Source organism: Myroides sp. C6-3 (assembly GCF_050522425.1).
Lineage (GTDB): Bacteria > Bacteroidota > Bacteroidia > Flavobacteriales > Flavobacteriaceae > Flavobacterium.
In genome coordinates this window covers 1-51,256 of sequence record NZ_JBMVQP010000028.1, presented here as the reverse complement: position 1 = coordinate 51,256, position 51,256 = coordinate 1, and the positions used below count along the sequence as shown (strand labels likewise).

At 37.5% G+C, this 51,256-nt stretch carries 46 protein-coding genes; 37 read left to right on the top strand and 9 right to left on the bottom strand.

The window, feature by feature from the left end:
- Positions 1–102 precede the first annotated feature (102 nt).
- Entirely contained in the window at positions 103–810 is a 708-nt protein-coding gene (gene pepE / locus ACPDG9_RS12040) for a dipeptidase PepE (RefSeq protein ID WP_430527993.1), read from the bottom strand.
- Positions 811–969: 159 nt separating this feature from the next.
- On the opposite strand from pepE, the gene ACPDG9_RS12035 reads away from it, so the two are divergent.
- The 3 genes from ACPDG9_RS12035 (at position 970) to ACPDG9_RS12025 (ending at position 2,684) form a co-directional block, all read left to right on the top strand.
- Positions 970–1,734: a hypothetical protein gene (locus ACPDG9_RS12035; protein ID WP_430527992.1), complete on the top strand. Its 765-nt coding sequence runs from the start codon at positions 970–972 to the stop codon at positions 1,732–1,734.
- Between the two features lie 75 nt (positions 1,735–1,809).
- Positions 1,810–2,115, top strand: a complete 306-nt coding sequence (locus ACPDG9_RS12030; protein ID WP_430527991.1) for a Sec-independent protein translocase subunit TatA/TatB — start codon at positions 1,810–1,812, stop codon at positions 2,113–2,115.
- Entirely contained in the window at positions 2,115–2,684 is a 570-nt protein-coding gene (locus tag ACPDG9_RS12025) for a phosphatase PAP2 family protein (protein ID WP_430527990.1), read from the top strand. The genes ACPDG9_RS12030 and ACPDG9_RS12025 overlap by 1 nt, the downstream gene beginning before the upstream one ends.
- Positions 2,685–2,718: 34 nt before the next feature.
- Here ACPDG9_RS12025 and ACPDG9_RS12020 read toward each other — a convergent pair whose 3' ends face one another.
- A complete protein-coding gene (locus ACPDG9_RS12020; RefSeq protein ID WP_430527989.1) occupies positions 2,719–3,360 on the bottom strand; it encodes an O-methyltransferase in 642 nt (213 codons plus the stop codon).
- 154 nt (positions 3,361–3,514) lie between these two features.
- On the opposite strand from ACPDG9_RS12020, the gene ACPDG9_RS12015 reads away from it, so the two are divergent.
- The 4 genes from ACPDG9_RS12015 (at position 3,515) to ACPDG9_RS12000 (ending at position 8,117) form a co-directional block, all read left to right on the top strand.
- On the top strand, positions 3,515–4,675 hold the full coding sequence (locus ACPDG9_RS12015; protein WP_430527988.1) for a serine hydrolase domain-containing protein: 1,161 nt from the start codon (positions 3,515–3,517) through the stop codon (positions 4,673–4,675).
- A 2-nt stretch (positions 4,676–4,677) separates the two neighbouring features.
- Complete coding sequence (locus ACPDG9_RS12010; RefSeq protein ID WP_430527987.1) at positions 4,678–5,391, top strand: 3'-5' exonuclease; 714 nt, start codon at positions 4,678–4,680, stop codon at positions 5,389–5,391.
- A 468-nt stretch (positions 5,392–5,859) separates the two neighbouring features.
- Positions 5,860–6,312: an OsmC family protein gene (locus ACPDG9_RS12005; protein ID WP_430527986.1), complete on the top strand. Its 453-nt coding sequence runs from the start codon at positions 5,860–5,862 to the stop codon at positions 6,310–6,312.
- A gap of 122 nt (positions 6,313–6,434) precedes the next feature.
- Complete coding sequence (locus ACPDG9_RS12000; protein ID WP_430527985.1) at positions 6,435–8,117, top strand: ABC transporter ATP-binding protein; 1,683 nt, start codon at positions 6,435–6,437, stop codon at positions 8,115–8,117.
- Here ACPDG9_RS12000 and ACPDG9_RS11995 read toward each other — a convergent pair.
- Positions 8,104–9,228 (bottom strand): hypothetical protein, encoded by a 1,125-nt coding sequence (locus ACPDG9_RS11995; protein ID WP_430527984.1) that lies wholly within the window; start codon positions 9,226–9,228, stop codon positions 8,104–8,106. The genes ACPDG9_RS12000 and ACPDG9_RS11995 overlap by 14 nt on opposite strands.
- A gap of 241 nt (positions 9,229–9,469) precedes the next feature.
- On the opposite strand from ACPDG9_RS11995, the gene ACPDG9_RS11990 reads away from it, so the two are divergent.
- On the top strand, positions 9,470–9,697 hold the full coding sequence (locus tag ACPDG9_RS11990) for a hypothetical protein (protein ID WP_430527983.1): 228 nt from the start codon (positions 9,470–9,472) through the stop codon (positions 9,695–9,697).
- 52 nt (positions 9,698–9,749) lie between these two features.
- Here the strand turns inward: ACPDG9_RS11990 and ACPDG9_RS11985 are convergent, their stop codons facing one another.
- On the bottom strand, positions 9,750–11,099 hold the full coding sequence (locus ACPDG9_RS11985) for a saccharopine dehydrogenase family protein (protein WP_430527982.1): 1,350 nt from the start codon (positions 11,097–11,099) through the stop codon (positions 9,750–9,752).
- A gap of 396 nt (positions 11,100–11,495) precedes the next feature.
- Here ACPDG9_RS11985 and ACPDG9_RS11980 point away from each other — a divergent pair, with 396 nt between their 5' ends.
- Both ACPDG9_RS11980 and pckA read left to right on the top strand, forming a co-directional pair.
- Entirely contained in the window at positions 11,496–11,894 is a 399-nt protein-coding gene (locus ACPDG9_RS11980) for a DUF423 domain-containing protein (protein WP_430527981.1), read from the top strand.
- Between the two features lie 67 nt (positions 11,895–11,961).
- Positions 11,962–13,581 carry a phosphoenolpyruvate carboxykinase (ATP) gene (gene pckA, locus ACPDG9_RS11975; protein ID WP_430527980.1) on the top strand — a complete coding sequence of 540 codons (1,620 nt, stop codon included), beginning with the start codon at positions 11,962–11,964 and terminating at the stop codon, positions 13,579–13,581.
- A 164-nt stretch (positions 13,582–13,745) separates the two neighbouring features.
- Here the strand turns inward: pckA and ACPDG9_RS11970 are convergent, their stop codons facing one another.
- A complete protein-coding gene (locus ACPDG9_RS11970) occupies positions 13,746–14,489 on the bottom strand; it encodes a uroporphyrinogen-III synthase (RefSeq protein ID WP_006264750.1) in 744 nt (247 codons plus the stop codon).
- Between the two features lie 14 nt (positions 14,490–14,503).
- Positions 14,504–15,175 (bottom strand): DUF4271 domain-containing protein, encoded by a 672-nt coding sequence (locus tag ACPDG9_RS11965; RefSeq protein WP_430527979.1) that lies wholly within the window; start codon positions 15,173–15,175, stop codon positions 14,504–14,506.
- 103 nt (positions 15,176–15,278) lie between these two features.
- On the opposite strand from ACPDG9_RS11965, the gene ACPDG9_RS11960 reads away from it, so the two are divergent.
- Genes ACPDG9_RS11960 through ACPDG9_RS11950 form a run of 3 tightly spaced genes read left to right on the top strand, consistent with a single transcriptional unit; the run spans position 15,279 to position 17,903 of the window.
- The gene (locus tag ACPDG9_RS11960; RefSeq protein WP_430527978.1) at positions 15,279–15,998 is read left to right on the top strand and encodes a polyprenol monophosphomannose synthase; all 720 of its coding nucleotides are present in this window, start codon (positions 15,279–15,281) and stop codon (positions 15,996–15,998) included.
- Positions 15,998–17,335: a dihydroorotase gene (locus ACPDG9_RS11955; RefSeq protein WP_430527977.1), complete on the top strand. Its 1,338-nt coding sequence runs from the start codon at positions 15,998–16,000 to the stop codon at positions 17,333–17,335. Before ACPDG9_RS11960 ends, ACPDG9_RS11955 begins: the two co-directional genes overlap by 1 nt.
- A gap of 13 nt (positions 17,336–17,348) precedes the next feature.
- Complete coding sequence (locus ACPDG9_RS11950; protein WP_430527976.1) at positions 17,349–17,903, top strand: DUF4296 domain-containing protein; 555 nt, start codon at positions 17,349–17,351, stop codon at positions 17,901–17,903.
- 8 nt (positions 17,904–17,911) lie between these two features.
- On the opposite strand, the gene ACPDG9_RS11945 is transcribed toward ACPDG9_RS11950, so the two are convergent.
- Complete coding sequence (locus ACPDG9_RS11945) at positions 17,912–18,907, bottom strand: NAD-dependent epimerase/dehydratase family protein (RefSeq protein WP_430527975.1); 996 nt, start codon at positions 18,905–18,907, stop codon at positions 17,912–17,914.
- 182 nt (positions 18,908–19,089) lie between these two features.
- Between ACPDG9_RS11945 and tyrS the strand changes: the two genes are divergently transcribed.
- The 4 genes from tyrS (at position 19,090) to ACPDG9_RS11925 (ending at position 26,202) form a co-directional block, all read left to right on the top strand.
- Entirely contained in the window at positions 19,090–20,385 is a 1,296-nt protein-coding gene (gene tyrS, locus ACPDG9_RS11940) for a tyrosine--tRNA ligase (protein ID WP_430527974.1), read from the top strand.
- Between the two features lie 412 nt (positions 20,386–20,797).
- Positions 20,798–23,893, top strand: coding sequence for a SusC/RagA family TonB-linked outer membrane protein (locus ACPDG9_RS11935; protein WP_430527973.1), 3,096 nt, complete (start codon positions 20,798–20,800; stop codon positions 23,891–23,893).
- Between the two features lie 4 nt (positions 23,894–23,897).
- On the top strand, positions 23,898–25,415 hold the full coding sequence (locus tag ACPDG9_RS11930; protein ID WP_430527972.1) for a RagB/SusD family nutrient uptake outer membrane protein: 1,518 nt from the start codon (positions 23,898–23,900) through the stop codon (positions 25,413–25,415).
- Between the two features lie 127 nt (positions 25,416–25,542).
- Positions 25,543–26,202 (top strand): response regulator transcription factor, encoded by a 660-nt coding sequence (locus ACPDG9_RS11925; RefSeq protein WP_430527971.1) that lies wholly within the window; start codon positions 25,543–25,545, stop codon positions 26,200–26,202.
- Positions 26,203–26,238: 36 nt separating this feature from the next.
- On the opposite strand, the gene yihA is transcribed toward ACPDG9_RS11925, so the two are convergent.
- Together yihA and ACPDG9_RS11915 are read right to left on the bottom strand one after the other, a co-directional pair.
- Positions 26,239–26,859 carry a ribosome biogenesis GTP-binding protein YihA/YsxC gene (gene yihA / locus ACPDG9_RS11920; protein WP_430527970.1) on the bottom strand — a complete coding sequence of 207 codons (621 nt, stop codon included), beginning with the start codon at positions 26,857–26,859 and terminating at the stop codon, positions 26,239–26,241.
- A gap of 4 nt (positions 26,860–26,863) precedes the next feature.
- Positions 26,864–27,628, bottom strand: a complete 765-nt coding sequence (locus tag ACPDG9_RS11915) for an alpha/beta fold hydrolase (protein ID WP_430527969.1) — start codon at positions 27,626–27,628, stop codon at positions 26,864–26,866.
- Positions 27,629–28,289: 661 nt separating this feature from the next.
- Between ACPDG9_RS11915 and mraZ the strand changes: the two genes are divergently transcribed.
- From mraZ to ACPDG9_RS11815, 20 genes are all read left to right on the top strand, one after another.
- Positions 28,290–28,748: a division/cell wall cluster transcriptional repressor MraZ gene (mraZ, locus tag ACPDG9_RS11910; RefSeq protein ID WP_430527968.1), complete on the top strand. Its 459-nt coding sequence runs from the start codon at positions 28,290–28,292 to the stop codon at positions 28,746–28,748.
- Positions 28,741–29,652, top strand: a complete 912-nt coding sequence (gene rsmH, locus ACPDG9_RS11905; RefSeq protein ID WP_430527967.1) for a 16S rRNA (cytosine(1402)-N(4))-methyltransferase RsmH — start codon at positions 28,741–28,743, stop codon at positions 29,650–29,652. Before mraZ ends, rsmH begins: the two co-directional genes overlap by 8 nt.
- Entirely contained in the window at positions 29,649–30,008 is a 360-nt protein-coding gene (locus ACPDG9_RS11900; protein WP_430527966.1) for an FtsL-like putative cell division protein, read from the top strand. The genes rsmH and ACPDG9_RS11900 overlap by 4 nt, the downstream gene beginning before the upstream one ends.
- Positions 29,999–32,011: a penicillin-binding protein gene (locus tag ACPDG9_RS11895; RefSeq protein ID WP_430527965.1), complete on the top strand. Its 2,013-nt coding sequence runs from the start codon at positions 29,999–30,001 to the stop codon at positions 32,009–32,011. The genes ACPDG9_RS11900 and ACPDG9_RS11895 overlap by 10 nt, the downstream gene beginning before the upstream one ends.
- The gene (locus ACPDG9_RS11890; protein ID WP_430527964.1) at positions 32,008–33,462 is read left to right on the top strand and encodes a UDP-N-acetylmuramoyl-L-alanyl-D-glutamate--2,6-diaminopimelate ligase; all 1,455 of its coding nucleotides are present in this window, start codon (positions 32,008–32,010) and stop codon (positions 33,460–33,462) included. Before ACPDG9_RS11895 ends, ACPDG9_RS11890 begins: the two co-directional genes overlap by 4 nt.
- Positions 33,463–33,477: 15 nt before the next feature.
- A complete protein-coding gene (mraY, locus tag ACPDG9_RS11885) occupies positions 33,478–34,689 on the top strand; it encodes a phospho-N-acetylmuramoyl-pentapeptide-transferase (RefSeq protein WP_430527963.1) in 1,212 nt (403 codons plus the stop codon).
- Between the two features lie 3 nt (positions 34,690–34,692).
- Entirely contained in the window at positions 34,693–36,024 is a 1,332-nt protein-coding gene (gene murD / locus ACPDG9_RS11880) for a UDP-N-acetylmuramoyl-L-alanine--D-glutamate ligase (RefSeq protein ID WP_430527962.1), read from the top strand.
- 23 nt (positions 36,025–36,047) lie between these two features.
- The gene (locus tag ACPDG9_RS11875; RefSeq protein WP_430527994.1) at positions 36,048–37,289 is read left to right on the top strand and encodes an FtsW/RodA/SpoVE family cell cycle protein; all 1,242 of its coding nucleotides are present in this window, start codon (positions 36,048–36,050) and stop codon (positions 37,287–37,289) included.
- 6 nt (positions 37,290–37,295) lie between these two features.
- Entirely contained in the window at positions 37,296–38,390 is a 1,095-nt protein-coding gene (murG, locus tag ACPDG9_RS11870; RefSeq protein WP_430527961.1) for an undecaprenyldiphospho-muramoylpentapeptide beta-N-acetylglucosaminyltransferase, read from the top strand.
- Positions 38,391–38,394: 4 nt separating this feature from the next.
- A complete protein-coding gene (gene murC, locus ACPDG9_RS11865; protein WP_430527960.1) occupies positions 38,395–39,744 on the top strand; it encodes a UDP-N-acetylmuramate--L-alanine ligase in 1,350 nt (449 codons plus the stop codon).
- Between the two features lie 3 nt (positions 39,745–39,747).
- Positions 39,748–40,485, top strand: a complete 738-nt coding sequence (locus tag ACPDG9_RS11860; RefSeq protein WP_430527959.1) for a cell division protein FtsQ/DivIB — start codon at positions 39,748–39,750, stop codon at positions 40,483–40,485.
- 8 nt (positions 40,486–40,493) lie between these two features.
- A complete protein-coding gene (ftsA, locus tag ACPDG9_RS11855) occupies positions 40,494–41,951 on the top strand; it encodes a cell division protein FtsA (protein WP_430527958.1) in 1,458 nt (485 codons plus the stop codon).
- 15 nt (positions 41,952–41,966) lie between these two features.
- On the top strand, positions 41,967–44,015 hold the full coding sequence (gene ftsZ / locus ACPDG9_RS11850) for a cell division protein FtsZ (protein ID WP_430527957.1): 2,049 nt from the start codon (positions 41,967–41,969) through the stop codon (positions 44,013–44,015).
- Between the two features lie 285 nt (positions 44,016–44,300).
- Positions 44,301–44,774 carry a hypothetical protein gene (locus ACPDG9_RS11845; RefSeq protein WP_430527956.1) on the top strand — a complete coding sequence of 158 codons (474 nt, stop codon included), beginning with the start codon at positions 44,301–44,303 and terminating at the stop codon, positions 44,772–44,774.
- Positions 44,737–45,153 carry a hypothetical protein gene (locus ACPDG9_RS11840; RefSeq protein WP_430527955.1) on the top strand — a complete coding sequence of 139 codons (417 nt, stop codon included), beginning with the start codon at positions 44,737–44,739 and terminating at the stop codon, positions 45,151–45,153. Before ACPDG9_RS11845 ends, ACPDG9_RS11840 begins: the two co-directional genes overlap by 38 nt.
- A 2-nt stretch (positions 45,154–45,155) precedes the next feature.
- Positions 45,156–45,854 (top strand): hypothetical protein, encoded by a 699-nt coding sequence (locus ACPDG9_RS11835; protein WP_430527954.1) that lies wholly within the window; start codon positions 45,156–45,158, stop codon positions 45,852–45,854.
- Between the two features lie 311 nt (positions 45,855–46,165).
- A complete protein-coding gene (locus ACPDG9_RS11830; RefSeq protein WP_430527953.1) occupies positions 46,166–46,867 on the top strand; it encodes a hypothetical protein in 702 nt (233 codons plus the stop codon).
- A gap of 202 nt (positions 46,868–47,069) precedes the next feature.
- Complete coding sequence (gene tssD / locus ACPDG9_RS11825; protein WP_430527952.1) at positions 47,070–47,477, top strand: type VI secretion system tube protein TssD; 408 nt, start codon at positions 47,070–47,072, stop codon at positions 47,475–47,477.
- A gap of 191 nt (positions 47,478–47,668) precedes the next feature.
- The gene (locus ACPDG9_RS11820) at positions 47,669–49,888 is read left to right on the top strand and encodes a type VI secretion system Vgr family protein (RefSeq protein WP_430527951.1); all 2,220 of its coding nucleotides are present in this window, start codon (positions 47,669–47,671) and stop codon (positions 49,886–49,888) included.
- A 10-nt stretch (positions 49,889–49,898) separates the two neighbouring features.
- The gene (locus tag ACPDG9_RS11815) at positions 49,899–51,176 is read left to right on the top strand and encodes a hypothetical protein (protein WP_430527950.1); all 1,278 of its coding nucleotides are present in this window, start codon (positions 49,899–49,901) and stop codon (positions 51,174–51,176) included.
- Positions 51,177–51,256 lie beyond the last annotated feature (80 nt).

Below are 51,256 nucleotides of genomic sequence, written 5' to 3'. Positions count from 1 at the left end.
GGAAGTAGCTCAGTTGGTAGAGCTCCAGCCTTCCAAGCTGGTTGTCGCGAGTTCGAGCCTCGTCTTCCGCTCCAAAAGAAAAGCCTGCTAATGCAGGCTTTTTTATTTTAATGTACTTAAGTCGGTGTTTGGCTCAACTTCATAAGCAGCTTTGTTTTGTTCGAAAATACGCGCCGTTAAGCTTCCTTCTAAAACAATTGTATCACCAGAAACTCTTAGCCAACTTCCCTCTCTTAATCCCACAACAGGTTGTGAGTTAATCGTGTGAAATTCGTTGATTCTCGTTTCTCTCGTTTCTCCCATATGGGTAGAACCTGCTATTGGATCTAAATAATGTGGGTTGATGTTGAATGGTACAAATCCAAAAGTCTTAAAGGAAGGAGGATAAGTAATTGGCATGTCGTTGGTGGTCTCCATTGTCAAGCCACAGATATTACTTCCTGCACTACAACCTAAATAAGGTGTTCCTTGATTGACGACTTCAGTTATGGTAGAAAGTAGATCATGCGCATAGAGTTGTTTGACCAACAAAAAGGTGTTCCCTCCACCAGTAAAAATTCCCGCTGCTTGTTGGATAGCTTCTTTAGGGTTGTCAAATTCATGCACCCCTTTTACTTGAACTTGGATGGGTTCAAAGGCTTCTCGTACTTTTTTTGTATATTCATCATGGCTGATTCCACTAGGACGTGCGTACGGTATAAATACAATCGTCGACCCAGGTGTAAAATGGGTTTGTAGGGTTGGTAGTAAGTACTCCAAATAACTTTGATCGTAAATCGTTGAAGTACTCGCTATGATTATGTTTCTCATGCTTACTTTGTTAGATGTAACAAAAGTAGGCTTTATTCGTCAAATGAAAAAAGGGCTTTGTATTTTGGGTATTTTATATTTAACATAACTTTACACGATTAAAATTTTGCTTTCTATGATTATAAGATATTTTTACAGACCTTATTAATATATTAGTAGATGAAATTAGTTTTAACTTTTTTGTTGTTTATAATAGGTATTGTAGTATTTGCCCAAGATAGGGTTGCTTTACACGGTAAAATTGTGTCGCGCAACAAAGATCTAGAAGGCATTTACGTCTCAAATATCAATACAGGAGATGCGCTGCTTACTGAGCCAGGAGGGTATTTTTCTATTCAAGCACAAGAAATGGATACCTTGATGTTTTCAGGTCCTCTTTTTATTGGTTATCGCTATGTTTTAGATGATATCGACTTTAAACGCGATATTGTTTTAATTCCGCTTGAACCGAATGATCTCAATCGACAGTTAAATGAAATTGTTATTACTCGTATTTCCTCTTCTTCTTTAGGGTTAGTTCCTGAAGGTGCTAGACGTTATACACCTGCAGAACGTCGATTATATACAGCTACTTCAGGATCGGGAATTATTCCTGTCAGTGCAATTGTCAATTGGATTAGTGGACGTACTGCTATGTTGAAAAAAGCATTGAAGTACGAAAAGCAAGAAATGAGAAAAGAGAAGTTTTTGGATATAATGGATGAATATGTATTAATTAAAGATTACAGTATTCCTAAAGATTATGTAGTTGGTTTTGCTTATTATGTTTCGGATGATGATATTATGTCTGGTTATTTGAATGCAAGTATTGTTGAAAAAGATAAGATCTCTTCTAGAACGGGAGTTTTGGCTTTAGAATTTTTGGATTTATTAGGCGATAAAGTAAAGGAAGAATCTCAGCAGATGAATTTAACAATAGAGTAAGTAAATTTAAACCAGCAGAAAGCAACTAAAAAATAATAAACTTTGTAGATTTGTATCTTAATTAAAAACAGCGTTATGTTTGGAATAGGAGGAGGAGAATTTTTTTTTATCATATTAGTCATTTTAATGCTTTTCGGTTCTGATAAAGTTCCAGAAATGGCAAGAGCTTTTGGTAAGTTTATGACACAGATAAAAAATGCAACCAACGATATTAAAAGCGAGATCAATAAAAGTGCAGAAGAATCAGGTATTAAAAAAGATATTGAAGACGCGTTAGATTTAAATGCAGATATTAACCCGATTAAAGATATTCAACAGGAAATTGAAAAACAAAAAGAGGATATCGAGAATATTACAGGGCCAATTAAAAGAAGGAATTAATGTTAGATCAACTCATACAGCTAGATAAGGAACTACTGATATTTTTTAATGGATTAGGAAGCGAGACTTATGATCCTTTTTGGTTGTTTATTACGAAACAATTCAATTGGATTCCTTTCTTTCTGCTGTTGGTTTATTTAACCTATAAAAAAGTGTCTATTAAAAAACTAGGGCTAATTATTTTGTTGTTAGCTGGTTTAGTTGCGTTTACGGATCAAATGACTAACTTAGTAAAATATACTGTAGCTCGACCAAGACCGTGTAATACAGAAGATATTCAAGCCTTGATTCGCGTTGTGAAATGTAGTTCAACTTTGAGTTTTTTCTCAGGACATGCTTCAAATTCCATGGCTAATATGTTGTTTATGTTTATGGTCTTGAGAAGGTATTATAAACATGCCTATTTGGTATTTATATTCCCGCTACTATTTGCTTATAGTAGAATCTACTTGACCATGCATTTTCCATTTGATATTCTTGCTGGCTATTGCTTTGGCTTGTTGTCAGGAACGATGTTCTATCAAATTTTCTTGTGGATTGAAAGAAAATACAACGATAAATTAATATAGTAAAAAGGGATTTGGTCAAACCAAATCCCTTTTTTTATCGTACTCTCGATACCGTTAATCCATCTCGTATAGGTAGCAAAATGGTTTCTACTCGAGGATCCTCTTTTAGTAGCTTGTTATACTGATCCAAGGCAATCGTACTTTTGTCGTTGGCTTTTATTTCTTCAATTACTTTTCCGGACCATAATACGTTATCCGAAAGAATAATTCCTCCAGGGTTCATTTTGCCAATCACCAATTCGAAATAATTGCTGTAGTTTTTCTTATCTGCATCGATGAAAACCAAGTCGTATTTTTTGTCTAGTTGAGGGATAATGTCTAATGCACTTCCAACGTGTTGTACTATTTGTTCTCCATAGGGAGACAGATCAAAATACTTGCGTTGAAAATCGTATAGCTCTTCATTGACGTCAATCGTGTCTAAAGTTCCGTTTGAGCGTAGACCTTCTGCTAAACTCAAGGTTGCATACCCTGTAAAAGTGCCTATTTCTAAAATGTGGGTTGGGTTGACTAACTTGGAAATCATACTCAAAAAACGCCCTTGAAAATGCCCGCTTAACATTCTGGGTTGGAGGACTTTTTGATGGGTCTCTTTGTCAAGTTGAGCGAGTAATGCCGGTTCGTTTTCGCTGTGATTCGCCGCGTAATCTTCTAATTCTTTAGATATAAAGTGCATAGGTATAACAAATTTAATTGGGGAATTTATTCTGCAAAGATAAAAGGCTTTTACTAATTCAAGGTCTTTTTAGCGATTTTATCCTATTGAAGAAGGAATCTGTAAACGAAGCGAAAAAAATGGTAAATTTAACTACAAACAAGAACGAATAGTTATGAAAATATTTTGGAAATTTTTAAAAGGGTTGCTCATTGCTTGTGTAGCAGTTGTTGTTTTGGCCTACGTATTTAAAGTGGATTATTTGTTTACAGCCGTGCGTACGATTTACTTTAATGGATATAAGACGGCTTTCTTAGATGATTACCACTATTTTCCAACGCGAGATATTCTAGCAGGTGAAGCTCAGCCTTGGCCGATGGCAAAGGATTACAATGCCGTAGCGCCTACTCAAGTATTAGCAGATACTCATAAAGAATTGCAGACGATCGCTTTTTTAATCATTAAAAATGATAGCATTTGGCATGAAAGTTATTATGATGGTTATACGGCAAATAGTAAAACTAATTCCTTTTCTATGGCGAAAAGTGTGGTATCCGCAGCTTTAGGAAAAGCGTTACAACGAGGGGAAATTAAAAGTTTAGACGATAAAGTAATTGCGTATCTTCCCGAATTAAAAGGCCAATACAAAGACGAAGTAACCGTTGGCGATCTGTCTTCGATGGCTTCTGGTTTGGATTGGGATGAAGGCTATTATAGCCCGTTTTCTGTGGTCACTCAAGCGTATTTCGACAAAGATTTGAGAAAGGTGATGCTCGGACTAGAAATAAAGGAGAAACCAGGACAAAACTTTATTTATAAAAGTGGAGACACACAGCTGTTGGCGATGGTTTTAGAAAAGGCGACAGGTAAAACAGTAGCGGAATATGTCTCGGATTATTTTTGGAAGCCCATGGGGGCAGAACATGATGCGCTATGGCAAATTGATCACCAAGGTGATGGGATCGAAAAATCTTACTGTTGTTTTACCAGTGGAGCAAGAGACTTTGCGCGTTTTGGAAAACTGTATAAAGATTTGGGCAAATGGAAAGGTGAACAACTTCTCGATAGTGCCTTCGTGGCGAAATCGATCAAGCCTCGATTTGAATCTAGCCCAGAGTATGGGTATGGATGGTGGTTGAAAAACTACCACGGACAAGATTTCTTTTATATGCGCGGACATTTAGGACAGTTTACGATTGTCTCGCCTAAAGACAATGTGATTATCGTTCGCTTGGGGCATATCAAAGGCTTACAAACGGAAGAAGATCCGCATAGCAACGATTTGTATACCTATATTGACGAAGCTTATGAAATGTTAGCCCAACGAAATAAATAAAGATGATAGAGCAAATAAACGTATCTCATATTTTATTCCTTGATATTGAAACCGTTCCCCAGGAAAGCGAATTCAATAAATTAGACGGAGAAGTACAACAATTGTATGAAGAAAAAACGCGTTATCAGCGCAAAGGGGAAATTCCAGTAGAAGAGTTCTATTCCCATGCGGGTATATGGGCTGAATTTGGTAAGATAGTTTGTATTTCTGTGGGCTATTTTACGTACAAAAGGGGAGAACGTCAGTTTAGAACGACGTCTTTTATCGGAGAGGAAAAACAACTACTACACGATTTTTCCAATCTTTTAAATACGCACTTTAATCGAAGTGAACATTTGCTGTGTGGACACAATGCCAAGGAGTTTGATTTTCCTTATATCGCACGTCGAATGATTGTTCACGGGTTGAAAATTCCTGCTAAATTAAATTTAATGGGGAAGAAACCCTGGGAGGTACCGCACTTAGATACTATGGAAATGTGGAAATTCGGAGATTATAAACACTATACTTCTCTTAAACTGTTAGCTCATATACTACAGATACCCTCTCCAAAAGATGATATTAACGGAGCCGATGTTGCCAAAGTTTACTACCAAGAGCAAGATGTTGATCGCATTGCACGTTATTGTGAAAAAGATGTCATTACGGTTGCTCAAATTGTGCTGCGTTTAAAAGGAGAACAGCGTTTAACAGAAGATGAATTAATTTCTGTTTAAAAAAAGGCGTTAAAAATATTGAAAAACTTGCTTTTAATAAAAAAATAATTTCTAGCTTTGTATGTAGTAAAAATCAGAGAAAAATATACAATGTTAACAATTCAACTTTATTTTCATAAATCAATGTGGTGTTCAGCACAAGAGGTGAATGAGTTGGTATTGTTATTTTAAATGTGAAAAGTAATAGTAACTATATACGAAAGCCTCTGTTTGATTGACAGGGGCTTTTTTTTTAATCCAATGAAAACACAAATTCAGTATTTATCGAACCCATTATGCTATATGTGGATGTTTATTAAACATTCGCCTAATCGCTCGTTACCAGAACTGAAGCAAGAATCCTTGTGTTTTTAAATTAAAATATAGATTCAATGTAATATTTCAAGTCCTTTTGGTAACGTACGACGACCAAAAGGACTTTTTTTTTGAGGTAAAGTGTCGTGATGAAAACAAAAAGTAAAAAGTAAAATGAGTAAAAAAGTAGTAAAAGTCTTGGGGTTCTCAGTTCGAGAAAGTCAATTAGCCATCAAAACAGCGAACTTTTCATTCACCGTTCGAGATGGAAAAGAATTAGTCAAAGAAACGCAAGTAGATTCAGAAGAATTGCTCTTAGCTAAATTAGCGGGAAGTATCCATGCAGTAGGGAATCTGTTGGGTTCTAGACTGAATGTAGATTTAAAATCTATTCAAATTGAAGTAAGTGGGGAGTTGCGCGATAGTCAGCAACAAGGAGGATTAAATGCGGGTGCGTTTAGACAAATTGACGTGATTGTCAAGCCAACATCAACGGCGTCCATTGTAGTGTTGAAAGAATGGATGGATGCGGTAAAATCAACCTGTCCTGTATTTGCCAATTTCAAACAGCAAACGCCAACTATTGTTACCTTGGTAAAGGAATATGATCATGTAAATGTGGCTTAGTATGGTGGTGATTTGTCTTTTAATTGTGATTTCATGTGCGATTGTTGGTAGAGCCTATAATCGCACGTGAAATCACAATTAATTATCTTATTTTTGTTTGAGGACACTTTATATGTTTACTTATGTCAGACCAGCACCCACTGCTTAGCGTTGAAAATCTCCGCGTTAGTTTTAAACAGAACAAGGATTGGAAAACCATTGTTCACGGGGTTTCTTTTGCACTCTACCCTAATCAGATTTTGGGCATTGTCGGAGAATCTGGTTCGGGCAAATCGGTTAGCTCTTTGGCAATTATGCGCTTGCTTCCTGAAAATCAAAGTAAAATTGAAGGAAAAATTTGTTTTGAAGGGGAGGATTTAACCTCTTATACAGCGAAAGAGTACCGTCACCTCCGTGGAAATAAAATCGCTATGATTTTTCAAGAACCCATGAGTGCGCTAAACCCTTCGATGCGTTGTGGTGATCAGGTAGAAGAAATGTTGCGTTTACATAGCGATCTAAAGGGGAGCGCGCTCAAGAAAAAAGTACTTGAACTTTTTGAGCAAGTGAAATTACCGGCACCAGAAGAAGCGTATGTCAAGTATCCCCACCAAATGTCGGGTGGGCAGAAACAACGCATCGTCATTGCCATGGCGATTGCTTGTAAGCCTACTATCCTCATTGCCGATGAACCTACAACGGCACTGGATGTAACAGTTCAAAAAGATATTATTCAATTGCTACAATCCTTGCAAGTGGAAACGCAAATGGCTATGATTTTTATCTCGCATGACCTCGGTTTAGTGTCTAGTATTGCCGATGAGGTTATGGTGATGTACCAAGGAAACGCAGTGGAAAAAGGACCAACTTCTCAGGTTTTTAGTCAACCGAAAGAACGTTATACACAGGCTTTGATAGCCGCTCGTCCATCTAGCCAAAGACGATTAAAACGCTTACCTACGATTCGCGATTTCGTTGAGAATAGCGTTTCAAAAGAGGTGATCTCAACAGAAGAACGCCAGCAAATACACCAAAAGCTTTATGCTAATCCTCCGCTTTTAGTGGTGAAAGACGTGAATAAAGATTATATTTCTAGCGTCGGATTATGGGGTAAGAAATCCTTCCGCGCTTTGAATCAGATTAACTTTGAAGTGTACGAGGGAGAAACACTAGGTTTGGTGGGCGAAAGTGGTTGTGGAAAATCGACCTTGGGAAATGCTATCCTACAACTAGATCCCGCTTCATCAGGGGCTATTTTTTATCAAGGAGTGGATATCACTAACTTACGCGGTAAAGCCCTTCGAGCCTTGCGAAAAGATATCCAAATTATTTTTCAAGACCCTTTTTCTTCCTTAAACCCCAAGTTAACAGTTGGACAAGCAATCATGGAACCCATGATCGTACACGGTTTATTCGGAAATAAAAAGGAGAAAAAACAAAAAGTACTCGACCTTTTAACGCAAGTGGGATTAACAGCAGAAGCTTTTGATCGCTATCCGCATGAGTTTTCGGGAGGTCAACGGCAACGCATTGGAATTGCGCGTACTATTGCCGTAAATCCTAAATTGATCATTTGCGACGAATCTGTTTCTGCTTTGGATATTTCTGTTCAAGCGCAAGTGTTGAACTTACTCAATGAGCTAAAAGAAAAGTATCAGTTTACCTATATCTTTATTTCTCATGATTTGGCTGTAGTGAAGTATATGTCAGATCAAGTCCTTGTTATGAATAAAGGACAAGTGGAAGAAATGGGGGAAGCTGATGTCTTGTATGCTAATCCTCAAACACCTTATACCAAGAAATTGATTGCCTCTATTTTGGAGTAGGGTTAGTTAATAAAATCCACAATAGAGGAAAGATATAAGCGAGATAGGCGAGATCAAATACACTATTGTGCAGAAGTTCAGTAAAACCGACGCGATTCCAAAATTGAATAAACAAGGTTATACTCAAAGTTCCTGCAATAAGTAATGTGTAAAAGAAAAAATCATCAGTAAATTTTTTGATATAAAAGCTCAAAATTAAGGGAGCTAAAAAGACAAACAGTATATGGTAAATTGACGTATACGACGTTTGTAATACAAGAGGATTGTATGCTTTAAAAGTTTCTAAATCGGGAACTGTATAAAATACAACTAGGAGGAGTAGAATGGATGAGATAAGAAAACTAACGGAGAATCTTAGCTGTGTTTTAATGTTCAACTGACAGAATGGAGCAAAGAAATATAAGACAAGGGGGATATAAGCAAAACCTCTTGTTAGTACTAAAATACTAATCCCAATAGCTAAACCAATTTCTTTCTTATAGATTTCTTGTTTAAAATAATGGTTCCATAACATAATAAAGCAGAGAACAAGAATCATGTTTGACATAAAGTCACTAATAACGACAACCTCGTACCAAAAAGGAATAGATAGACCTACAAGTAAGAGGATGTAAAACGCTTGTTGACGCTTAAAAACTTTATGAAGGGTAAAAGCGAGTACTAGAAAAGAGAAAGCCTGAAAATATCCCACATCTCCTAACAGATAGAAGGGAATACCAATTAATAGCAAGCCTGGGAAATTAGAGGTTCTTCCACCTAAGTGATCAATAGCAGTATAGGGATACTCACCTGAAAATATCGCGCGAATGGCTACTTCCATAGCGGACCATCGATCTACATTTAAGGCGTATCGATCTACAGACTTGGTAAGAAACAGAATCCCACCAAGTATAATGCAAACGAAGACGATGTAAATTATGCTATTTAATTTTGACAGTAGTTTATATATAATCGCCTTCCCTCCTAAAAAAAACAGTTGAAGGATTGTAAAACCAATGGTTATAGGCAGAAGAGGTATGTTGTATTTCGTTCCATATTTAAGTAAGTAGAGGAAATTAATTAGGATAAATAATATAGAAAATACGGTGTGTTTTAAATTATAACATTTCATCTTTTACAATATACAAGGTGTGAGTATTTTATAGCTCATACAAAAGTAAAAGAAATGAGGTATAAATTGTTTGTTTTGTTAAATTTGTAATAAATGTAGATGATTTTTAGTTTATTGAATCTAAAGAGAACGTGCTGACTCCGTAAACGAATGAAGAACAACTAACTTACACTATGAAGAAAATTATACCTTCTGAGTATCTTAAAATTTCAGATCTAGATAAAAGGGCGCTTAGGGGGATGTGGTTACAGTAATTAATGAAGTGGATTTAAGGGATGAAAAGTTTGATCAGCTGATCAAATCCAGCTCATTAATGTACTATTTTCGCTATGATTTTGAGTGGGAAAAAAGTGAGGTGCTTCAAATCAATGAATTAGGGAGGTATAGGATGCGAATCGAAGAAGATAAATTAATGCTTACGCAAAAGGATGGATATATTCTTACTTTTCATAAGAAAGAAACGGAATAAAAAATCGATAAAATTAAAAAGGTCTAAAGCATTGCTTTAGACCTTTTGTGTATTAAAATCCTTGATATTCAACTTCTTTTTCATTGAAAACGATGCCGTTTTCTTCTAGTTCTTTTAGAATTGGAGCGTAAACTTCTTCTTCAATAGGCATTTGTACCCCTGGTGTGCTGATGATTCCTTTTAGAATTTTTAAAGCGGCAATAGCTAGCGGTAGACCAACTGTTTTTGCCATGGCTGTATACGTTTGGTCATCTCCAATACAAATCATCGTTGAGTCAATTTGTTTTTTCTCTCCGTTTAATTCATAGCCAATCTTGTGATACATCACAATCATGTCTTTGTCTTCAGGATCCAATGTCCAACTGTCAGCTAATATCTTTTCTAGAATTTGTGCGGGAGTTGCGTTTTTCAAACCAATAATTTTGTTTGGATTGAAAAGATCTAATTCCAATAGCTTTTCCCATGCAATATCATCTTGATCAATGTTTAACGCCAATCTCAATTTCGTCTCCACTGTATCTGTTGGATGATACGGTAAATACAAGTTGATAAACTCGCGGTAGGACATGGTTTCTGAATGGTCAATTACATACGTATCGTCTGTGATTCCCAATTCAACAAATAAGTTCCATGCTCTAGAATACCCAACACGGCGAATCGTACCTCTAAAGATTGTTTTAGCATCATCTAAGCCATAAACGCTTTGGTATTTTAAAGAATCGCGGTTTGCATAAGCTTCAAATTTGCCATAACCTTCTACATTTAAGAACTCAGTGCGTCTGAATACTTTGTTGTACGGAATGTATTTGTATTGTCCTTCTTGAATGAACTTAGCTGCACCACCTTGCCCTGCTAACACTACGTTACGCGGATTCCAAGTGAATTTGTAGTTCCATAAGTTATTATCTGATTCAGGCGCCATTAATCCTCCACAAAAAGATTCAAAAGAGATAACTTTTCCTCCTTTATCTTTCACTTCGTGTATGATTTTCATCGCACTCATGTGGTCAATTCCCGGATCTAGCCCTATTTCGTTCATGAACACTAGATTATTTGCTTTCACTTCTTCATCTAGCGCAGCCATAGCCGGACTAATATAAGAGGCGGTAGCCAAGTGTTTTTTAAAGCGAACGCAATCTTTGGCCAATTCAATATGTAATGCTGCGGGAAGCATTGAAATGACAATATCAGATTGTTGAACCAATTCTTGTCTTTGTTCTGTATTAAATAAATCAAATTCCTTTGCCGTAGCATTCGGATGTCCCATTGCTTTTTTCTCTGCAAGTGCTAAAGATAAATCGCAGATGGTTAAATGAAGGTTTTCTGTCGTAGATTTTTCAAGTAAATACTTGATCATTGAAGAGGCAGAACGGCCAGCGCCTACGATTAATATTTCTTTCATTATTCTGTTTTTGGTTGTTTTACGAGTTACGAAAGTAATGAAATATATAATGAGAGGGGATAAATTTCGCTAAAAAAATTTTGGTTAAATAGGAGGAAGGGAGAAAGAGGATGTTGGATATAAGCAATGCGAACTCTGCGTGGCGAACGACAATAAAATAGGTAACGTTACGAGTAAAAGTGAAATAAAAGGCTCTTTTGTAGAAAGGAAACTCCGACGTTCAGGATAAGAAGCTCTAGACTAAAATTGAATGTGGCGAAGGAAAAAGAAAAATGTTTCGATAATTCTTTTAATGCGAATGTTTTATTTCTGTGTAGGGATAAAATGTGTAGATTTATTTTCGTTCATTCATTTCGTGTGTTTGCGGGATAATTTGTATCTTCGAAGTAAAAATAGATGGGACGAAAAATTATTATAACGGCAACATTACTAGGAGCATTAGGTATTGTTTTAGGTGCTTTTGGCGCACACGGATTAAAGAAAATTGTCAGTGAATCTGCGGTTGCTTCGTATGAGGTAGGTGTGCGTTACCAAATGTATCACGTGTTTTTTCTTTTGTTTGTTGGTCTTTCCACTTTTTTCTCTGACGCAGTAAAAAAGCGAATTTTTATCCTTACACTAGTGGGGGTGTTGCTCTTTTCGGGGTCTATCTATTTGTTGACTTTCAATGGGTTGCCTGGATTTGACGTAAAGTTCTTAGGACCAATAACACCAATAGGGGGCGTTTTTATGATAGTGGCTTGGGTTTATGCTGCAATTCAGACCCTTAAAACAGGAAAAAACACGAAAAACTAGTTTTGTGTATCGTTATATTAAATTTATTTCTAAGTTTGCATATTAATTAAAAAGACAACATAACATAATGAAAATGGCTAATACGCAATCAATTTCACTTGAAAAATATGGTATTAAAGATGTTGTAGAGATTGTATATAATCCTTCCTACGATCTTTTATATAATGAAGAAATTAAGTCTGACCTACAGGGGTTTGAAAAAGGACAAGTAACTGAATTAGGAGCTGTAAATGTTATGACAGGTGAGTTCACTGGTCGTTCTCCAAAAGATAAGTATATCGTAAAAGATGCTGTTACTGAGCATACGGTATGGTGGAACTCTCCAGAATCGCCAAATGACAATAAGCCGATTGACCAAAAAACGTGGGAAGCTTTAAAAGCAACTACAGTAAATGAGTTGTCAGGAAAAAAACTTTATGTTGTTGACGCTTTCTGTGGTGCGAATGAAAATACGCGTTTGAAAGTAAGATTCATTATGGAGGTGGCATGGCAAGCACATTTTGTGAAAAATATGTTCATCCGCCCTACTGAAGAGGAATTAGCAAACTTTGGTGAGCCTGATTTCGTAGTGATGAATGGTTCTAAAGCAACCTTTAAAGATTATAAAGCATACGGATTAAATTCAGAAGTATACATTGCTTTCAACTTAACTGAAAAAGTACAGATTATTGGTGGTACTTGGTACGGTGGAGAGATGAAAAAAGGATTGTTCTCTATGATGAACTATTACTTACCATTGAAAGGAATGGCTTCTATGCACTGTTCAGCAAATAAAGGAAAAGATGGTGATGTTGCAGTGTTCTTTGGTTTATCAGGAACAGGTAAAACAACATTGTCAACAGATCCGAAACGCGAGTTGATTGGAGATGATGAGCACGGATGGGATGATGAAGGTGTATTTAACTTCGAAGGAGGTTGTTATGCTAAAACAATTAGCTTGAGCAAAGAAAATGAACCAGATATCTTTGGTGCGATTCGCCGCGATGCTTTATTGGAAAACGTAACAGTTGATGCTAATGGAGTTATCGATTTTAATGATGGTTCAGTAACGCAAAACACACGTGTTTCTTACCCAATTGATCACATCGAAAACATTGTTAAGCCGGTATCTAAAGCTGGACATGCAACGAAAGTAATCTTCTTAACAGCAGATGCTTTTGGAGTTATGCCACCCGTTTCAAAATTGACACCAGAGCAAACAAAATATTACTTTTTATCAGGATTTACAGCTAAATTAGCAGGTACTGAAAGAGGAGTAACACAACCAGAACCTACATTTTCCGCTTGTTTTGGTAAAGCATTCTTGTCTTTACATCCTACAAAATACGGTGAAGAGTTAGTGAAGAAAATGGAAGAGCACAACGCTACTGCTTATATGGTTAATACAGGATGGAATGGAACAGGAAAGCGTATCTCTATTAAAGATACACGCGCTATCATCGATCGAATCCTAGATGGATCTATCGAAAATGCAGAAACGGCTATTGTACCAATCTATAACCTTTCTGTACCAACAGCTTTAGAGGGAGTTGATACAAATATCTTAGATCCTCGTAATACTTACGGTGATGCAAAAGAATGGGAAGATAAAGCAAAAGATTTAGCTGCTTTATTCATCAAAAACTTCAATTTATACACGAATAATGATGCTGGAAAAGCTTTAGTTGAAGCAGGACCGCAGTTGTAATATCAAAAAAAGAGAGCGTTTAGCTCTCTTTTTTAGTTATGGGTTATCAGTTATCTGTTATCTGTTATGAGTTATCAGTTATGAGTTATCTGTTTATCTCTGATCACTCATAACTGATCACGCATAACCAAAAAAGTCTTCCGTACGGAAGACTTTTTTTATCACTATTTATTTACTTTCTGAATGTACTTTTCAAGTGCCATCGTCATCGACGGAGCTTCAGGTGAAGGTGCCATGATATCCACGCGTAAATCGTGGTCTAAGGCTTCTTTTTGTGTTGTTGTACCAAATACTGCAATTCGCGTATTGTCTTGTGAGAAATCAGGGAAATTCATGAATAAAGATTTGATTCCCGTTGGGCTAAAGAACGCTAGAACGTCGTATTTTACATCGGCCAAATCGGATAAATCACTCATTACCGTTCTGTAAAATGTTCCCGGAGTCCAGTCTACTTTTAATTCGCCTAGAATAGTGGGTACTTCTGCGTTTAATTGATCTGAAGCTGATAGTAAGAATTTTTCATCTTTGTATTTTTTAATCAACGGAGCCAAATCAGCAAAATCTTTCTGACCTACATAAATTTTTCTTTTGCGGTAAACCACATATTTTTGAAGATAAAAGGCGATAGCTTCTGATTGACAAAAATATTTTAATGTTTCAGGCACTTTATAGCGCATTTCTTCTGCAACGCGAAAGAAGTGGTCAACGGAGTTTCTACTAGTCAAAATTACAGCTGTAAAGTTGTTTAAATCGATTTTCTGTTGTCTCACGTCCTTAGCAGGTACACCTTCAACGTGTATAAACGGCCTAAAGTCAATTTTTACTTTATATTTTTGTTCGATCTCAAAGTATGGAGAGTTTTCTACTTTAGGTTCTGGTTGAGAAACCAAAATTGTTTTCACTTTCATAGTTTAATTCTTATTTAGGCTCTAAAGTTTTTAAATGCAAAGTATATTATAAAATAAGGAGCTATTTCAAGGGTGCAAAGATACAAAATAAAATAGAACAACTTATTTAATATCGTTTTTCGATTGTTTTTTATAAAAATAACGTATAAACTAAGATTTGTTAAGATTAACGTAATAGCGATAAGACTAACAACTAATTGGTTGATTATATCGTTATAAAACAAGATTAAATCAATCCCTAAAAGGTACATACCGATGTAATTCCGATAGGTTGCTTTTTGTAAATTGAAATGATCAACAAAGTCTTCAATACCAAATGTAATGCCAATTATTTTATCAATGAGGTATTTGCTTATGACAAAAAAGCTCGAGAAATTTAGAATCTGAATAAATGACAACAAGCTAAAATGATCGATAAGACCGAAAGACTTGGCCATGATTTGTAAAAAGAAGGTAATAGACAACAACTGTATCGTTAAAAATGAAAGTGTAAAGCTATTGCGTAGATTGGTGTTGTCCTTGTATATTTTTAGGTACTTATCTGATATTGCCAATCGCGTAAACTCAGCAAATCGAACGCTAAAAATGGTGCGATTGATAGCAATGATAGAGAAGCCCACAAAAAAAAGCAGGGTAGCCCAATCTTTGTTGGTTACGATTCTTTCAGTTAATAGTAGATTGTCCATGTCATTTGCAAAATTAGTAAAAAAATGTATTTGTCAGACTTTGTTAATTATTTAAGGGTTAACTTTCTATAAAAAGGTTATTTTTGTAGCCAAAGTAAAGACAATGAATGCAGGGCTAGTTATTATTCCTACCTATAATGAGATTGAAAATATCGCGCAAATAATTGAGGCTGTACTCCAATTGCCCGATTGTTTCCACGTGCTTGTTGTAGATGATAACTCACCTGATGGTACGGCGGCTGTTGTTGAAGAACTACAAAAGCAACAGGCTGGAGTGCACTTGTTGAAACGGGAAGAAAAAAGTGGATTAGGAACAGCTTACGTCGCTGGTTTTAAGTGGGCATTGGCTCGTGATTACTCCTATATTTTTGAGATGGACGCTGATTTTTCCCACAATCCAACAGATCTTAGTCGATTGTTGGCTAGCTGTAAAGAACATGGAGGAATGGTTATAGGTTCCCGCTATGTGACTGGGGTAAATGTTGTTAACTGGCCTTTAAACCGCGTTTTACTTTCCTATGGAGCATCTATTTATGTGCGCTGGATTACGCGTATGCCAATTCAAGATACTACCGCTGGATTTGTGTGTTATACAAAAGAAGTGCTACAACGTATTGACTTAGATAGAATACGTTTCGTGGGGTATGCCTTCCAGATTGAAATGAAGTATAGGGTTTATGTCAAACAATTTCCCATAACAGAGGTTCCCATCATTTTTACAGATCGTACCAGAGGAGAATCTAAAATGTCTAAAGGGATTATTAAAGAAGCTATCTTTGGAGTGATCAACTTGAAAATTAGAAAACTACTAAACAAACTATAATGAGCAACTACTTAATTAAAAACGGAAACCTAGTCAATGAAGGGGTCGTAAAGAAAGGGGATATCCTTGTACAAGGAGGGAAAATTGTTCGCATTGCTGATGCTATCGAAGAAGCTGAAGGTCTGTTGTGTATTGATGCAACGGGAAAATACGTTATTCCTGGGATGATTGATGACCAAGTGCATTTTCGCGAACCAGGATTGACGCATAAAGGCGATATTGAATCGGAATCAAGAGCAGCAGTAGCAGGAGGGATTACTTCTTTTATTGAACAGCCCAATACCGTTCCCAATGCAGTAACTCAAGAATTGTTAGAACAAAAATATGAAATTGCCGCCTCGAAATCTTATGCGAATTATTCGTTTATGATGGGGGGGACAAACGATAACTTGGAGGAATTGTTGAAAACCAACCCGAGAAATGTAGCGGGAATTAAATTGTTTTTAGGCTCATCTACAGGAAATATGTTAGTGGATCGTCAGGATGTTTTAGAGAAGATTTTTTCAAGTACGTCTATGTTGATTGCGGTTCACGCGGAAGATGAGGGAACGATCCAAGCGAATTTACAACAGCATAAAGAACAATATGGAGAGGATATTCCCGTAAGTTGTCACCCAATTATCCGCAGTGAAGAAGCGTGTTATTTATCTTCCTCTAAAGCGATAGAGTTGGCAAAGAAAACAGGAGCAAGACTTCATGTTTTTCACGTATCTACTGGGAAGGAAACAGAATTGTTCCGCAATGATATTCCCTTGAAAGATAAAAAAATTACCGCAGAGGTTTGTGTACACCATTTGTGGTTTACAGACGAAGATTACATGACAAAAGGCAATTTGATCAAGTGGAATCCCGCAGTAAAGACAGCAAAAGACAAAGCAATGCTTTGGGAAGCGTTGTTAGATGGGCGTATTGATGTTATTGCAACGGATCACGCTCCTCACACAAAAGAAGAAAAAGCTAAACCATATAGCCAAGCTCCTTCTGGAGGGCCTTTGGTACAACATGCATTAGTTTCTTTGTTTGAAGCAAGCAAGCAAGGACGTATTACGGTGGAGATGATTGTTGAGAAAACCGCACATAATCCGGCTATTCTCTTTCAAGTTGAGAAAAGAGGTTTTCTTAGAGAAGGCTATCATGCCGACATCGTTTTAATAGATCCGAATCAACCATGGGAAGTGAATCAGTCTAACATCCTGTATAAATGTCAATGGTCTCCATTTGAGGGAGAAACTTTCTCAGCTAAAGTAACTCATACTTTTGTTAACGGTTGTTTGGTGTACGAAAAGGACGAGGTGAAAGATATGCGTTGCGGACAACGATTGCTTTTTGAACGTTAGTATTACATATAAAATGAAGCATATACTACTTACTTTTTTAATGACAGCTTTATTATACGCTTGTCAACAAGATAAAACAAAGCCAACTCCTTTTATTGAGGAATCTAAAATGGAGGATATCTTGTATGACGTTACACTGTTGTATGGAGCACAGAATACAAACTCCTTTGCTATTGATACGGTTAAAACGATCCAAATGAGTGATATTTTTAAAAAACACGATATTGATAGCTTGGCATTTGTTGAAAATAGCCGTTACTATATTGCCTTGAAAAAAGGAGTGTATTTTGATATGCAAATGCGCGTGATGGATCGATTGAAAAAAGAACAGGAAAAATTAGAAGAACACCTTCCTCGAACGGATGAGCGTGTTGAGCTGTCAAAAACGTCGGATTCGTTAACGGAGAAAACGACGATACAGGAGGCTGAACTTCAACCGATAAGTTCTGTTGATACTACAGCTGATAAATTAGAACCAACAACAAAAAATAAGCAGGTAATCAAAAAAGCTCCTAAATTACAAATGAAGAAGCTTAAATTAACGGAGAAGAAAAAAATACTAGAATAACTTAAGAATTATTTCAAAGACTTGCTTGTCCTTTCTAAAAAGACAGCAGGAGATGTAAATTGAAATTTGAGGGTTTGCTCAATTTTAGAAGCATCATAATAAAAACAACTTAGGGAAGCTTTCGCGATTGCACGTGTAAAGCTTCTTTTTTTTCCTAGGATGCTCATCAGAGTATCCAATCGCCATACGAGAGATAATCCGAAGCGACCCAATGGGACGCGCGCGGGCTTTTTGTGTAATATAGCGGCAATTTGATGCAGAAGTGCTTTGTTGCTTAGGTTTGCTGCAACAAGGGTATAGCGCTCATTTACAAGAGTGCTACGCATTAACTGATGCATGCAAAATACAACGTCTTCTACTGCAACAATAGCTGTAGTGCCTTCAGTATAAAAAGGAAAATTACGACTTACTTTATAGAGAAGTTCTCCGCTTCCCTCTCTGCCAAAACCACGTCCAAAAATCACGCCTGGATTGACAATGACTACATTCAAGCCTTCTTGTGTTCCTCGCCATACTTCCATTTCAGCACCAAATTTACTCAAGGCATAATCGCTGTGGTAAAGTTCGGGGTTCCATTCTGTTTGTTCTGTGATTGGAATAGAGGGGTGTAGTGTTTCCCCTAAAGCAGCGATGGAACTGACGTGACACAGTTTTTCGATGGAAAAAGCAAGACATAGATTGACAATGTTTGCCGTTCCTTCAATATTCGTTTTTCGAATTTTTTTCTCGTCTTTCGGGTCAAAAGACACAAAGGCCGCACAATGATAAACATGTGTCACTCCTTGAAAAGCTTCTTCCAGTGCGGGTAAGTCCAAAATGTCAGCTTGTTTCCAAGTGATGCGCTCAAACAATTCTGGTACCTGATGTAAGACAAATAGTTGCTGGGTCTTTTCGATGCGTTTTGCCTCTCGATAGAGGGCACAAACTTGTTGCTCCCCCTGCTGAAGAAGATGTAATAAAAGGTGGCTTCCTACTAAGCCTGTAGCACCTGTGACAAGTATCATAATAAACAAATGTAAAGGTTATGTTTTAGATAGTGAAAGAATAGGAGTAAAAGTTTTAAAGTAACGCCCGTATTTTCAACGTATCGTTTTGAAGAGTTTGAAAGCAATAAAAATGCAGATGTATCAAAAAAAAGTTCTAATAGCGTAAGGAATTGAACTATCTTTGCATAAAATATAATTAAATGAAAAATTTTATTGAAGAAGTGACTTGGAGAGGAATGCTCCACGACGTTATGCCAGGCACTGAAGAACATTTGTTGGAGCAGATGCGTGTGGCGTATGTGGGAATTGACCCAACAGCGGATTCATTGCATATTGGACATTTAGTAGGTGTAATGCTTTTAAAGCATTTTCAGATGGCTGGACACAAACCGATCGCTTTGATTGGAGGTGCGACAGGAATGGTAGGAGATCCATCTGGAAAATCAAATGAACGAAATCTATTGTCAGAAGAAGCTTTACGTCACAATCAAAATGCGATCAAAGCTCAGCTAGAACGCTTTTTGGATTTTAATTCAGGTGCAGGAAATGCAGCAGAATTAGTGAACAATTACGACTGGATGAAAGATTTTTCTTTCTTAGAATTCATTAGAACAGTAGGAAAACACATTACTGTGAACTATATGATGGCTAAAGATTCTGTGAAAAAACGCCTAAACGGTGAATTCCAAGATGGAATGTCTTTTACAGAGTTTTGTTATCAATTGATGCAAGGGTATGACTTTTTGCATCTATTCAAGGCAAAGAACGTAACGTTGCAAATGGGTGGTTCTGATCAATGGGGAAATATCACCACAGGAACAGAATTAATTCGCCGTACAATTAGTGAGAAAGCCTATGCATTAACTTGTCCTTTAATCACAAAGGCTGACGGTACAAAGTTTGGTAAGTCTGAAGGAGGAAATATTTGGCTGTCTGCTGAGTATACATCACCGTACAAATTTTACCAATACTGGGTAAACGTTTCGGATGCAGACGCAGAAAAATACATCAAAATCTTCACCTTTATTGGGCGCGAGGAAATCGAATCTTTAGTGAAAGAACACCAAGAAGCACCGCATTTACGCGTTTTACAAAAGCGTTTGGCAGAAGAGGTAACTATCATGGTACACGGAACAGAAAATCTAGAAAATGCAATTAAAGCTTCTGGAATTTTGTTTGGAAATTCATCAGCGGATGATTTAAAACAATTGGATGCAAAAACGTTCCTAGAAGTATTTGATGGAGTGCCACAAGCAGAAATTGCAAAAGCTGATGTTGAGGCTGGACTTCCGATTATCGAAGCTTTAGCAGGAAAAAGCGGATTTATGCCTTCTAATGGTGAGGCACGTCGCTCTTTACAAGCAAATGCTATCGCTGTAAATAGAGAAAAAGTAACGGAAGAAGCTATTCTGACTTCTGGTGATTTGATCAACGATCAATTCATACTTTTACAAAAAGGAAAAAAGAATTACTTTATTTTACACGTAAAGCAATAGAATCAAATAGAACATATGAAAAGGTTATCTCTTTATTGGGATAACCTTTTTTGTTTTTAAATCTACCATATACGTGGTATTTACTTCTGTTTGTTGAGGTACTATCTTTGCCTTATTAAAAACAAATAAAAAACTCTTTGCTTTTTATAGAACAATAAAAGAACAAAGGGGATCATGTAAAAAGTAGTACTATGCAGTTTCTAGTTTTTTTAGCGAAAACAACTTCTTCTCTTCCTTGGAATCAACAGGAAAACTCTTCTTCTATGTCGATGAAGTGCTGCGTGAATTTATGTTGTAGCTAGCACGTCTATTACCTATTTCGGATGTTCTATTTCAACATCCTTTTCATTTTAATTCTATCATTTATTAGTAATGTATTGCTAGAAGACTCTGGCAATCAAAGGAACAATCTATGCAAAAAATTTTACAAATTGTTTTTGTACTGATGGGAATATATCAGTTACAAGCACAGGAGTTTACACTGAAAGGTACTGTCTCTGATGTAGGTGGAAGTTTGCCAGGTGTAAGCGTAACCATAGTAGAAACAGGCAAGGGAATCGCAACGGATTTCGATGGTAACTACAGTATAAAAGTAGAGCCAAATCAAACTATCGCGTTTTCTTTTATTGGATATACCACTAAAAAAGTAAAAATATCCAATCAGACGGAGCTTCATATTTACCTAGAAACTCAGACCGAGAATCTAGAAGAAGTCATTATTCAAGTGCCTTATGGTACGGCCAATAAAAAGACATATACAGGATCAGTTGGATTAGTTAGCGCTAAGGCGATTGGGCAAACGCAAGTGAGCAATGTCTCAAGAGTCTTAGAAGGTTCGGTAGCGGGGGTTCAATCTTTTGCAGCAAGTGGGCAACCAGGTTCAGAAGCGGAAATCCGCATTCGTGGTATTGGTTCCATCAATGCAGATAGCAAACCCTTATACGTAGTAGATGGAGTGCCTTATGAAGGTGGTCTATCTGCTATTGCTCCGGCAGATATTGAATCTATTTCTGTGTTAAAAGATGCAACAGCTGCTACATTATATGGTTCTCGAGCAGCCAATGGTGTGATTATGATTACAACCAAAAGAGGAGTGAAAAATCAAGAACCTCAAGTTGAAATATCAGCTAAATACGGAACCTCAAGTCGAGCGAGAAGTGACTATAAAACATTGGGAACTAATCAGTACATGGAATTGTATTGGGAATCTATTCGCAATGGGCATATGGATAATACTGGTGCGGATTGGGCTACAGCTAATCAATATGCTACAGACAATTTAATCAATTTCGTCGGTATTAATCCGTATGGATTAAATAATCCTCAACCCGTGGGGACAGATGGAAAATTGCAGGCGGGATTGCAGCCACTTTGGAATGACAATTGGACCGATGCGTTATCTCAATCGGCTAATTACACCGACTTGAATGTTCGTGTGTCAGGTGGAGGTGAAAAATCGAGATATTTTGTATCAGGAGGATTTTTAAACAACCAAGGTTATGTAAAAGAATCGGGATTTAAACGTTTTAATTTCCGTACGAATTTAGTGGTGGACGCGAAAGATTGGTTGGAATTGGGATTAAATGCCTCTGCTTCACATGCTATTCAAGATTATCCTAAACAAGATGATAGTGCAATCGGAAACGTAATTGGTTTTGGACGTAATATGCCTTCTTTTTATCCGATTTACGAACGTGATTTAACCACTGGAGCTTATGTGTTAGATCCAGAAACAGGGAAACGTATTTATGACTTTGGTACCTATAGGGCAAGTGCTTATGCCCGTCATAACTTAGTTGCTACATTGCCATTAGACAAAGCAGAAAACAAATTTGACATTGCTACCGTGCGCACCTATGCTCAAATTAAGTTTTTGGATAATTTGAAGTTTAAAACCTCGTTGAATATAGACTACAACAGTGAATATAAACACAATGTAACTAATCCGGAAATTGGGCCATCTAGTTCAACAGGAGGTGGGGTTAGTATGCGAAACACGCGTACAGTTAGTATGACGTATAATAACGTCCTGAATTACGATCTAGATTTAGATGATAAAAATAGTTTAGCCTTTATGGTCGGACAGGAGTATTACCAATACAAGTCAAACTATTTTGGGGGTGCTAGAGAACAATTAGCTATGCTAGGCTATGAGCAGCCGGATGCAGCTTCCCGATTAGTTGATTTTTACGGTAAAGCAGATGAGTATAAAATGTTGAGTTTTTTTGGAAACGCACAGTATTCCTATGATAAAAAATATTATTTATCAGCTTCTTACCGTGCAGATGGGTCTTCCCGTTTCGCTAAAGCAAAACGTTGGGGAGGGTTTTGGTCTGTGGGGGCTTCCTGGAGAATTATTGAGGAGGACTTCATGCAACAGTATCGCGATACTTGGTTAAATGAATTGGTGTTCCGTGCTAGTTATGGTGCGCAAGGAAATGATAAAGTTGGATATTACGCTTATCAAGAGCTGTATAACATTTACAATAACTTAGGGAATCCCGGATTAGTAGCTTCTCGTTTGGAAACACCAGAATTGAGTTGGGAGTCCAATATGAATATGAATATTGGATTTGACTTTGCTGTATTGGATAATCGATTAAGTGGTACGGTAGAATATTTTGAGCGTTCTTCTAAAGATTTGTTATTTAGTAAATCGATTGCTCCGTCTTTAGGATTTACCTCCATCTTAGAAAATGTTGGGAAAATGAAAAACTATGGATTGGAACTTTCATTAGAGGGATATCCTATCCGCACAGCTGATTGGAAATGGAAATTAGGGATGAACATCACAACCTATAAAAATAAAATTGTTTCTCTTCCATCGGATGAGATGTTTTCTGGAACAAAAAGATGGGCTAAGGGAGGTTCAATATATGATTTCTATTTACAAGAATGGGCAGGACCAGATCCACAAACAGGGAAACCAAGATGGTATGGAACAGATGCAGATGGAAATCGCTATATCACAGAAAATTATTCTGAGTTAAAAGATAAGGATAAAATTAAAAAAGGAAATTCACTTCCTAAGTTTTCAGGAGGATTCAATACGGATTTAAGCTATAAAAACTGGCAAATCACGGCGAACTTCTCTTATACTATTGGTGGAAAGATTTACAACAGTGATAAAACAAGCTTAATGAGTAACGACCCAGGTGGAGGAACTTGGAGTGTGGATATGCTGGACCGTTGGACTCCTGAAAACCCATATGCAGATGTAGGTCGATTGACTACTGCAGATTCAGGAAGATGGACGTATTCCTCTGATCGTTTCTTGGTAGATCGTTCTTTCTTGAAATTAAAAACACTTTCTCTTGCGTATAATTTCCCACAAGAATGGTTGGATAAAGTGAATATCGGTCAAGCGTCCCTGTATCTACAAGCAGAGAATTTATTTACCTGGACCAAACAACAGGGGTTAGATCCAGAACAAAACTTCGATGGTACAACTTATTATCGTTACCCTGCAATGAAAACCATTTCGGTGGGATTAAATTTAAAACTATAAGCATATGAAAAATAAGATCAATTATATACAAGTTTTATTCTTACTACTTTCTTTGGGATTGGTTTCTTGTGAATTAGAAACTTCACCAACAGATGCCATGGAGAAAAAAGAAGTGTTTAAAACAGTTTCGGGTAGCGAAAAGGTTTTAAATGGGAGTTGGGGACAATTGATGGAGACATTCAATTCATACGCAAATCCAGGATTTGGGTCCTTTTTACGTGCTAGCGATGCTATGGGAAATGATGTAGTGTTGCAAACGAACAAGTATGGATTTGGTTCGCACTATCAATTCAATGCTTTGTACGGAAAAGGAGGGACAAATTCGCTGAGTTGGAATTTGACCTATAAGACAATTAACAATATGAACAATATCTTGGCTACTATTGATGAAGCACAAGGTGATGGAGGGGAGAGAAGAAGAGTCAAAGGGCAAGCGTATGCTTTGAGAGGATTTATGTATTTGCATTTAGCTTCTTCTTATAGCTTTGCTATTGATAAAGACCCTAATGCATTAACCGCTCCTATTTATTTAGAGCCAACTACAGCTAAATCTCAACCAGGTAAAAGAGCAACTGTAACGGAAGTGTATAACCAAGCACTGGAGGATTTGGAAGCAGCATTAGTCTTAATTCCAGAGGGGTATGTTCGTGAACAAAAATTTCAATTTGATCAAGAGGTAGTTTTAGGTTTATTGGCTAGAGCAAATTTATATGCTAGAAATTGGGAACAGGCCAAAGAGTACTCGGATCGCTTGTTGGTGAAGAATGATTACTTGATGAACGAAATAGAGTATAAATCAGGGTTCAATGATGTCAATAACCGAGAGTGGATTTGGGGGCATCCGCAAACACCAGATCAAAGTGGTGCTTCGTATCAGTTTCACTTTTTAGACGTGACTTCTAAAGATAGTTATTATTATAGCTTTAATGCCGATCCGCACTTTAAAGATTTATTTGAAGAGGGGGATTATAGAAAATCTATGATTAATTGGGCGCCAGACCCGGGAGCAGATCTTGGGAAAGCATCAGTAGTTTGGATGCGTTATGGTAAGTTTAAATTTAAAGCAGGGCAAATTGCAGATATTGTATTGATGCGTACATCAGAGATTTATTTGATCAATGCAGAAGCAAAAGCACGCTTACATGATGGAGATGCAATCAATAAATTAAATGCAGTGAAGCAAGCTAGGAATGCTGCTTTGGCAACGAATTTATCAGGAAATGATTTACTAGAAGCAATCTGGCTTGAGAGAAGAAAAGAATTGTTTGGGGAGGGCTTTAGCTTAGTTGATATTGTAAGAAACCAAAAAGCAGTCGTTCGAAAAAAATACGAACAAAGTAAGGTGGAGTACACGTATGTAGTACGCGATGCGAATGGAAATGAGGAAAGCATAACAAAATTAATGACTGCTAATGGGCATTATGCGTTGAATTTTCCAGATCAAAGTCCGTTTGTTGCCAATAGTCCGTATTATTTATACCAAATACCAGCAGTAGAAGAAAGAGAAAACCCGAATTTGTAAGCGGGATAAATTCAATTAGTTGTTTATTTTATTCGATCAGTAATGAGGGGAGAGGCTGTCTATTCGACAGCCTTTTCCTGTTTATACCTAAAATTATTTGCTTAATTTTGTTAGATAAAGGTGAGATATGTTGCACATTGCTATTTTAGAAGAAAAAGAATTAGTTCGGTTGGGAATAAAAACGGTAGCAGTACAGGTTTGCCAAGAAGATATTGTTTGGCATGACCTAACTACAGTCCAAGATATTCAACTGTTTTTAAAGAAAAATAATGAAGGGTATGTTTTTTTTAATCCTACTACCTATCAATTATTGCAGCACGTAGATGCTATCTACGAATTGAAAACTACATATGAACGCAGTACTTGGGTGATGTGGTTGGAAGAGTTGCCTGAAGTTTGGTTAAAGAAAATGTTGCACATGAAGTCTGTAAATGGTTTTAATATGGTGCAACAAAGCAATACTATACAAGAACTTATAAAAGCCTTGACGTCGATTTGTCAAGAAGAGCACTACATTGCAGCATGTGTTCAGGAGGTATTTAATTCTTATAAGTCTACGGCTTTTAAAGTAGATCAAGTGCTGACCAATGCAGAAAGGGAAATTTTAAAGGAGATCGCAACTGGAAAGATGACCAAAGAAATAGCGGCAGACCGAAATATAAGTATTCATACGGTGATCACCCATCGCAAAAATATATTTAAAAAATTAGAGGTAAATAGTGTGCATGACGCCACGCGCTATGCTATACGAGCGGGTATTATAACAGTGAACGACTATTATATTTAGAAACAAAAAAAAACTGCCTTGGCAGTTTTTTTTGTTTTATATCGGTAATGAATTTTTAAAGATATCCTGATTAATCGAATCAATATAGGCTAATACTTCATCTCTTCCTGTCTTATCCTCTGAGGAGGTAACAAAATAAGGAGGCATTTCTTCCCACATCCCATTTAATAGTTGTTTCTGATAATCTGCTACTAATTGGTGTACTTTGGTTTTTCCTACTTTGTCTGCTTTGGTGAAGATGATACCAAACGGAATCCTAGCTTCTCCTAAATATTCCATGAATTCCAGATCAATCTTTTGTGCTTCGTGTCTAATGTCAATTAGAATAAAAGCAGAAACCAATTGTCTGCGTTTCTCAAAATATTCCGTGATGAATTTTTGGAAAACGCTTTTCGTTTTTTTAGAAACTTTAGCGTATCCATAACCAGGTAAGTCAACTAAAAACCAATTAGAATTAATCTTAAAGTGGTTGATTAACTGTGTTTTTCCCGGTCTTGAGGATGTCTTAGCTAAAGATTTAGAGTTGGTAAGCATATTGATTAAGGAAGACTTTCCAACGTTGGATCTCCCGATGAATGCATACTCTGGTAAAGGCTCGTTAGGGCACTTACTTACATCAGAGTTACTCATTACAAAGGTTGCTGTATTTATTTTCATTGTTTTATATGTTACGTTCGTTGAACCACTTATTCAATAGTTCATTGAATTCATCTGGACACTCCATCATAGCAGCATGCCCACATTTATCAATCCAATAGAGATCTGAGTCAGGGAGTAATTCGTGAAATTCTACAGCAACTTCAGGCGGAGTTACCTTGTCGTTTTTTCCCCAGATTAAACAAGTTGGAACATTAATTTTAGGTAAGTCCTTCGACATATTGTGTCGAATTGCACTTTTGGCAATTGTTAAGGTCTTAATTAATTTCATTCGATCGTTAACGGTTGCAAATACGTCATCTACGATTTCTTTAGTTGCTACTGCAGGATCATAAAATACGTCTTCTGCTTTTTTGCGGATGTATTCATAGTCTCCACGCTTTGGATAACTATCACCCATAGCGCTTTCGTATAGTCCTGAGCTTCCTGTCAAAACCATAGCTTTTAGATGTTCTGGATACATTTTTGCAAAGTACAAAGCGATATGACCGCCTAGTGAATTCCCTAATATAATAACATCTTTATAACCAATGCGCTCAATAAAGTCCTTTACAAACTTAGCAAAGGCTTTTACATTCGTTTTTAAAATGCTATTGGTATATAAAGGCAATTCAGGGATAACAACTTTGTAGCCTTTTTGAGGAAAGAAATTTGCAACTCCATCGAAATTACTAAGTCCTCCCATTAATCCATGTAAGATGATAATTGGTGTTCCTTCACCAACTTCCATATATCGGAATTTACCGTCTTCTTTTAAAGTTCGCTCCATTAGCTCTTACTTGCGATTTTTAAATTCCTACAAATATACATTTTTAATAGAGACATCTATTGTAATAAAAGGATAAAATATAGGCAGATACGAAAAAGAAAGAGACTTATCCTAAAACACAGATCTATAGGTGTGTTTTTTAGGAGGGTAAGTGTTGCTTTTTTAGTCCAATCGGACTACGGGTTCTTTTTTTAGTAGGGGCAATTCTCAGATGGGTAAATACTCTGTGAAAAGGTTCTCAGAATGGTAGAATAGTAAGTAGTAAAGCGCGAAAATAACGAGATAAGTGAGGTTTTCTAAAGGGAAAAACCTTGCTTTGAAAGAAGTGAAAAAGATAAAAAATACACTTTTTTTTAGCAAAACGAGTTTCTGTTCTTTTGTTACTTAGATTTGATATTGATTGGTTAAAAAAAATCATTTTAGTTAAAACTATAAATATAAAGGAATGGGGTGGGTGAGGGTGAAATGAAGCCTGTATTGAGGAGATAAGTGAGTTCAAATCAATTAGTTTGATCCTAAAATGCGACTCGATTATCGTTAAAATCACTTATTGAGGTCAGTAAATACGGTATATTTAGAAAACTTATCAACAAAGTGGGTAAAAGTGGGTAAAAGTGGTAAAAAAATAATTACATTTGCTAAGTATACATAAAATTAGATTTTGACGTCAATTATCGGTACATATGAATGTAAGGTAGATACCAAAGGTAGGGTATTGGTGCCTGCTTCTTTGAAGAAGCAGTTGCCTGCTATTGCCGATGGTTTTGTGTTGAAGAGATCGGTATTTGAAACGTGTTTGGAGCTATGGCCAATGGCTGAATGGGAGAAGATGATGTTGAAAATTAATAAGCTAAATCCATTTGATAAGAAAGTTGATACGTTTATTCGTGCTTTTATGGCAGGGGTAAAGCTAGTCGATATTGATGATGCGGGTCGTTTGCTAATAGCAAAGGATCTTTTGCAGTTTGGAAACATAACAAAAGAAATTGTAATGGCTTCTAAGGTCAATATCGTTGAAATATGGGATAAAGACCTGTATGAGGCTACGTTAGAACCAGATGATTTTGATTTTGGAGCATTGGCGCAAGAAGTAATGAGTAATATAAGTTTTGATGACTAAAGATTTATACGCATATCATAGACCTGTTTTGTTGACAGAAAGTGTGGATGGATTAAATATCCGTCCCGATGGGATTTATGTAGATGTGACGTTTGGAGGAGGAGGGCACTCACGCGAAATATTGAGTCGCCTTGGTGAAAACGGAAAATTATTTGCATTTGATCAGGATGATGATGCGGTAAAGAATGCACTTGACGATCCTCGATTTGTCTTGATTAATCAAAATTTTAGATACCTAAAGCGTTATTTGAGGTTTTATGGTGTTCGAGAAGTAGATGGAATTCTAGGGGACCTAGGTGTTTCTTCTCATCAATTTGATGTAGCAGAACGCGGGTTTTCTACTCGTTTTGATGGAGAACTCGATATGAGGATGAATCAAAACGGCGAGTTATCTGCTCATCACGTCGTGAATGATTACGAAGAAAGAGATTTGAGATATGTACTCAGTGTATATGGAGAATTGAAGAATGCAGGGGCAATGGCTAATACAATTGTTAAGGCAAGACAAGAAGGAGAGATCAAAAATACAGATCAACTCAAACAAGTTTTGTCGAGATTTTTACCCGCTCACAAGAGTGCTAAAATTTTAGCACAAGTGTATCAAGCCATTCGAATAGAGGTGAATCAAGAAATTGAAGTCCTCAAAGAACTGTTGGAACAAAGTATGGAGGTGTTAAAACCAGAAGGGAGACTTAGTGTTATTTCCTATCATTCTTTGGAAGATCGATTAGTAAAGCGCTTTATGAAAAATGGGATGTTCGAAGGTGAACCAGAGCGCGATATGTTTGGACGATTTGAAGTTCCGTTGAAGCAATTAGGAAAGTTAATTATTCCAACGGACGAAGAAATAGCAGTAAATAACCGAGCGCGATCAGCGAAGTTGAGAATTGCAGAGAAAAAATGAAAAAAACAATACCAAGTCCTGTAGATATTATTAAAGCGAAGATTCTCGTTAACGAGAATTCGGCGAAAACATGGGGGTTTATTGTATATGTGATTGTGTTAGGTATGATTCTGATTGGAAACACCCAACGATATGAATCAAAGGTGTTCAAAATTGGAAAATTAACACATGAAGTGAAAATGCTACGTGCTGAGTTTGTGGCGACGCGATCAGAACTTATGGAACTGAAAATGGAGTCAACGATCACGCGAAAATTAGAAGAAGAAGGAATTTATCCTTCCGAGACACCACCACAAAAGATAAAGGTGTTGAAGGAAGAAGAAAGTAAAACAGCTTGGAATAAACTATGGCCTTAGGGAACAAAAATATTTACATCAATATTTATGTCGTCACTGCGATAGTCTTATTTCTAGCAGGTGGGGTTGTCTATCGGTTACTATTAATTCAAGGTGTAGAAGGAAGTGAACTTCGACAAAAAGCGCGAAGTGAAAACAGAGTAAAAGAAGAAATAATAGAAGCTAATAGAGGGAATGTTTATTCTGCTGACGGGAGCTTATTAGCGACCTCAGTGCCGGTCTTTGAAATACGTTTTGACGGGGTTGCTCCTAAACAAGAAGTTTTTGAAAAGGAAGTAAAGCCTTTAGCGGATTCGTTGGCAGTGATGTTTAAAAAGTCTAGTGCTCACTATGAAAGTATGTTGAGAAAGGGACGAGCATCTAAAAGCCGTTATATTTTAATTGCTCGAAATCTGAGCTATATAGAATATGTGCGAATTAAAAATTTTCCTCTCTTTAGAAGAGGTGGAAATGGCGGAGGATTTATTTCTTCTCAAAAAACAGTACGTCAACATCCGATTGGAAGAATTGCAAAAAGGACGATAGGGTATGAACGAAAAAATGAGGATGGAACTTTTGGAAGAGTTGGAATTGAAGGGGCGTTTACCGATTACCTCAGTGGGTATGATGGCAAGCGAAAGATGCAGAGTTTAGCTAAGAATCAATGGAAACCCATTAACGATGAAAATGAAATAGAGCCCATAGATGGAAAAGATGTGATCTCGACCATTGATGTATATATTCAAGATATTGCTCATCACGCTTTGTTGCAATCCTTGGATAAATACAGTGCAGATCATGGATGTGTAATCGTTATGGAAACAAAAACGGGTGCTATTCGCGCAATATCCAATTTGGGTAGGGATCCGCAGACGGGTGCTTACTATGAAACCGTGAATTATGCCGTTGGTGAAAAACACGAACCAGGATCAACGTTTAAAGTAGCTTCGCTTTTGGCCTTGCTTGAAAAAAAACAAATCGATACTGCTCGGGTATTTGACACCAATAATGGGATTGTTCGCTTTTACAATGCAAGAGTTCGCGATTCGAAACATGGGGGATATGGAAAAATATCGTTAGCAAGAGGGATTGAATTGTCGTCTAATACAGTGATTACTCAAGCAGTGGATGAGGCTTTCAAAAATGACCCAAAGGTGTTTACGGATTATTTGAGCTTCTTGTGGATGGATAAGCCATTAGGTGTAAAGATAAAAGGAGAAGCGACACCTTATATACCAAAGCCTGGTCAGAAAGGCTGGAGTGGCTTGGCGTTACCGTGGATGGCTTTTGGCTATGGATTATCGGTAACACCACTGCAAACACTGACCTTATATAATGCGGTGGCGAATAATGGAGAAATGGTGAAACCTTATTTCGTTTCGGAGATCAAAGAATTTGATCAAACCATTCAGAGATTTGATAAGGTTGTTTTGAATCCACAAATTGCCTCACCGGAAGTCATTGCACAAGTGCAGGCTATTTTAGCTAATACGGTGAAAAAGGGTACAGGTAGAAAGCTGTATTCACCTAATTTTTCTATGGCAGGAAAAACGGGAACCGCACAGGTAAATTACGGTAAGGGAAAAGGGTATGATTCAGATATGTATTATTCGTCTTCTTTTGCAGGATATTTTCCCGCAGATAACCCAAAATACTCTTGTATCGTGGTGATTCATAAACCAGATCGATCTAAGAGTTATTACGGAGCAGATGTGGCTGGACCTGTATTCAAGCGAATCGCACAGAAGATATATACCGATGTGCCCACAACAAAAGAAATAAGAGAATCCAATGAGGTGCCTGTGAATATTGCTACTAGTTATCAATCCTTCACAACGCAAAATCAGACAGGAGAGCTCAATATGCCAGAAGTTAGAGGAATGCAAGTGATGGACGCATTGCCCTTATTAGAAAACTTGGGGTTAAAAGTTCAAGTAAAAGGAGTAGGAAAAGTCAAAACGCAATCCATACTAGCTGGACAAAAAATAAATAAAAATCAAAAAGTAGTTTTAGAACTATCGTGAAAAAGATAAAAGACATATTATACAAAGTAGAGATACAGTCTATTGTTGGATCAACTGATGCAACAATAGACCATTTGGCTTTTGACTCGCGTCAAGTAGAGCCAAAAACTCTGTTTATTGCCATTGTAGGTGAAGTAGTGGATGGGCATACGTATATTCAACAAGCTATTGACAAAGGAGCAACGGCTGTTGTGTGTCAAGTAATGCCGAGTGTTTTGACAGAAGGAGTAGTTTATGTTGTTGTAGAAGATAGCAACAAAGCTTTAGCAATACTAGCAGCAAATTTTTTCGACAATCCATCGCATAAATTAAAACTAGTTGGAGTAACAGGAACCAATGGAAAAACAACCATTGCTACGTTGTTATACGCTATGTTTACTAGTCTAGGGTATAAAGTTGGCCTATTGTCAACCGTGAATATTCGCATTGGTGATTCGATTTATGAAACATCACATACCACACCTGACTCAATTACGATTAACTCGTATTTGAATCAGATGGCGGAAGAAGGATGTGAATTTTGTTTCATGGAGGTAAGTTCGCATGGTATTGTGCAACATCGAACATTTGGTTTGCAATTTGCCGGTGGCATTTTTACCAATTTAACGCACGATCACTTGGATTACCATAAGACGTTTGCTGCTTATCGAGATGCGAAGAAAACGTTCTTTGACCAGTTGAAAAAAGGGAGTTTTGCTTTGACCAATATCGACGAAAAAAATGGACCTATTATGGTTCAGAATACGGCAGCTAAGGTTTGTAGTTACGCTTTGAAAAATATGGCGGATTACAAAGGTCAGATCTTAGAAAGTCAGTTTTCAGGGATGTTGATGAAAATCAACCAACAAGAAGTATGGGTACAACTGATAGGAGCATTTAATGCTTATAATTTATTAGCTGTATTAGGTGCAACTGTAGAATTAGGCGTTCCATTAGAAGAAGCCTTGATTCATTTGAGTAAGCTGACGAGTGTAGAAGGACGCTTTCAATATATTGTGTCTTCAAAAAATGTAACGGCTATTGTGGATTACGCTCATACGCCTGACGCTTTAGCAAATGTAATTGACACAATTAACAGTATTCGTACCACCAACGAACAGCTGATTACGGTTGTTGGCTGTGGAGGCAATAGAGATAAAACAAAACGCCCAGAAATGGGGAAAATAGCATCTGATCTTAGTAATAAAGTAATATTCACATCAGATAATCCGCGATTCGAGGAACCTGCTGCAATATTAGAAGATATTGAAGCTGGTGTAGAACCGCAAAACAAGATGAAAACCATTGTGGTAGAGGATCGCCAACAAGCCATAAAATTAGCTTGTCAGCAAGCTTCTCCAGGCGATATTATATTAATCGCAGGAAAAGGACACGAGACGTATCAAGAGATTAAAGGAGTGAGGAGTCACTTTAGTGATTTGGAAATAGTAAAAGAATTTTTAGCACTATAGTAAAGGAAAATAGTTATGTTGTATTACGTATTTCAATACTTAGAAAGTTTATTCAAAATACCAGGAGCTGGTGTGTTCCAGTATATTACGTTCCGTTCCGGTATGGCGATGATCTTCTCGTTGTTGATCTCTATTATTTATGGAAAACGCATTATTAGTCGTTTGAGAAAAATGCAAATTGGAGAAACGGTTAGAGAACTAGGTTTAGAAGGACAAAAAGAAAAATCAGGGACTCCAACAATGGGTGGAGTTATCATTATTATTGCAACGTTAATCCCAGTATTGCTGTTTGCTAAATTAGATAATATCTATGTTCTACTCCTTATTTTGACAACAATATGGATGGGAGCGATTGGTTTTCTAGATGATTATATTAAAGTATTTAAAAAGGATAAAGAAGGATTAAAAGGACGATTCAAGGTCATTGGTCAAGTTGGATTAGGGCTTATTGTAGGTTCAGTCTTGTACTTTAGTCCGGCTGTAACAGTTCGAGAAGTTCCTTCAAAACACATGCTAAGCGAGGTTGCGGTTAGTCAGTATGATGTTAAATCAACAGCAACAACGATTCCGTTCTTTAAAAATAATGAGTTTGATTACAGTATGTTAATCAGTTGGATGGGAGAAGGAGCTACCGATTATGCGTGGCTAATTTTTATTCCAATTGTGATTTTTATTGTAACAGCGGTGTCAAACGGCGCAAATTTAACAGATGGTATTGACGGATTGGCCGCGGGTACTTCTGCTATATCCACTTTTGTGCTGGGTATTTTTGCCTTTATATCAGGGAACGTGATTTTTGCCAATTATTTAGATATCATGTATATCCCTAATTCTGGTGAAATGACGGTCTTTGTCTCCGCATTTATCGGAGCATTGATTGGTTTCTTGTGGTATAATACCTTTCCTGCACAAGTGTTCATGGGGGATACAGGTAGCTTAACTATAGGGGGAATTATTGCGGTATTGGCAATTGCTGTGCGTAAGGAGTTATTAATTCCTGTACTGTGCGCCGTGTTTTTTGCAGAAACACTATCGGTTGTGTTACAAGTGAGCTATTTCAAATACACCAAGAACAAATATGGAGAAGGAAGGCGAATATTTTTAATGTCTCCTTTGCACCATCACTTTCAAAAGAAAGGCTATCACGAAAGTAAAATCGTGACCCGATTTTGGATTATAGCTATTCTTTTAGGAGTGTTCTGTGTGATTTCACTAAAACTGAGATAAGACATGAGACTGGTTGTTTTAGGAGGAGGAGAAAGTGGAGTAGGAACGGCTCTATTGGGGCTTGAAAAAGGATATGATGTTTTCGTTTCAGATTATGGAAGCATCCAAGAAAAGTATAAAAAAGTTCTTATAGATAACGAAATCGATTGGGAAGAACAACAACATACAGAAGCTAAAATAGTAAATGCGGATCTTGTTGTAAAGAGCCCTGGAATACCAGATAAGGCGCCAATCGTAAAAAAAATTGTAGCAAAGGGCATTCAAGTAATCTCGGAAATTGAGTTTGCTTATCCTTTTAATGATGCGTTGTCGGTGGCTATTACAGGAAGTAACGGAAAAACGACAACTACGATGTTAACCTACCATCTATTGAAACAAGGAGGACTCGATGTCGGCCTTGGTGGAAATATTGGTCAGAGTTATGCGGAGCAAGTAAAGGTAGATCCTGCAAAATGTTATGTTTTGGAGTTGAGTAGTTTTCAATTAGATGGAATAGAAACCTACAGACCCCATATTGCAGTCATTACCAATATTAGTCCAGATCATTTAGATCGATACGACTATAAGTATGAGAATTATATCGCTTCAAAGTTTAGAATTACAATGAATCAAACAGCAGAAGACTATTTGATTTACGATGATGACGACGTTGAAATTCAGAAATGGTTAAGCGAACATGAGGTAAAAGCACAGAAGTTGCCTTTTTCTATCAAACATAAGGTAGACAAAGGAGCCTATGTGGAAGACGATAAAATTATAGTGAATATGAGTGATGAAAAATTTGTATTACCTATTAAGGAAGTAGCTCTCGAAGGGATGCACAACGTAAAGAATGTTATGGCAGCAACAACAATAGCACAGTTAAAGCGAATTAGGAAAAACGTAATACGTGAAAGTTTGTCCGATTTTCAAGGAGTGGAACATCGCTTAGAGAAGGTACTGAAACTAGAAAATGTTCAATACATCAACGATTCGAAAGCGACAAATGTCAATGCTACTTTTTTTGCTTTAGAGAGTATGAAAACACCAACGGTTTGGATTGTTGGAGGAGTGGACAAAGGAAACGATTACGATGAGCTGATGCCTTTAGTGCGAGAAAAAGTAAAGGCAATTATTTGTTTGGGAATTGATAACCAAAAAATAAAAGCAGCATATGAAAAGGTTGTTGATGATTTAGTTGAAGTGCAATCCATGCGAGATGCTGTGGTCCAAGCCAAAGCTCTAGCTGAAGGAGGAGACACGGTCTTACTTTCACCGGCTTGTGCGAGTTTTGATTTGTTTACAAGCTATGAAGATAGAGGACGACAGTTCAAAGAGGAAGTATTGAAATTATAATATAAAATAAATTAAAGTAGATGATGAAAAAACTACTTTCATTATTGTACGGGGATAAGATCATATGGGCATTAGCAATTTTATTGGCCATGCTTTCTTTTTTACCTGTGTATAGTGCAAGTACGAATCTAGTTTACACCATCGGAACAGGAAAGGCGACAACCGATTATTTGTTTCGACATTTCGTTCATTTATTTATTGGAATTTGCATCATGTGGTATTTTCACAAAAGAGATTATGCACTCTTTCGGAAAATTGCCATTATAGGAATGCCTATTATAGCCCTGCTCTTATTGTATACTTTACTGAAAGGGAATACAATTGGAGGAGCGAATGCCAGTAGGTGGTTGAAAATCCCTTTATTGGGGCAGTTTCAGCCCTCATCTACGGCTGCGATCATCTTATTGATGTATGTCGCGCAATATTTAACAGGTATTAAAGATGAGGTAGTTACATTTAAAACGTCTTTTTGGCAATTATGGGTTCCCGTATTAGTCATTATTGGTTTGATTTTACCTGCTAACTTCTCAACGGCAGCGCTGATTTTTGGCATGGTTTGCGTTTTGGTATTTATCGGAAAATACCCCTTCAGATACTTGATGACCATCATCGGAATTGGCGTAAGTTGTGTGCTTTTATTCATTTTAGTTGCCAAAGCTTTTCCAGGGGCATTTCCCAACCGTGTGGATACTTGGCTTAGCCGTATAGATCGATTCGCAGGTCCAGATGATGGAACTCGAGATTTGTACCAAGTTGAAAATGCAAAAATGGCCATCGCCAATGGAGGATTGTTTGGAGTAGGACCTGGTAAAAGTGTATTGAAAAACTTTTTACCACAGTCGTCTTCGGATTTTATCTTCGCTATCATTGTCGAAGAATGGGGATTATTTGGCGGATTTACCATCTTGGGGATTTATCTCTTGTTGTTTTATCGCTTCCTCATTGCTGTGCATAAAGCACCCACGCTCTTTGGAAAACTATTAGTGGCTGGTTTGGGATTTTATCTCATCTTTCAAGCCCTAATTAATATGGGGGTAGCTGTTTCTCTCTTGCCAACAACAGGACAGGCTTTACCCTTAGTGAGTAGTGGTGGAACTGCCATTTGGATGACGTGTTTCGCTATTGCCGTAATTCTCAGTGTGACTAAAAAAGAAGCAGAAGTACAGGCAGAAGAACAAAAGAAAAAAGAAGAGGAGCAAATGGAGCAAGAAATGTTACACGATTTGCACCTTGAACGAATAGAAAAAAATAGTACAGAAGAATAAAAGCAAATGGAACGTAAACCGAAGTTTATATTGAGTGGGGGTGGTACAGGAGGACATATCTTTCCTGCATTGGCAATTGCTGATGAGTTGAAAGTGAGGTTTCCCGATGCTGATATTTTATTCGTCGGAGCAGAAGGGAAGATGGAGATGCAAAGAGTACCCGCAGCAGGTTATCCGATTGAAGGATTGTGGATCTCTGGTATTCAGCGAAAATTAACCTTAGACAATTTGATGTTTCCCTTTAAGCTTCTAAGCAGTTTAAAGAAATCGAGAAAAATTGTCAAGAGATTTAAACCCGATGTGGTTATTGGAACTGGGGGATTTGCAAGTGGTGCTGTCGTAAAAGTAGCAGCAGGAAAGGGGATTCCAACCCTGATACAAGAGCAAAATTCTTTTCCGGGTATTACCAATAAACTATTGGGCAAGGAAGTAGATAAAATTTGTGTGGCCTATGACGGATTAGAACGTTATTTCCCCGCATATAAAATAATAAAAACAGGTAACCCTGTTCGTCAGGGATTACTCGAAGTGGTAGCAAAACGAGAGGAAGCAATGGCTTATTTTGAGTTGGATGCAACGAAAAAAACGCTGTTAGTACTTGGTGGAAGTTTGGGGGCACGTAGAATAAACCAATTAATTGAAGAACAGTTGCCACTGTTTAGAGATATGGGAATTCAAGTGATTTGGCAATGTGGAAAATTCTACTATGAGGAATACAAAAAATACGAATCAACAACAGTAAAGGTTCGCGCCTTTGTAGATCGCATGGATTTAGCCTATGCAGCTGGAGATAGTATTATTTCTCGTGCAGGTGCTTCTTCTGTATCAGAGTTAGCATTAGTTGGAAAGGCTGTGATATTCATCCCTTCTCCTAATGTAGCAGAAGATCATCAAACCAAAAATGCCAAAAGCATAACCGAACAAAATGCGGCACTTTTGATTAAAGAAAGTGAGTTGAATGAAAGGTTTGTACCAACATTCACGGACTTATTGAACAATAGAGAAAAACAGTTGGAACTGGGACAAAATTTTAGAAAATTAGCTTTGCCCCAAGCAACGAATGATATAGTAGATCAGATCGTAGAATTAATGAAGAAGTAGAAAAATGGATATAAATAGCATTAAGAGCGTATATTTTATAGGAATAGGAGGTATTGGAATGAGTGCCTTAGCTCGTTATTTTAAATTCATTGGAAAAGAAGTTGCAGGGTATGATAAAGTATCGACGCAATTAACACAAGAATTAGAAGCAGCGGGAATTGAGATTCACTATGAAGATAACGTGAACTTAATTCGTGCAAATTACAAGGAAGTAGCTTCGACGTTGGTTGTTGTTACTCCTGCTGTTCCCCAAGAACACTCGGAATGGAATTATTTTAAAGCGAATGCGTTTGAAATTAAGAAACGTTCAGAAGTGTTGGGAATTATTACCAAAGATACCTACTGCTTTGCTGTGGCAGGGACACATGGTAAAACTACAACAACGAGTATCCTCGGACATTTGTTGTTTCAAGCGGGACTTGATGTTACCGCTTTTGTAGGGGGAGTAGTGGAAAATTATCAAACCAATTTAATCGGAAGTGGAAAAACCATAACCGTAGTTGAGGCAGATGAATTTGATCGTTCTTTTTTACGTTTGTTTCCCAATGTAGCTTGTATCACCTCTACTGAGGCGGATCACTTGGATATCTTTGGAACAGCAGAGGAGATGGTAGTTGCTTTTACCGATTTTGCTCATCGTTTGCCTGATGCAAATAAATTATTTGTTACAGAAGCGGTAAGCTTACCGGGTATTCAAGTGGGATTTGGACCGAACTGTCTTTATCGTGTAGCAAACATTGAAGTAGTCAAGGGGTGGTATGTGTTTGATATTGTAACTCCTGAAGAGACGATTCATCAGGTTTCCTTTGGTTTGCCTGGGAGACATAACCTCTCAAATGCGCTAATGGCTTTTGCTATGGCGAGGGATTACGGAGTGGACACGCAAATCTTGGTGGAAGGATTAAAGAGCTTTCGCGGTGTACGTCGAAGATTCTCGTATAAAATAAGAAGAGATGATTTGGTTTATATCGACGATTATGCACACCATCCAACAGAAATTAAAGCAGCAAGTCAAGGGGTACATGAAATGCATGGAGATAAAAAAATAGTGGCTGTTTTTCAACCGCATTTGTACAGTAGAACAAGAGATTTTATGGATGAATTTGCAGCAGCGCTTTCTACTTTCGACAATGTGATTTTGCTGGATATTTATCCCGCACGCGAATTGCCGATTGAAGGGGTTACTTCAGCAAAACTGCTGGAGCAATTAACTTCAAGAGAAAAGCAACTGGTAGCGAAAGAAGATTTAATCGAACATTTAAAGAAGTCGGATGCAGAAATTATCTTGACTATTGGAGCGGGAGATATTGGAGAAATGGTACAGGATATTAAATTAGCTTTAGAAGAAAAATAAAAAATGAAAAAATTGTTGAAGAAAATAAAATGGTCTGATTTGCGCATCTTGTTGGTGCTAGGAGTCGCCTTGTTTTTATATTCTTTTAGCAATGATAGAAGCACACATCGAAATTTAAAGGGGGTGGAAATCCTCTTTAAAGGAGAAGAAAGGCATTTTGTAACTTCTAGTGATGTTAGCGATATTGTAAAACACCAAAGTGGAACAGTTACGGCTCAAGATCGAACGACAATTGACCTAAACATACTGGAAAAAAGTGTATTGGAAAATAAATTGATCAAAGAGGCGGAAGTGTATGTAACGATTGATGGAATATTGAAGGTAGAAGTCAACCAAAAAAAAGCGATAGGGCGAGTAGTTGGAGAAAGTGAATCGTATTATTTGGATGAGAATGGTGCTAAAATGCCACTGTCTGACAATTATGCAGAACGCGTAGTTCTAGTTGAAGGGAACGTGAAGCGAGAGTCACAAGAAGCGCTGAAGCGTATGTTGGAGTTGATTAATGCTGATGAATTTCTCAAACAAGAAATAACGGGAATTAGCATTCAGCCTGGCGAAGTGATTTATTTGAAAAGCCGAGTGAATACATTTCAAATTCTATTTGGAAGTTTTAATGAAATGGAGCGAAAACTCACGAATTACAAGGCGTTTATACAATATGCATTAAATGAAAAAATTGAAATAGATAGTTATAAAAGGATCAATCTGAAATTTACCCAACAAGTGGTGTGTTCAAAATAAAATTGAGTATGGAAAAAGAAAATATAGCTGTTGGTTTAGACATTGGGACAACAAAGATTGTTGCAATGATAGGTAAAAAGAATGAATACGGTAAGCTGGAGATCTTAGGTTTGGGGAAGGCAAAAAGCTTAGGTGTGAAAAGAGGGGTGGTAAATAATATTACGCAAACCATTCAATCGATTCAACATGCGGTTGCTGATGCAGAAACTCAAGCAGGTTACAAGATTAAAAATGTAGTTGTCGGTATTGCGGGACAACACATTCGAAGCATACAGCACAGTGATTATATTAGTCGTCCTAATCCGGATGAGGTTATTGGCGATAAAGATATTGAGCAATTAATCAATCAGGTACAGAAATTAAGTATGTTACCTGGAGAGGAAATTATTCATGTTTTACCACAAGAGTTTAAAATTGACGGAGAGCCTGGGATTAAAGAACCGGTAGGAATGTACGGCAGTCGTTTAGAGGCTACGTTTCACGTTGTAGTGGGTCAGGCTGCTTTGATTAAGAACGCAGGACGTTGTATCAAAGATGCAGGATTAGAACTAGCGGGAATAACCTTAGAACCTCTTGCTTCTGCAGAAGCAGTATTGAGTCAAGAAGAAAAAGAAGCCGGAGTGGCTTTAATTGATATAGGAGGTGGAACAACCGATTTAGCCATTTTCAAAGATGGAATTATTCGCCATACGGCTGTAGTTCCTTTTGGAGGAAATGTCATTACAGAAGATATCAAAGAAGGATGTTCAATTATTGAACGTCAAGCAGAGATTCTAAAAGTAAAATTTGGTTCTGCTTGGCCAGGAGAAAATAAAGACAATGAAATTGTTTCAATCCCTGGGTTAAGAGGAAAAGAACCGAAAGAAATTTCTTTAAAAAATCTTTCTAAAATAATAAATGCACGTGTTGAAGAGATTGTGCAATTGGTTTTTTCTGAGATAAAAAGTTATGGATATGAAAATCCACAGAAGAAGTTGATCGCAGGAATTGTTTTAACAGGAGGAGGATCTGAACTCAAACACATTAAGCAATTAGTCGAATATATCACAGGTATAGATACGCGTATAGGGTATCCGAATGAGCATTTAGCTGGAGATTCAAGCTTAGAAGTTTCTAGTCCATTATATGCAACGGGAGTTGGTTTGGTAATGGAGAGCGAAAAACACCGCAAAAAAGGAGCGGTTTCTGTAGAAGAGCTCAAAGCAACGGAAACAAAAGCGGAAGCTAAAGTTGAATTTAAACCAGAAGAAAGAAGAGTTGTTTACGGATCTCCTGGAGGAGAAACAGAAGTAAATACGCAAAAAGAGCCAGTTGAACCAGTAAGTCAACCTCGAGTTGAAGTACAACGTTCACCATCTCATGAAGAACCTAAAGAAGTGCAACCTAGTACGGCAGATCGCTTCGAGAGTAGTTTCATCGGGAACTTTTTTAGAAAAATTAAAGAATTTATTGAAAAGCAAGAATAATAAAACGATACGTATATGGAGAATACAGATTTCGGAGGAATAAAGTTTGATATGCCTAAAAACCAATCAAACGTTATCAAGGTAATAGGTGTTGGTGGCGGAGGAAGTAACGCGATCAACCACATGTTTAAGCAGGGAATTAAAGGTGTTGATTTCATCGTTTGTAATACGGATTCACAAGCCTTAGAAAATAGTTCAGTACCCAATAAAATTCAGTTAGGGGTTAACCTAACCGAAGGACTTGGTGCAGGTGCAAACCCAGAGGTTGGACAACAATCTGCTTTAGAGAGTATTGAAGAAATTGAAAAAATGTTGGATACCAATACCAAAATGGTGTTTATCACCGCTGGTATGGGTGGAGGAACAGGAACGGGTGCTGCTCCTGTTATCGCACAACTATCAAAAGAAAGAGATATATTAACGGTTGGAATTGTTACCATTCCTTTCCAATTTGAAGGAAAAGTACGTCAAGAACAAGCGTTAAAAGGAGTTGATCGTCTGAGAAAGCAAGTGGATTCTCTCATTGTTATCAACAATAATAAATTACGTGAAGTATATGGAAACTTAGGCTTTAAGGCTGGCTTCTCCAAAGCAGATGAAGTATTGTCAACTGCTGCCCGTGGTATCGCTGAAGTTATTACGCACCATTATACACAGAATATTGACTTGAAAGATGCTAAAACAGTCTTGTCTGATAGCGGTACAGCTATTATGGGATCTGGTACAGCTTCAGGTGATAATCGAGCAAAAGATGCTATTATTGATGCGTTAGATTCTCCCTTGCTTAACGATAATAAAATTTCCGGTGCTAAGAACGTATTGTTGCTCATCGTTTCGGGTACAAATGAAATTACAATTGACGAAATCGGTGAAATTAACGACCACATCCAAACTGAAGCGGGCCATAATGCAAACATCATTATGGGGGTAGGTGAAGATGAGTCTTTAGGAGAAGCGATCTCTGTTACCATCATTGCTACGGGATTTAATTACGAGCAACAAAAGAGTATTGTAAATTCAGCAGAACCGAAAGTTATTATTCATACCCTAGAAGAGGAACAAAAGGTTGTGCGCGATTTAACGCAAGCGTCTAGCGTATCTTCCTATGGTTTCACTACTCCAGACCAACCATTACGCGTTTCAACTCCAGAAACAAGTGAATTGGCTATTGAAAAAGAAGAAGTGAATTTCGAAGTGGAAACACGTAAAGTATTTACATTAGAAGATGAGTATGATGAAGGTGATCAAGATGATGATTTTGGTGATTTAGCAACTCCTGTACAACCAACTGGGGAAGTAGAAGAAGTTGTATTTGAACGCAAATCAGTAGAAGCTTCAAATTTGGACGTATTCTTCGAAATCGTTACACCAAAAACAGAGGAAAGAACAAATGAACAAGCACAAAATGATCCTACTGCTTTAAAACAGAAAGACATTCGCGATATTCAAGTAGTCGATCCAGAGTTTGTAATTGTTACACCAAAAAAACAAGAAAATACAGCTCCAATTGTACACCATTTTAACGAAGAATGGGCAGCAATTGAAGTGGAATCAGCCGAAGTAGTGAGTCATGCTAAGGAAACGATGACACAATCTTCTGCAAAGAAAGAAGAAATTATTCGCTTTTCTTTAGAAGATTACATGGATAAAGAGGAAGAATTATCTTTAGCTAAACCTGTTACTTCTCACAAAGAAGAAATCGCGGAAGAATTTAAATTTTCAGTGCGTTCAGAAGAAGCTCCATTTGTAAACAAGGTTGAGGTAGAGGCATCAACAGAGGATTATGATGAAATGAATCCAACAGAGATGAGCATCGAAGAATTTACCTTGAGAAGTAGAGCCGCAGAGCGAAGAAGAAAAATGAAAGATTTTAATTACAAGTTCAATAATTCAACTGCGCATTATTCGGATCTTGAAAAAGAACCGGCTTACAAGCGTTTAGGTGTTGATTTAGACGAAGTAAACGACGAAAGCAATAAGTCTAGAATCTCATTCGGAGTAGATGGAAACAACGATCCCAAACTGAGATCAAATAATTCTTTCTTACATGATAATGTAGATTAACGAAACGCTCCTTTCGAAAAGAGTAATCGCTTAAAATGATACGATAAAGCAGTAGCAAACCACGGTTTGCTACTGCTTTTTTTTTGTCCTATTTCAACGTTTGAGTTTTGAATATAGAAGAAAAAGAAAACGAAATAACTCGTTCTTTTCCTTGTTAGTTGTTTTTATTTTTGATTAATATTTATTTTATATACGTTTTTGTTTGCATATGTTTATTTATTTTTTGCTTTATATGAGTTTTTGGCATTTTGTTTGAGTCATTAAATTTATTTAATCCAAATGTAAATGAAAAACTTTTGTTATTTTATTCCTATTCTACTGTTTCTGTCCTGTTCGAAGGATGAGATTTCTGTAGAGGAAAAAAAAGGAGAACCTGGTGTTTACAAGCAATCAACAGCCTTCTGTTATTTAGAAGATGAACTTGGTAATTGTTATGATGGCGGTCCGCCTATAACGTTACCTGAAATTTTAATTGGCGTTCCAGGAGCGGGAGGAGGAACGGGGATTGGTGATTTATGGTTAGAAATGTTACCTTCAATGAGTACACTTTCCAATGCAAATGAAGGAGGTTCTTCTAATGGTTCTGATTTAAGTAATGGGGATCAAGTGGATCAAAATTCACCTCAATATTTAAATGTGCAAAAAATTTTAAATGATTCCTTAATAGTGGCTACCTTAGAAGAAATATTTATAGAAGCGACACAGTCAGCCTCTGAAGAGAATGGAAGAAGAGAAGCAGGAGCCTATATTTTTTTATGATGAAGTAACGGATAAGCTCTATGTCGGAAATGTCAAATATGGTGAATACATTCAAGGTGGAGCAGGTACGAATGGCTCTGTTAGTTTAGGAAGTGGAAGCGTGTCCTCTAATTCTGATGAAAATAACGTAATTCCTTTAACTGCAGTCTCAATCGCGGCTTTCCATACACATACACCAATGACTTATTTATCTAGTCTTTTATCTAGAAAAGTGGGGTGTTCTCCTGCTGATATTGCTTTTGCAAACAGACACAATACACCTATGATCGTATTGGATTATGTGGGAACGAAAGGAGAAGATGGAAATTTTTACATAAAAGGCGGTCATGCGATCGATGACCCTTCGAATTTTATCATTTATTATCCTCAAAACAAATAACTATGAAAAAAATATATCTATTAGTTCTACTTGCATTGATGCATTTTACCTCTTTTTCTCAGCCGAATAGCATATATGTGAAAGCTAAATATTTAGCGGATGAAGTTATACGAAAATTAGAATTTACTCAACCGTATACGGTTACTGATCGAACACCTGTTACCTTTGTGGAAAAATCAACTACAAAAGATTTGACTGGATATGAGCATATTGATTCACCTTGGTATAGTGCTACGGAAGGAAAGGAATTCATTGTAGTTGAATATGCAGACCCTGAACAGCAAACGGAATGGGGCTATTTGTATCAAGTATATTTTTGGAAGGATCATACCCTACCGTTCTTTGTTAATCGAGGGGATGGAATGGGATTGAATCTGAAATACAATGAAACATCTCAGCCGTATTATAGAGTACACTATTCTACCGATATACAAATTTTTAAAAATCCATCTCTAGTAGAACCAAACCAAATAGTAACACTTCAGTATTTAGAAAGTGAGTGGGTAGATTATAGTGATTGGGTGACCGTTACTTCTTATATCTTTCGAGAAAACGAAAGTAGAGGGGTAGAATTGGTTTCTAGAACGGAAGAACCTTGGAGAGATACTATTTTGATTACGTACAAGATCAAAGTAGTTGCAGACGATGCCTGGATTATTATTGAAAAAACACAGGATGGCTATGATCTTAATCCATTGTAAAGACTTTTTTGTAACGATAAGATTTTTCCAAAAAGAGTAATCGCTTAAAATGATACGATAAAGCAGTAGCAAACCACGGTTTGCTACTGCTTTTTTTTGTCCTATTTCAACGTTTTGTATTTGCAACTAGTTGTGAAAACTTGTAGTGTGATAATCTCTGTTTTAGACTGTGAATCGTGTTATTAATTGTGTTATTGTTGTTTGTTGTTGAATATTATACGGTTTTATTTGATATTGTTTAGTAATATTTTTTTCCAACATTATTGTTTCCTGTAAATTGTCGATTATAATTTTTTATTAAAATAAAAACGATGAACCCAAAACTTCTTTTGTTAGGATTTGTATTGATTGCTCTATCCGCTTGTTCTCAATTGAGTCCTTCTCTTGTAAAATCTAAGTATACTGCTGACGAAGTTTTACGCAAATTAGCTTTCACACAACCTTATGTAGTCAAGGATAGTACGCCTGTTATCTTTAGTGAGAAAAAAGTAAGTAGTACTGTAAATAAAGAAAAGTTTGTTGATACCCCTTGGGAAGGAGCTACAACAGGAAGGGAATTTGTGATCATAGAATATACAGACCCCAAACAAAAGACGGAACTCGGCTATCTATACCAAGTCTACCTTTGGCGAGATTACTACTTGCCTTTTTTTGTAAACCAAGGAGATGGAGGTGGACAACACTTGAAATACAATGGGAGTACGCAACCCTATTATAGGGTAAACTATTCTAGCGATCTCCATGTCTTTAAATACCCCATCTTAGTGGAACCTAATCAAGTTCTACATTTAATGTATCTGAGACGAGAAAAGGTAGTGAGCCAAAAAAAGGTCAAGATAGATACCTACGAGTTTAGAGCAGAGGAAAGTAGAGGGGTAGAGTTGATAGACAAGAAAGAAGAACCCTGTAACGGAAGTATTCGCATTACGTATACGATTAAAGTAATAGCTGATGATGCGTGGATAGTTGTGGATCATGTCAAAAAAGTGAACACTATAGATGTAAAGATGTAAATGATCTTAAAAAATAGTAGAAAATAAGTAGGATAAGGACTTTTTATGGTTAGGTGTTTTTATGATATATACTAAAATAGTATAATTTAACATTTTTTTTACAAGGAAATCCCTCTATTTTTCCATAAAGTGGTAAAAATGTTTGATTATTGAATAAATAGGGGATAGGTTTGAATCATTATTAATTAAATAAAATAAAGTTATGGCACAGAACAATTCAAGAGCTGTTTTAAAATTCAACGGCGGCGACGCTCAAAAAGTATTAAACCTAAAATACGGTGTATCTCGTACGGTAGATGTATCAGGGCGTGTGGCTTCTGATCCTTCAAATGCATTGATTACAATTACAGTAGAAGCGACAGATAAATCGGATATTCTAGAGAGCTTGTTAAACGGGAAGTATAAGCCAACAACAGGAGAGGTAACGTTTAACAAATCCCACGAGGAAGGAACGTTAATTACGTTGAAATGGTCTAATGGTTACGTGATTCAGCACGATGTAGATTTTGATGCGATTAATTCAAACAGTATGTACATCACTTTTGTGGTGAGTGCAGAGCAAATTGACTACGGAAACTCAGCTTACCAAGGTACTTGGCCAAGTGCTTAATTGACGTGAGCTAGAGCATATCCTCTACGGGTATCACCCAGATTAAGTATGGCATTCGGACAAAGGCGATAGATAAGGTGCACTTCCTTTCTCTTGTGTTTTGTATGTGTCATTTACTTTTTCTGGGTTTTACATTTTAGAGGAATCCGATTGAATGGAGCCAAACCTTATTTAATTTTTAAAAAAGTGCAATGAAAGAGAAATTTACTGGAGCCGCAGGCACTCCAACTGGGGTGAGTAGCGGAATAAATAAAGGAGTTCAATCTGATCAACTCCAAGAAGCGCTAGTGGATCAAGCGGCATCGGGAATCAAGGAGGTCGCCCATACCGAAGGGCTAAGCCATTTGGAGCAGTTGGTTAAAGGAATAGAAGAAAAAAAAGCGGCAAATCTAGCCAAAGCACAACAAGCGGCAAGTTATGGCACAACGGCTTATCAAGCGGCAACTGCCTTCAGCGCTAAGTCAAACACCCCGTCTTCTGCTGTTGCAAACTTGAGTCAACCTAGCGCCTTGTATACCGGTCAATCTGTGGTGAGCAATGCCGAGGCCATAGCCAATCACACCATTTTTGGTGTGAATCACTTGGTGAAGTTGACCATTGTAGCTGAGGGAAAAGAAATAAAGAATTTTAGTCACTTTGAGCTGAAACAAAGCATCAAGGGGCATCACCAATTTGTTTTAACCTTGAGTCACGATGCCCTAGGAGGCAAAGAAACCCATCATATGGAACAAGCCCAAGAGCTCTTGGGCAAGCGCATTTTGGTGATGATTAACTTTAAAAATATTACCGAAAAACCCGAACGCGACTTTGTAGGAGTGATCACGGAGGTGAGCTTCGAACAAGCCCATGGTAGTCGCGGTTATATCGTATTAAAAGGCAGCAGTCCAACGGTTCTCTTGGATGCGGCTCCGCATATTCAGAGTTTTGGCGGAAGTGGTCCTGTACCGTTGGCTACGGTAGTCAATCAGTTGTTGGAAGAAGGCTATACCCAAGGGGGTAAGTACAACTACAAGATCAAAATGGCTAAAAATTATAATCTCTCTTATACGAGTCAGTATAACGAGACGCATTACAACTTCTTAGCGCGTATGGCAGAGGCTTATGGGGAGCAGTTTTTTTACGATGGGGACACCTTGCACTTTGGGGATCTTCCCCATGGAGAGAAGCCGATTCAGTTGGTTTACGGTCGCGATGTAGAAAAAATTCAGGTGCGCATGGTTGCTCAGCACGTCAATCGCCTCTTATATGGCTACAACAGCTTGGACAATGAGAAGCTCAGTGCCGCGGGGGATACCAAGCTCCAACCTAAGGGTACACTAGCCAAGGCCGCTTATAAAAAGTCCGAACAACTGTTTACTACCCCTTCTTTACAACAAGCCTCGATCAAGGCTTCGACCAATCAGGATGTTACCCAAGCCCAACGCGGGGTCATTGGCAGTGTGGGGATGAGCGTATTTACCACTTCAGGGGTAACGACAGTTCCCTTTTTGTACCCGGGTTGTATTGTAGAGCTGAGTATGGTCAACTTTGAGAATAAACAGAGCAGCTTTTTTACTCGTATGATGATTACGAGTATCGAACATACCGTGGATACGTTGGGGAATTACCAAGGGCGTTTTGAGGCTGTGGATGCGGAAACGGGTTTCATTCCTCGCGTGGCGTACCACAATCCAACCGTTGAACAACAAGTAGCCGAGGTAGTCAACAATACGGATCCCCAAAATAAAGGACGCGTACAGGTTCGCTTTGATTGGCAGAATACGGATCAGAATACGGAATTCATTCGCGTGATGACCCCCGATGCAGGAAGTAGCGATAAGGTGGGAAGCAACCGCGGTTTTATGGCGATTCCCGAAGTGGGGGATCAGGTGATGGTGGGCTTTATTGGCGAACATCCCGATCGCCCTTATGTGATGGGGGGACTCTTTCACGGGGGTATTGGCGCCGGTGGAGGTGTAGGAAACAACATCAAGAGTTTGAGCAGCAAAAGTGGGCATACCTTAGAACTCAACGATGGAGGTGGAATTACCGTGGTGGACAAAGATCAAAACTATGTGTTTCTAAGTGGAGATGGACATATTGCAGTTGAGAGTAAAGAAACTATTAGCATGACTTGTGGAAAGAGTACTTTTTACATGGATAAAGAGGGGAAAATAGCCGTCAATGGCATCGATATATCTACTACAGGAGAAAATATAGAAGTACTAGGAAGTACGCAAATTGTACTGGGTATTGGACAAGAAGGTGCAGCACCTACCACTGGATTTACAGCAACGGCAACGAAGTTTGAACTTAACTCTACTGAAATCGGTATGGTAGCTCAATCTTCTTTCAGTATGGGCAGTGTGAAAGTTGGGATTCAAGGAACAGCTGAGACGGTAATTTTAGGAGGGAAAATAAAGCTAAATTAAATAGAATTAAATGAATGCATTTCAAGTGGAGTTGGTCAAGATGCAGCGGCAGTTTTATCAAGAGGTTAAAGGCCATAATTCCCAAGCACTGATCATTCCTCAAGGAACAAAGGAAGAACTTAAGTTTTTTGAGCGGTTCTTTCAATTTCAGTTATCCGAAGAAGCAACAACGAGTGATTTTTATTTATTTCAACAACAACCTTTTGAAGATGCCCAATCCTATGGAAGTAGTTTGATTGAGGAATGGGCTCTTTTTTATGCGGCTTGGAAAGAGCAGCACCCCACTACAGCAGCTTGGGATTACATATCGTATAGCAAATCCAAAGGCCGTACATCCCATCAAACGGATGCTTATAAAGCTTTTTATGCCCTGGAGTTACTCTGTGATATACTGTCAAAGCACACCGATAACTTTGTCTTTATCCAATTGGCAACGACAGAAATCAAAGACAATAAGGCGCTGCAACTTTGGATCAAAGAATGGTGTGAATTAGCCAAAGACAGCGCGAATTTCAAATTGATCGTCACCGATCACAACCGCCATCATATGGTTGAGGATAATCGCTATTTCCATCGTTATGACTTGTCTGTTGATCTTCCGAAGTTGATGGAAGCAGGAGCTTCGCGTGGGGATGGCAGCAAGAAGAGCGGTTGGACGAAAGAGTACAATCAGTTGATAGTGAAGGCTAATTTTTACTTGGATAGAAAAGAGCTTAAACCCGCATTGAGTTGTTTGGACAAAGCGCGTAGCCTAGCCAAGAGACTTGAGCAGGAAGAGTTGGAACTGACGGTTCTAATCCTACTAGCGGAAGTTCACGTGGGGCGAAGAGATAAACACCTGGCTCACGCTTGTTATAAAGAGGCTCAACTATTGAAACTCAATCCTTTTAAACAAGGGCAGTTGGGCTTGTTTTACGGGGCGTTTTTATATCGCAATGGAGAGAAAAACAAAGCCAAAGAAGTGTTTGAAAGCGTGATTCTTTTGGCTGAGGAACAAAAGCTATATGCTATGTTAATCGAAGTACACCATCAAATGGCGTATCTCAAGAAGCGTTTTTTCTCCTCAGGGAATTACATCCTTCACTTAGAACAGGCAATGGAATACAGTAAACTCTTGCCTCGAGAAGAAATTAAAGGGTCGACCATTCCCTATGTAGCGAGTCTATTGCTCAAAGAATATGGAAAGAACAGTGCTAAAGCACAGGCTATTGACAAAGAGATGAAAGAAGCAGTGTCGGAAGACTGGCAGGAAGTGGTTCGCGTTCATTCAAAAAACAAAAGAAAATAAACGGTCATGGAGCATAAAAAGTTAGCAGTACGCGCAGATGTGTTACAGGCAAAACCAGTAAGTTTGAGTTTAGAAGAAGC

Coding starts and splice junctions, on each gene's coding strand:
- pepE (WP_430527993.1), bottom strand. CDS start 810: ATGAGAAACATAATCATAGCGAGTACTTCAACGATTTACGATCAAAGT.
- ACPDG9_RS12035 (WP_430527992.1), top strand. CDS start 970: ATGAAATTAGTTTTAACTTTTTTGTTGTTTATAATAGGTATTGTAGTA.
- ACPDG9_RS12030 (WP_430527991.1), top strand. CDS start 1,810: ATGTTTGGAATAGGAGGAGGAGAATTTTTTTTTATCATATTAGTCATT.
- ACPDG9_RS12025 (WP_430527990.1), top strand. CDS start 2,115: ATGTTAGATCAACTCATACAGCTAGATAAGGAACTACTGATATTTTTT.
- ACPDG9_RS12020 (WP_430527989.1), bottom strand. CDS start 3,360: ATGCACTTTATATCTAAAGAATTAGAAGATTACGCGGCGAATCACAGC.
- ACPDG9_RS12015 (WP_430527988.1), top strand. CDS start 3,515: ATGAAAATATTTTGGAAATTTTTAAAAGGGTTGCTCATTGCTTGTGTA.
- ACPDG9_RS12010 (WP_430527987.1), top strand. CDS start 4,678: ATGATAGAGCAAATAAACGTATCTCATATTTTATTCCTTGATATTGAA.
- ACPDG9_RS12005 (WP_430527986.1), top strand. CDS start 5,860: ATGAGTAAAAAAGTAGTAAAAGTCTTGGGGTTCTCAGTTCGAGAAAGT.
- ACPDG9_RS12000 (WP_430527985.1), top strand. CDS start 6,435: ATGTCAGACCAGCACCCACTGCTTAGCGTTGAAAATCTCCGCGTTAGT.
- ACPDG9_RS11995 (WP_430527984.1), bottom strand. CDS start 9,228: ATGAAATGTTATAATTTAAAACACACCGTATTTTCTATATTATTTATC.
- ACPDG9_RS11985 (WP_430527982.1), bottom strand. CDS start 11,099: ATGAAAGAAATATTAATCGTAGGCGCTGGCCGTTCTGCCTCTTCAATG.
- ACPDG9_RS11980 (WP_430527981.1), top strand. CDS start 11,496: ATGGGACGAAAAATTATTATAACGGCAACATTACTAGGAGCATTAGGT.
- pckA (WP_430527980.1), top strand. CDS start 11,962: ATGAAAATGGCTAATACGCAATCAATTTCACTTGAAAAATATGGTATT.
- ACPDG9_RS11970 (WP_006264750.1), bottom strand. CDS start 14,489: ATGAAAGTGAAAACAATTTTGGTTTCTCAACCAGAACCTAAAGTAGAA.
- ACPDG9_RS11965 (WP_430527979.1), bottom strand. CDS start 15,175: ATGGACAATCTACTATTAACTGAAAGAATCGTAACCAACAAAGATTGG.
- ACPDG9_RS11960 (WP_430527978.1), top strand. CDS start 15,279: ATGAATGCAGGGCTAGTTATTATTCCTACCTATAATGAGATTGAAAAT.
- ACPDG9_RS11955 (WP_430527977.1), top strand. CDS start 15,998: ATGAGCAACTACTTAATTAAAAACGGAAACCTAGTCAATGAAGGGGTC.
- ACPDG9_RS11950 (WP_430527976.1), top strand. CDS start 17,349: ATGAAGCATATACTACTTACTTTTTTAATGACAGCTTTATTATACGCT.
- ACPDG9_RS11945 (WP_430527975.1), bottom strand. CDS start 18,907: ATGATACTTGTCACAGGTGCTACAGGCTTAGTAGGAAGCCACCTTTTA.
- tyrS (WP_430527974.1), top strand. CDS start 19,090: ATGAAAAATTTTATTGAAGAAGTGACTTGGAGAGGAATGCTCCACGAC.
- ACPDG9_RS11935 (WP_430527973.1), top strand. CDS start 20,798: ATGCAAAAAATTTTACAAATTGTTTTTGTACTGATGGGAATATATCAG.
- ACPDG9_RS11930 (WP_430527972.1), top strand. CDS start 23,898: ATGAAAAATAAGATCAATTATATACAAGTTTTATTCTTACTACTTTCT.
- ACPDG9_RS11925 (WP_430527971.1), top strand. CDS start 25,543: ATGTTGCACATTGCTATTTTAGAAGAAAAAGAATTAGTTCGGTTGGGA.
- yihA (WP_430527970.1), bottom strand. CDS start 26,859: ATGAAAATAAATACAGCAACCTTTGTAATGAGTAACTCTGATGTAAGT.
- ACPDG9_RS11915 (WP_430527969.1), bottom strand. CDS start 27,628: ATGGAGCGAACTTTAAAAGAAGACGGTAAATTCCGATATATGGAAGTT.
- rsmH (WP_430527967.1), top strand. CDS start 28,741: ATGACTAAAGATTTATACGCATATCATAGACCTGTTTTGTTGACAGAA.
- ACPDG9_RS11900 (WP_430527966.1), top strand. CDS start 29,649: ATGAAAAAAACAATACCAAGTCCTGTAGATATTATTAAAGCGAAGATT.
- ACPDG9_RS11895 (WP_430527965.1), top strand. CDS start 29,999: ATGGCCTTAGGGAACAAAAATATTTACATCAATATTTATGTCGTCACT.
- mraY (WP_430527963.1), top strand. CDS start 33,478: ATGTTGTATTACGTATTTCAATACTTAGAAAGTTTATTCAAAATACCA.
- murD (WP_430527962.1), top strand. CDS start 34,693: ATGAGACTGGTTGTTTTAGGAGGAGGAGAAAGTGGAGTAGGAACGGCT.
- ACPDG9_RS11875 (WP_430527994.1), top strand. CDS start 36,048: ATGAAAAAACTACTTTCATTATTGTACGGGGATAAGATCATATGGGCA.
- murG (WP_430527961.1), top strand. CDS start 37,296: ATGGAACGTAAACCGAAGTTTATATTGAGTGGGGGTGGTACAGGAGGA.
- murC (WP_430527960.1), top strand. CDS start 38,395: ATGGATATAAATAGCATTAAGAGCGTATATTTTATAGGAATAGGAGGT.
- ACPDG9_RS11860 (WP_430527959.1), top strand. CDS start 39,748: ATGAAAAAATTGTTGAAGAAAATAAAATGGTCTGATTTGCGCATCTTG.
- ftsA (WP_430527958.1), top strand. CDS start 40,494: ATGGAAAAAGAAAATATAGCTGTTGGTTTAGACATTGGGACAACAAAG.
- ftsZ (WP_430527957.1), top strand. CDS start 41,967: ATGGAGAATACAGATTTCGGAGGAATAAAGTTTGATATGCCTAAAAAC.
- ACPDG9_RS11845 (WP_430527956.1), top strand. CDS start 44,301: ATGAAAAACTTTTGTTATTTTATTCCTATTCTACTGTTTCTGTCCTGT.
- ACPDG9_RS11840 (WP_430527955.1), top strand. CDS start 44,737: ATGGAAGAAGAGAAGCAGGAGCCTATATTTTTTTATGATGAAGTAACG.
- ACPDG9_RS11835 (WP_430527954.1), top strand. CDS start 45,156: ATGAAAAAAATATATCTATTAGTTCTACTTGCATTGATGCATTTTACC.
- ACPDG9_RS11830 (WP_430527953.1), top strand. CDS start 46,166: ATGAACCCAAAACTTCTTTTGTTAGGATTTGTATTGATTGCTCTATCC.
- tssD (WP_430527952.1), top strand. CDS start 47,070: ATGGCACAGAACAATTCAAGAGCTGTTTTAAAATTCAACGGCGGCGAC.
- ACPDG9_RS11820 (WP_430527951.1), top strand. CDS start 47,669: ATGAAAGAGAAATTTACTGGAGCCGCAGGCACTCCAACTGGGGTGAGT.
- ACPDG9_RS11815 (WP_430527950.1), top strand. CDS start 49,899: ATGAATGCATTTCAAGTGGAGTTGGTCAAGATGCAGCGGCAGTTTTAT.